Here is a 57671-nt window from a genome sequence, read left to right as displayed (position 1 = left end):
GATATAAGATAGAGGAAGCTACAATTGGATTGATACCAGATTCGGCCATCTATTTTTTTATATACTTTTAGACATTGGTATATTTAATTCATCAAACCCCTTCCGTTTTTATGGCGGAGCTGGGTTTATTTTTACATGATGTTGAAAAACATGAAAAAATTGTTGTTTTTATATATAATGAAAAAAGCAATGCAAACAAGTGAGGAGAGATTAAAATGGTTTTTAAGGTATACTATCAAGTAACCATATCAGAGGTTCCCATCAGGGAGAATACTAAAACAATGTTTGTCGAAGGTGAATCCGTTCGTGACGTTCGTTTAAAATTAAAAAAAGAACCTTATAACGTAGAAATCGTACTACCCGTAACCGGAGCATATTTAGAATATGAAAAACAAAATGAAGATTACAAAGTATTGGAGCTATAATTTATGAAATTCGTAAAAAACGATCAAACAGCTGTATTCGCCCTGGGCGGTTTAGGCGAAATCGGTAAGAACACATATGCTGTTCAGTTTCAAGATGAAATCATCATCATTGATGCTGGAATTAAATTTCCTGAAGATGAACTCCTCGGTATTGACTATGTGATTCCAGATTACAGCTATTTAGAGAAAAATGTAGATAAAATCAAAGGTGTTTTCATTACCCATGGTCATGAAGACCACATTGGCGGGATTCCTTATTTACTTAGAAAAGTGAATGTCCCTGTATACGGCGGGAAGCTTGCACTTGGACTGCTTCGTAATAAATTGGAAGAACACGGCCTTTTACGTCAGACAACCATGATTGAAATCAGTGAAGATGAAGTGATCAAGTTCCGGAAAACGTCCGTCTCTTTCTTCCGTACAACTCACAGTATCCCTGACTCATATGGAATCGTCGTAAAAACCCCACCTGGACAAATTGTCCATACTGGTGATTTTAAATTCGACTTCACCCCAGTGGGTGAGCCTGCAAACCTGACCAAGATGGCTGAAATCGGTAAAGAAGGTGTATTGTGCTTACTCTCGGATAGCACAAATAGTGAAGTGCAGAACTTTACTATGTCCGAAAGCCGTGTCGGTGATACCATTCAAGACATTTTCCGCAAGGTTGACGGCCGGATTATTTTTGCAACGTTTGCATCGAACATCCATCGCCTTCAGCAAGTTGTGGAAGCAGCCGTGGCCAACGGCCGTAAAATAGCCGTTTTTGGCCGAAGCATGGATTCAGCCATATCAATCGGACAAGATCTTGGTTATATCGTAGCGCCTAAAGATACATTTATTGATGTACAGCAATTGAATCGTATGCCTGCGAATAAAGTAACCATCCTTTGTACAGGCAGCCAAGGTGAACCAATGGCAGCACTATCGCGCATAGCGAACGGCACTCACCGTCAAATTCAAATCATCCCTGGTGATACGGTAGTATTTTCTTCTTCACCCATCCCAGGTAACACAATCAGTGTTTCCAGAACGATCAATCAATTATATCGTGCAGGAGCAGACGTCATTTCAGGTCCTCTTAATGACATTCATACATCAGGACATGGCGGACAGCAGGAACAAAAGCTTATGCTCCGTTTGATAAAACCAAAATTCTTCATGCCAATCCATGGTGAATACCGTATGCAAAAACTGCATGCCCGCCATGCAGTCGATTGCGGCGTTCCGGAAGAAAATTGCTTTATCATGGATAATGGTGAAGTTCTTTCCTTAAGTGAGAACACAGCTCAAATCGCTGGTAAAATCCCTTCAGGTTCGGTTTATATCGATGGAAGCGGCATTGGGGATATCGGTAATATCGTTCTCCGTGATCGTCGGATTCTTTCCGAGGAAGGCCTTGTCGTTGTTGTGGTCAGCATCAATATGAAGGAATTCAAAATTGCATCCGGTCCTGACATCATCTCACGCGGATTTGTTTATATGAGAGAATCAGGAGACCTTATCAGCGATGCTCAATCCTTGATCACAAAGCATTTAAATAAGGTGATGGATCGCAAAACTACACAATGGTCTGAAATCAAAAATGAAATTACAGACACTCTATCTCCATTCCTATATGAAAAAACGAAACGCCGTCCGATGATCCTGCCGATCATCATGGAAGTGCAATAAATAATAGAAGCCCAGCCATCATTTGGCTGGGCTTTTTTTGTTTAGGTTTTTAAATCCCCCACCTTGAATTCCACTCCAGGCACTCACTTTCCTCGGCTGTCCGGGAGGCCCCCGGCGCCTTAGATGCCTGTGGGGTCTCCCTTACACGTCTCCCGCAGGAGTCTTGAATACCCGCTCCAATCAATTTTGTTTTAAAAGTTAGATAGAACTCCTTTTGTCTACAGTCTTTCTTGTTTTAAAAATGGAAAGCTTCCGAAAGTAAACTGATAAGAAGCATGTATTTGTTGATTCCACACTGTCGAAGTGCCGGAAACACGAGTTTATCAAGTACGCAAAAATAAAAAGGGAATTGAAAAATTGTCGATGCAGGCTATTCTCTATAACTCCTTCAGATCCAATTAAAAAACAAAAAGGTTTCGGAATGAGGCCATTCCGAAACCTTTTTGTTTTCCTTTGATAAAAGCGCTGCTCGATTTTAGCAGGACGCTTACTTATTCCACAATTTTTTTTTCAAAGCGATTGATGTCCGAATCCGCGCCGATGACGATCAATATATCACCTTTATGAATTAAATCGCTCGCCTGTGGGGAAACATTTATTTCGTTCCCTCTTTTGATTGCGACTATATTCAGTCCATAGTGGGCACGGATATCAAGGTCAATTATCGAGTTTCCATTCATCTTTTGGCTTGCAACAATTTCGACGATGGAGTGTTCATCAGAAAGCTCCAAATAATCGAGAATATTATTGGAGACGATATTATGGGCAATCCTTCTCCCCATATCCCGTTCGGGGTGCACGACAAAGTCGGCCCCGATTTTACGAAGAACCTTCTCGTGATAATCATTTTGCGCTTTAACCGTAACATTTCCGACACCCAATTCCTTAAGCATGAGAGTCGTCAATATACTTGCTTGAATATTCTCGCCAATCGCTACAATGACATGATCAAAATTTCGAATCCCTATGTTTCTCAGTACATTTTCATCTGTCGTATCCCCTACTACAGCATGTGAAGCTATTCTGGCAAATTCATTCACTCGATCTTCGTCGGCATCGATAGCCAGAACCCCTAATCCTTCTTCAGCTAATGTCTTGACTATGCTGCCGCCAAAACGGCCAAGTCCAATCACCGCAAATTCTTTTTTCACAATAAGCCCTCCAACGTCATTCGTTCTTTCTTTAGAGCATGTTCTGTACTGAAAATCATTTTTATGCTTCGCTTCCTTTAAACGTTATATAATCCGTTAAGTGATCGATCGCGAGTTCAATCGCTTTTTCATCCGGGCTTAACTTGGCGTGGTGCAATCCGTATTCCGATGAAACCCCCAGCCAGAACATGAATCCTGGAATCTCCTTTAACATATAACCAAAATCTTCACCAGTCATTGCTTCAGTACATTGATGCAAACGAACAGCAGTTGACTTCTCTGTGAATTCCATGAATTCCCGGGTCAACCGTTCTTCATTATATACCTGGTGATACATTGCGCCATAGTCGATTTCAGCCAAGCACTCATATCCCACTTGTATACCATCCACAAGCGCTTTTATCCTAGACTTGACCTTTACCATTGATTCGGGGTTAAGAGTGCGTATTGTGCCCTCTAACCGCGCTGTCTCCGCAATAATGTTTTGAACAGTGCCTCCAGTAATCTTCCCAACTGTAATGACAGCTGAATCAAGCGGATTGACATTCCTGGAAACGATTGTTTGAAGCTGCCCTACAAGCGAGCAGGCCGCAATGACCATGTCATTTGTTTTGTGCGGATAGGCTGCATGTCCTCCTTTCCCCCTCAAATCGATGAATAATTCAGATGTATTGGCAAATAGAAGCCCTTCTTTAACGGCAATCGTCCCAACTGGATACTCCGGAGCAATATGTAAAGCAAGAATCATATCAGGCTTCCATTTTTTCATCGTTTCCGATTTAAGCATTGGTTCTGCTCCGCCAGGACCCTCTTCTGCAGGCTGGAAGATGAATAGCAAGTCATCATCTATCGGATTTTCCGTGAAATATGTCAATAATCCCAAACCTATGCTCATATGAAAATCATGACCGCAGGCATGCATATATTCCTCGTGGTTGGATGCAAACGGCAATCCGGTTTCCTCTTTTATCGGCAAACCGTCTATATCAGCCCTGTAGCCAATGGTTTTTCGCGGGTTCATTCCCTTCACTTTCACGAATATCCCAGTTCGCCATGTTTCTATTTCCATTCGCTCCTGGGCCAGATTCGTTATGTAATTCAGTAGGTATTGCTGCGTCTTGAATTCTTTGAACCCTATCTCCGGTATTTGATGCAGATCACGCCGGATCTTGGCAAAAGGGTTTATTTTCACATTATTCCCTCCCTATACAGAAAGCGTGGATATAGTTATCCACGCTTCAGGCAATATTCACTAAAGAAATTAAAGTTGACGAAGTTCTTGCATGATTTCTGTTTTTGATTTTGTTTTTTCGTCAATTTGTTTAATGACCCTCGCCGGGATACCAGCAGCCACGGAGTATGGAGGAACGTCTTTCGTTACGACGGCACCAGCAGCGACAACGGAACCTTCTCCGATTTTGACACCTTCCAGTACGACCGCATTGGCTCCGATCAATACATCATCTTCCAAAATGACCGGCTGTGCGGAAGGTGGCTCGATGACACCTGCTAAAACGGCACCAGCACCTACGTGACAGTTTTTGCCCACTGTTGCACGTCCGCCCAGTATTGCGTTCATGTCGATCATTGTACCTTCACCGATGACAGATCCAATATTGATTGATGCACCCATCATGATGACTGCGTTATCTCCAATGGAAACTTGGTCACGGATTATTGCGCCTGGCTCGATACGGGCTTTGATGCCTTTTAGGTCCAATAAAGGAATGGCAGAGTTACGACGATCATTTTCAACTACATAATCCTCGATTTTTGTTCCTGCTGTCTTGATCGCTTCTTCGATTTCAGACCACTCACCGAATACAACCCCTGTATTTCCTGTTATGAAAGTTTTAGAAGCTGGACCAAAATCCAGGCCTTCTAAATCGCCTTTGACATATACCTTTACAGGTGTAGATTTTTTACTATTCGAGATAAAAGAAATAATTTCGTTTGCATCCATTTTATTCATTCCGGGTAAACCTCCTAAATATGTATCATTACTCGTTTTAAATTTACCAGACAACAGCCGGCAAGACAAGTTGAATGTCACTCATATATATTAATCTGCCCTATTGACATTTTCGTCGGCGGACCTATAACATTCCTTGGTCGCGGATATGCTCTTTCACCACTTCCGTGAATGCTTGGACTTGCTTTAACTGGAAGGCAGATTCATAGCCGCAAAGCCATGTATCACGTTCGATTGAGTGGTTATGCCCATCCAGTAGAGGGATTTTAAATACATTCGTATCTTTATCATGTAAAGTGATGGCTGGCAGGATCGCATATCCAATACCATTAAACACCATTTGTTTGCATGTTTCGATTTGATCAACGACTATGGTGTTTTTTGGTGTCGTTTGAAATTGCCGATGCCACCAATCTTGGATTTCCTGATAATAATTCGAATCGCTTTTAAACTGAATGAATGGACGGTCCGTTTCGAACACTTGATTCAATTCCTTCATTTCAGTATCCACCAAATACAGCATATCCGTGAATAAATGCTGTTTTACGCCTTTCCAATCCGGTGCTCCCCTTATGATGCCAATATGCACTTGCCCTTCATACAAAGACTTTAAAATCTCACTGCTCCAGCCAGTGATCAAGGAAATTTTTGCATACGGATATTTTCGGACGAACTTTTTCAATACTTGCGGCAGCCAATTTTGACCGACAATCGAGGCACAGGCTATTTTCAAAGTGCCATATACTTCATGGTCCATGGCTTGAATACTTTCCCTAACCTTCTCTTCTTTTTCTATAACCTCATTGGCCAAACGAATTACCGCTTCACCTGCAGGCGTCAGTGACAGCCCCTTTTGTGAACGCAGAAACAGTTTCGAGCCCCAATCCTTTTCTATTGATTGTAAACGCTGGGATAAAGCCGGCTGGGAAACGAACAACCGCTCAGCTGCTTTTCTCATATTCATTTCCTGAGCAAGCACTGATAATAAATGAAATTCTGAAAATGACATACACACCAACCTCTTGATAATTAATTCTTAATCATGATGATTTAATTTATTTAAATTTTATTATCAACAAAGTCCGCTTATAATACAAGAGAAAAGAAACGGAGTGAATATCCTTTGACGATCATTTTATTGCTTGCCATCAGTTTTGCAGCATCCTTTGTCGGGACATTGGCCGGGAGCGGCGGTCTCATCGGCATGCCGTCCCTTCTTTTGATAGGTTTACCCATTCACCAGGTTATTGGATCAGTCAAATTTTCCAATATGTTTTCTTCTTTCTCTAGCTTTTATATTTTACTCAAGAAAAAGCAGCTAAAATTGAAAGATGCCCTCCAGTTAATCCCATTTGCCCTTTTTGGTGGCTTATGCGGCGGTCTGCTTGCTAATTCATTCTCCGAGAAGGCAATGAATTTGTTAGCCATCTGCCTTTTGACTGTCGCTTTGATCATGAATTTCATCAAAAAACCGAAACCTTCCGATGAATCGGATTGGCATCTCCCAAAAAAAGTTTATCCATCCCTATTCGGAATCAGTGTCTATGACGGAATGTTCGGACCGGGACAGGCGACCATGCTCATGTATACCTTTTTAAGAAATGGCGCCACCTACCTTCAATCCCTGGCCTTTACTAGATTCCAAACTTTCATTAGCTGTACAGCTGCATTCATTACCTATTTCATGGCCGGTAACATTGCATGGGGGATTGCCATTTATTACACGATCGGTTCCCTGATCGGATCACAGCTGGCCTTGCGTGTGGCTCAAAAAATCTCCACTGGACAGTTGAAATTCATTTTACATTCGGTCACGATCGCATTATTGATTCAATTGGTCATCAGAGTTGCGTTTCCTTAAAACAAAGGCAAACTCCATTAACGAGTCTGCCTTTTTCCTATGCCTTCTTATTCTTCCTTATTCTTTCTTAGTCTCGTTAGAAACAGGAAGCTGATTACAGAGAAGACTAGAACAATGAGATAAATCGTCTGTAAAGACAATGTAAGTCCTTCCTGTAAAACATTTACCACATTTTCAGGAAGCGACGTGCGTTCTTCACTGTTCAACAATTTATTTGCCGTATCTATCGTCACTCCCGATCCGGCCGGCGCATGCTCGTTCAGATAAGCGTGAAGCCTCATATTCATGATTCCTCCAAGTAATGCAGCACCTACAGTATTTCCTAAATTACGCATGAACATATTGGAAGCTGTCGCAATACCCCTTCGTTCCCAGCTGACGGTTTTTTGAATGACGACAATGAATGAGGTAGAAGTCAAGCCCATGCCTACACCGACAAAGAAGGATCCCATGGCGGCAATAATGGGCCCAGCTTCCGGCTTCATCCATACTAGGATCAGACTCCCAAGGATCAATGAGCACCCTCCAAGAAGGGAGGTTGATTTAAATCCTATTTTCAACAATAACTTGCCTGACACCATAGATGCGATCGGCCAGCCAATTGACATGGCTGTCAATGTAAAACCAGCTACCGTAGGCGAGCGCTCCATCACGCCCTGAACGAATGTGGGGAGGAAACTTGATAATCCAATCATCATCACCCCTGTCGTCAAGGATACTAGGTTCGCAATCAGAATGGAACGCTCCTGCCAGATTTCAAATGGCATCATCGGTTCGGCTGCTTTCTTTTCCTGAAGAATGAATAGGATAAAGGTGATGATGGCCACTAATGCCAAGGATATGACCGGAGCTGAAGTCCATGACCATTTCACTCCTCCTTCTACGAGCAGCACCATAAGAGTGGAAATGGACAATGTCAATAGCGTTGCACCTAGGTAATCGATATCACGTTTTTTCTTTTCGATATTTTCATGAAGGAATAACCAAATTCCAATAAAAGATAGTACGCCCAAAGGAATATTGACCCAAAAGACAAGTTTCCAAGTCAGGGATTCAACGAGCAAGCCGCCCAATGCTGGTCCCATGACCGCTGAAATGCCCCAAACGCTTGATAGATACCCTTGAACGCGTGCCCTCTCTTCATTTTTATAGATATCACCAATAATTGTCGAGGCTACAGGTGCTACAGCTCCCGCCCCAAAACCTTGTACAAAGCGATAAATGATGAGTTCCGTCATTGAATTGGCAAAGCCGCAAAGAAGGGAGCCGATTAAAAAGACAACGATTCCAAATAATAAGACGGGTTTTCTCCCGAGTATGTCCGATAGCTTTCCGTAGATCAAAACTGTTACGGCATTCATTAATAAATAGCCTGAAAACACCCAGCTGTATAGTGAAAAACCACCTAAATCACTTACAATGGCCGGCATTGCCGTCGAAACGATCGTTCCTTCAATAGCATTCATAAACATCGCCAACATGATGGCAGCCAATATGAAGGGACGTTTCAATTTTTTATTCTGCACGTTTGCACTATCCATTGCATGGCCCAATGTTTGCATCCTCTCCTAATAGATCCTACCTGTTAATAGACTTCACCACTAACTGGATCAAATATGTAAAAAAACAAGAAAACTCGCCAACTGGCGAGTCTTGGGGTTAACCGTCATTTTATGCCTTGCTTATTTATCAGGTGTATTTTGTTTAAATACTTTTTTCAAGATTGCCCTTCTTGTTAAGATGCCTTCAAATACATGTTCGTCATTCTCCACACAGACAAATGGATGATCAATCAACAATTCCACACCCTTGGTCAATGTATCTTCAATATGCAGGCGAGGTATTTCTATATTCATTATTTCGGAAACTTTTTTATGCTCAAGATTATCAAATTCAATTCGTTCCAGTCCCAAGATTGAATCGAGAATGACTGGTGTGCTAATTAAACCATGCAGTTTATACATCGGATCTAACACAGGAATGGCCGTATAACCGCTCTTTGTTAATACCAATAGTGCATGTTCTAAGTTATTGGTTACCTGCACGTGGGCCACGCGTTCAGAAGAAATCATTAAGTCTTTAACGCTGGATTCCAATAAATCCCCATCATGAGTACCGATCATGTTAAAACCCCTTACCATATGTTTTTATATACAGCTCTTTCTATAGTTTAACATATGTAAGCAGAAAAGGCTCATTCCTAGACCAATAAAATCCCAATTGGCGGGATTCGTGAGAGACCCTTAGCCCTTACTAGTTTTGATGTTAACCTGTTTAAAACCGCATTCCGGGCATTGATAAATCACATTTTGGTTGGATTGTGCCGTTAATACATTTTCCATTTCCCTTTCCTCACCGCATTCCGGGCATATTACCATCGGATTTTTCATTTACATCCCTCCAACTAATAAGATGTCGTAAAAATCACGACTTCATTCAGTAAAAATTGACCGGTTTTTCACAATAAAAAAGCCGCTTCCAATGGAAGGCGGCTTTTTGTGTTTTTTTAAGATTGAAGAAGATCAAAGATTTCAATGGTAATCATATCAATATTATCAAATTGATATTTTGATGATTTCCCTTTATCACTGTATACTTCAAGCTCGAACATTTCTGTTTTGCTGAAATATGTAACCTGGCACTTTTTCACACCATCTATTTCAAAAAAACGTTGAGCAGATTCAGATTCCTTCGCTTGCTCTTGAAGACTTTTCAATCTGGTAAGGATGCCCTGTAATTGAGACATACTCCCTCTCCTTTCTGAATAAAACCTTTTCGATAGGTTTCACTATACCATACTTTTCTATCCAGTAGCCACGCGGAAATAAATTCAGAATAATTTAAAACTTCATTCTTTACATGGCACTATTAACAGAATAAAATAAGGAATGGATTTTGTACATGAAAAATTTTCTGGGGGTAGATTCTGTTGCAAAACATTAGTGAGCTTGGTTTTCGAATTTCATTGATTGATGGTTTTGATTTGGATAGAAGAAATCGTACAGGAACATATGTAATTGCCGATGAAGACATCACCTTAGTCGAAACTTCCGCTAGCCCTTCCATCCCCCACTTAATGAAGGGGCTCGAACATTTGGGAATCGCCCTCGAAGATATTACATATATCATTCTTACCCATATTCATTTGGACCATGCAGGTGGAGCTGGACTTTTTTTACAGCATTGTCCGAATGCCAAAGTGATCGTCCACCCAAAAGGCGCAAGGCATCTAGAAGATCCAACACGTTTGATCGCTGGGGCTAAAGCAGTCTATGGTGAAGAATTCAACAAGCTTTTCGATCCGATATTACCTATACCTTTTGAAAAAATGCTGATTAAACAAGATAGGGAATCCCTAAAAACAAGTGATACTTCCACGTTGACCTTTTATGATACGCCAGGACACGCGAACCATCATTTAAGCATATACGATTCGGTTTCAAAAGGGATGTTTTCAGGTGACACCGTAGGCATCTATTATCGTGAACTCGATGAAGAAGGTTTGGAATTTTACTTACCGTCCACATCGCCAAACCAATTTAATCCCGACGCGATGCTTGCTGCAGCGGAATTGTATGAAAGCATTGGCGTCGAACGTATATATTTTGGCCATTACGGCGTATCGGAAAACCCTAAGGAAGTATATAAACAACTTCATTACTGGCTGCCTAAATTTGTGGAGACTGCCAAATCGGCATATAGGGAATATGCTAGCTTCGAGGATCAAGTGGCAGCAACCAGTAAAAATATTTTCACGGAAGTCGCTGTTCATTTAGGCGAAAAAGGAATCACTGCTGATCATCCAGTTTTTGATATCATTGCCATGGACTTGAACGTTTGTTCCATGGGATTGATAGACTATCTTGTAAAACAGGAGAAAAATCGGTAAAACGATCCTTGAGGTTTATCCCTATTCAAATGTCTTGGCATTCTCTATAATGAAAAAGTGAACCCTACTAAAGCATATATGGAGGAATGAAATGAAAGACGTTACACTCTATACCCAACCTGATTGCCCTCCCTGCAAAATCATGAAAATGTTCTTTGATGATAATAATATAGTATACAAAGAAAAAGATATTAAAGCAGATGGGCATGCACGTAAAGAACTAACCAATAAATACGGGGCTTATTCCACACCAACGGTCGTCATCGACGGGAAAGCCATTATTGGTTTTGAATTGGACGAAATAAAAAAAGAATTGAATATATAACAAAAAGTCTAGAGAAGGCTGTGGCCTTCTCTAGACTTTTTCATTTCAGCTTCCTTTAAAATCCCCAATTCTATTTTCTGTTTTCATACTTTACATCCGTTACCTTCCAAGCGCCATTTTCCTTTTTCAAAGTAACTGCTTCAACATGTTTTTCCATCGATACAGGTCCGTCCCCATTGTCCTGGAATTCTTCCTGAACATAAATGACATCACCGTTTTTCCCATATACAATTTCCGTATTCTTATCGTAACTGAAGAAAGGGATATAATACGGAGCGAAATCTGAACCAAATGCGGTATAACCGCCTTCGACTTTCACTACATTCGCTTGGACGAACTTCTCGATGAGATCACCTGTGAAATGTTTATCCAACTTTCCTTCAATCGCTTCCTTAGATCGTACTTCTTCGCTGATCGAACGTTGATTCTCCATGGCATCATGTACTAAAGATAGTACTTCCTCTCTATGTAAGCCCTCCGCTGAAGCAGTGAACCCCCCATTTAAAAATAAAAGGACGCTGGCAAGACATGCAACTAAATATTTACTCATTACAATCATCTCCTCGTTATAGAATTTCTCCTAATGATTCGGATTTTTGCCTCTGTCTTTCAATACCCGTCCAGGTCAAAGCCAAACTACAAAATCACATTCTCCGTTAGAACTTGAAACCATCGCCCATTTTTCACAATAAAAAAGAAGATTTCATGATATTGAAATCTTCTTCTTACAACTATCGAAAAGCATAGTAAAAAATAAAACCGGCAACCAAAATCGTCCCAATAAAAAGAGAAACGAATATCGGGTTCTTTAAATAAGGATGTTCCTTTACTGAATCATCGATAGTCGAATCATATCTGGCTTTCACTTTCTGTGCCCTTGCTACAGAATAAGTATAAAAGAGCAGATATAACGCCATGACTGTAACGATTATGATTAGAATCCAGATGTACGTGCTCAAAATATGTCTCCTCCAAGCGCATCATTTCTGCTTATCGTTACACATTTAAAGCGATTATATTCATGAATCGTTTTTTATAATAGTGCTTCATTTTCATATAAATAACTATAAGAAAGATCACAGAAAATATATTCCTTATTATTCAGTGGATAGGAAAAGGTCCGAATGGTTTCCCCCGTTTCAATATCACTGTATAAATCGGATAGCCTTCCTTTTTTCTCGTTACGCATCTTTACAATATTTTCGAGGAAATAAGGTCTCCAGCTCCAATTTTTATTCATATAACTCGGTTGGACTATCCATTGCCCGTCCTTATGGAGGATATTGGGGGATTTTTGATACCCCTCTTCATCACATATATATAGACGAAAACATATTGAATCCAATTTTTTCGCCAAAACTCCGAGAAACTCTTCATGGGAGCCGGCCCGCTTATGCTGTTTTAAGAAGTTTTGCATATTCTCGTTGAATTGCAAAGTCTTTTGATAAACGGCTTCAAGCTTCTTGGTCTCTAAAGAAATGAAGGACTGGCATTCTTGATGGAATTTTTCACGAAGTAAATCTTTATTAATGAATTCGCCCTCCGGTTTCGCCAAGAAATACCCTTGATAATATCGTCCCCCATTCTTCCATGCAAAGCGAAGCTGGTATTCGGACTCAATGTTCTCAAATAGTAAGTTGGCGCCGATTTTACGTGCTAGCATGCTTAAAGAAAACAGGATGACCTGATAGGCATCTCCACCTGAGATGCGAAGCTGGTCCAGGTTAACTTTTAAAATATTCGGAGAAATCTGTGCGATTCGGTCCAGTTGCGTATCTTGTCCTAAATGATCTAAAGCTATCTTAATCCCATATGTTTTAAAGTAAGCAAGCACATGCTGCAGAGGATCTAAGTTTTCCGGACTGATCGTGTCTGATAATTCCAACACGATCCGGTGCATTTCCTCCGGTTGAAAATGACGATGTAAAATCTCCATGAATTCTTCGCCATGATCCAGCATCAGCAAATTAGGATCTCTGTTGATAAAGATAAGAAAATCTTCACCATAGTCTTTTATTCTCTCCAAGGCAATTTCAAGTACGTAATTGTCCACTTCCACCCTATACTCTTCCGGCACTGCAGAATCGTGAAAAAATGGCCCAAGGCTTTTATATTCAGATTGTTCCTCATAGCGCCCTAGAATTTCATACCCGATTACTTGATGTTGATCTGCACTGAAAATCGGTTGAAAGAATGGTGTCACCCTGTCTAAATTCTTTAATATCTTTTCTGTATCCATGATGCATCTTCCCCCTAATTACGAAAACACCAATATGCCAAAATTATACCATTAGTTTCTTGCATTGATAATAAATAATTTTAATTCCTACTGCATAACTCTTTTTTCAGTGCATTAAAATTCCATTCATCCTATCCAATTTAAAAGAAGCACACTGAAAAGGCATTGCCCATAAATGGACAATGCCTTATGACTTATCAGAAAGGGAAGAACCATGGTATCGTAATCACCATGATAACGCCAATGAAGATCTGTATGGATATCCCGATCATGATAAAATCTTTATGCTTGTAATCACCTGCCGTCATGACAAGCGCGTTGGTAGTGGCAACCCTTGGAGTGGATAACGCCAAACTGCCAGCAACGGCAAGGCATAGAAACACAGGAAGTGGATCGATTCCTTGATTAACCGCAGATGTCAGGGCGATGGGCGTCATGATAACCGTCGCGGCTCCATACGGGATGAATTGGCTCAGGATCAGTGTCAGGAGGTAAAAGACCGCTAAAATGCCGTGTGCTCCGATATTACTGAATAAAACGGCCAGCCAATCACTTATCATTCTCACTCCACCCGTATTATCCAATGCAGCCGTTATTCCGAACATGGCGGCTATCAATAGCACAGGTTCCCAGTTAATCTTTTGGTAAGCATCCTCCATCGAACGGACACAGCCTGTAACCACCATCAACAATGCTGCCGTCAATACCGACAGTACAGCAGGGACGGACTCCATCGATAAAAGAATGACCATCAAAGCTGTGATTCCCAAGGCAATCCAAGCTTTGCCCTTGGAATGCACCGGAGAGCCATCTTCCGATGTACTCCCAATAACGATGACATCCTGCAAATCCGAGGAAATCCTTTCAATGTTCTCCCATTCTCCATGTATCAGGATTGCATCCCCCGGTTTCAGGCGTTCCGTTCCGACATCCGCTTGAATATATTCGCCATTCCGATTGATTGCCAGTACATTACATTGGTATTTCTCACGAAAATGGACATCAATCAAAGTTTGATTTTCATAATCCGAGTTCGGGACGATCAATATTTCCGTCAATCCAAATCTACTGCTAAGAAAATGTTTCTTTATTTGTTCGGTATTGAAATGTTTAAATTCCAGTTCATAGTTAAGTGCCAATCTCTCAACTGCTTCTTCTTCTCCAAACACCAAAATGATATCTTCAGGGTGAAGAACCTCATCCGCCCTGGCTGAAATCGTCTGCTGCCTTTGCAACAGCGGCAATTGCTTATCCTTTGGCTTCCGCTGGATTTCAATTAAAGTCAATTCATACTGAATAGGAAGCTGGAGGTCCGACAGCCTTTCCCCAACAATATCGGAAGTAGCGGGTATATGCAGATAATGCAATCGGTCATATACTTTGTACATGCCGGCAAGCTCCCCTGCCGACAGTCCCTTTACACTATTGTTCGCTGCAATGGTCTTCTCGGGAAGCAAAAGGCGTCCAAGTGTCAACATGAAGAATACCCCTGCTGCAAAGGCGACTAAGCCCACAGGTGTAAAGTCAAAAAATGATAAATTTCCTATTCCATTTTGCCGTAATACATCAGCGACGATCATATTGGAGGGAGTACCTGTAAGTGTTAATAGCCCTCCAATACTGCTTGCATAGGCAAGGGGCAATAAATACCTTGTCGGACTTGTTTTTTGTTGTAAGGCCATGCTCATGACGAGCGGTAGCAGTATGGAAACAATTCCAGTTCCGCTTAAAAAAGCACTTAATATTCCTGCTGTCAGCATGACGATAAGCAGCGATTTCCATTCACTGCCCCCACATAAACCCAACAACTTATTTCCTGCCTTTTCCACGATTCCTGTATTTAACAGGCCGGCACCGACTATAAATAGCCCAGCCAGCATGATGACCACTTGATTCGCAAAACCGGCCACTAGTTCATCCAATGTAAGAATCCCCAGTAACCCCAGAATGGATAGTGCACTAAGTGCAATTAAATCTGCTCGAAATTTTCCTTGTATAAAAAGCGCAATCGCGCATAGAAGTATAATCAGTGTAATAAACATTGGTTCGGTCATCATGTTACCTCCGTATAGATGTTCAATTTCAAACCGGATACGGTTTCATCAAACCCCAGTTTACATGTTTTTCATAGGCTTATAGAAGATATTTTCTTCAATTTATGTATATTGTTTGTTAGTATGAGGAAGTAACATTTTTATATTAGATAGGTTGATTAATTTGAATAAACCCATTTCCAGAAGAACATTCTTAAAGAAAAGTCTTGGTACTTTGGCTACCTTAACCGGTTTAGGTATTGGCGGAAACTATTATGCCCATAATTTGGAGCCGAAATGGCTGGAAACCAAGCATAAAATCATCAGCCATCCGCTTATCCCAAAAGGTTTTCATGGCATGAAAATGGTCCAATTCAGCGATACGCATTTAGGCTTCCAATTTCAGCTTAAAGATTTACAAGCAATTGTCAATAAGATAAACGAACTGGACCCTGATGTTATTTTATTTACTGGAGATTTAATGGACCAGCCTAATAAATACAAGGCTCACCAGAAAATCCCTCTCGTTTTGAATCAGCTCAAAGCGCCGCTTGGAAAATTCAGCATCTATGGTAACCATGATCATGGGGGATATGGCTCAGAAATTTACAGCGATATCATGGAAAAATCCCATTTTACCATGTTGCAAAACACCTCAGCTAAGATAACCTTATTATCGGCTGAAGAAATAATCATTGCCGGTGTTGATGATGCCATGCTAGGAAAGCCGGATTTTGAAAAAGCCCTTTTCGGCATCCCGAAAGAAGTGTTCACCATCATGCTTTCACATGCCCCTGACCTTGCCGACATATCAAGGACTTACGACATCCAGTATCAAATAAGCGGTCACAGTCATGGAGGTCAAGTGCAAATTCCCTTCGCCGGTGCCCTAGTAACTCCCCCATACGCTGAAAAGTACCGGGAAGGCACGTATGAAATCGATTCATTAACCTTACATGTTAATAGAGGCCTTGGCACTACCCGTCTCCCCTATCGTTTTCTTTCACGTCCGGAGTTAACTGTTTACGAATTCCAAGCCGAAAAATGATAGAAAAAGAACACAGGGGAAAACAGCCAGACTTATTAACAAAACCTGTGCGGATAAAACAACTTGTTGCCATGAATCATTTGTAATCGACTCCTATGAATTATAGCATTAGATGTATATCTGAGAAAACCAGGTTTTTTTTACCAGTACCCGTGGTAATTGCCATAAAGGTCATACCATAATTAAATAGCCACATAGGAAAGTGCCGATACAACCTAAAACAGACACCGTTATATAGATAAGGCAATCTATATAACGGTGTTTTCTAATAAGTTCAAGGGTTTCCATACTGAATGTTGAAAAGGTCGTAAAAGCGCCCAGGAAACCTATCGTCAGAAAAACCTGCAAAGATAAAGCCCAGCTTTCTTTCTGTGGCAACACCATTCCCAGCCCAAAGGATCCTATAAGATTAATCAGTAAAATGCTAACGGGTATCGAGACGGCTGGCAATAGCCTATTAAAAATAATCTGCAAGACATATCTAGAGGCCGCCCCAAAAAAGCCTCCTATAAAAACTGAAAGAACCTCAATCAAAGAGTCTCACCTCTCCGTTTTTTAAACAGGCCCAGTCCAAGGAAACCAGCGGCCAAACCAAATAAAAGCGTGGCTCCAAGATACATTCCCGCCAATGGCAGAGAAGTCTGCAGGAGATTCACCACTTCTTGAGAAAATGTGGACATCGTGGTAAAACCGCCGCAAAACCCGCTGCCCAGCGCCAAAAAAACAAATGATTTCTTTTTCGAGGCGAAATACCCATTTATCATTCCAAGTAAAAAGCTGCCTACTATATTTATTAAGAGGGTTCCAAGCGGGAAGAAGGAATGGCCGGCAGTCAAGATTACGCAATAACGCAATATCGCTCCAGCCGCTCCTCCAAAACCGACTGCAAAAATGCTTTTAAACCGATCCATCAAGGTCACCCCAAATTTTTATCATAAGTAGATTCATTATAACAGATTAAGATGAAACAGGCTCTTTTCTTAAAAAAATCCATACTATGTAAAGAATTTGAGAAAAGGAGGCTAATTATGCAAACACAGTATTTACCTTACTATCACTATCCACAGACCATAATGCTGCAGAACGATTACAGAAATGCATATGGGAATGAATATGGACCTGAATATTGGAATGACGAGCGCTTCTTTCCTTTCTTTCCTCTATTGGCTCCTGTAGCTTTTGTTGCAGGATTGGCAATTGGACCGTTGCTATTCAATAACCGTCCACCTGTCTATCCTCCATATCCTCCTCCATATCCTCCTCCATACCCGCCCGCCTACCCTCCTTACCCTGCTTATCCAGCGTACCCTCCCTATCAAGGCTTTCAGGGTTACCAGCAACAACAATTCGGCGCACAGGCTGGGGTATCTGAAAATATCAATATCTACACTCAATAAGAGTTGGACAGAAGGCGACATAAACGCCTTCTTTTTCTTGGACCAAAAGGAGTCCGATTGAATTTTACTTCCCTATATATTTTGAAGTGGTATAATATGAAAATGAATAGATGGTAAAGTGTTGGGAAATGATGGTCATACCCTAGAGGTGTACATGCTTAATTTTTTCACTATTTTCTGCCTGGTTGCACACACGTCTCTATTTCAACCAATATATAAAACGGGTTTTTCCTGAAGGAAGTCTGTATGTAACGTCCTTCTAACCTTATTAAGAAAAGGAGTTTCCACTAATGAACCAAACGAAAGGACATTCTGAAAGGGATGAGTTTTCGATAAACTCCCTTGCCCAAGCCGTGTTTATTGTCAATAAACATGCAAAGACTGCATTGGAGCCAAAGAATTTATATAATTTAAAACGGCTCGCATTAAGCAAGCTTATGCAAGAAGGAAAAGCGAAGAAGATTGGACTTCATTTCTCTGATAACCCTCGCTTTGCAGCACAGCAATCCGACGTCATTGTCGAATGCGGATCATATGTTTTTCATTTACCTCCCACTAAGGAAGATTTGAAAAAACTACCCCACCTCGGCAGCCGGGCAGCCTCCATACGGAACCCTAAAGCCGCGTTGTCATTATCCAAGGCCAAACAGATCCTGCAATCTTACGTTGGACAAGCAGGTGAAAAACAACCGAACACAACCAATACCGAGAAAAGGGCTCACGGGCGCAGGTCGGTCAAGCAACCTTTTAACAATCCATTCCCATCTACCTTTTTAGGAAAAGGTTCCAAGTATTGATCATTGATAAACCAAACGGGCCGTGAGGTAACGCCTCATCGGCCCGTTTTCACATTCATAATATCAATCTGTCTATCAACTTTATAAGCTCTGCAATTTCAGGCTTGCTGATTTGCGCGTCAGCCCCTACGACCTGACCTTTATGACGCAGGCTGTCAGTAATCAATGAAGAGAAAATAATCACCGGCAGCCCAGCAAGTTCCCCGTTTTCCTTTATTCTTCTAGTCAAATGATGTCCATCCATCTGAGGCATCTCAATATCGGTAATCAACAGTTGCACTTCCTCTTCAACCACTTTTCCTGATTCAATCAAATTCTCAAGATAATTAAATGCATCAAGTCCATTCTCATAAAACTCCAAGTACTTGAATCCTGCTTCTGACAATGTATCGAACAGCAGCTTTCTCAGTAATGGTGAATCTTCAGCAATCAGGATTCTCTTGTCAGAATTTTGACGGATACCAAGCTTTTTTACCTGTTGGATGTTTATTCCTGATTCTGGATTGATTTCGACCACTATTTTTTCAAAGTCGAGTAACAGTAACATTTCACTATTTAATTTTATTACTCCGATAATCTGACTTTCAAGGCCCTGATACATATCCGAAGGCTTTTCGATTTGGGACCAGGAAATACGGTGGATCTGTGTTACGGTATGGACATGGAAAACCACTTTTTGCTGATTGAATTCAGCCACTATGAATTTATCCTGCTCAGGAGTTTCAGATGGCGGAAACCCTAAAGCATCCGCGACATTCACAACTGGCAGGACTTCTCCGCGAAGCTCGATGATTCCCTCCACATTTGGATGGGAATGAGGGACAAGCGTGATGGGGACAGGATTGATGATTTCCTTCACCTTAATTACGTTAATTCCGAATTTATTCTTTCCGAGACCGAATTCCACTATCTCAAGCTCATTCGTTCCACTTTCCAGTAATATTCCTTTATTTGCTTCCACTGTTTCATCTCGCCCTTCTGCTTTTTCATTTCAAAATTCCATAAATCATTAAACCGCTAGGAAAAATATCATGGTTTCATCAATGAACTCATACCTAATAATTCGGTTAAATATTTCTTTTGTTTAGAGCATGGATAAAAAAAATCCAGAAGTGATCATTTATTAAAGCCCAAACAAAAAAGGGACCCAACTGAGTCCCCCTTATTCCAAGCTCATTTTCACCACTGTCATTCCGCCACCATATCGTTCGTAAGCCTATCCCTTCGATATAAACCCCCGCCGCGCAAACTAAATAATGCATACTCACCAATTTCTCAAATGATTCTTATCTCTTTCGCGACCTTTTCTTAGGATTGAGCCAACCTTTTTTTACAAAGAATAAAAACATCATCAAGGCAATACCGCCCATCGTTCCAAGAATGAGGAAATAGCCATAATGCCAATTTAATTCCGGCATATATTCAAAATTCATCCCATATACGCCCACTATGAAGGTCAGCGGCATGAAAATGGTAGTGATGACAGTCAATGTCATCATCGTTGAATTCATATTATTAGAGTTCACAGACAAATAGCTATCACGGATATCGGACGAAAAATCTCGATACGATTCAAGCATTTCAGTCAATTTAAGAAGATGATCGTACACATCATTAAAATAAAGATGCTGATCTTTCAAGTAATTCAGACGCTCCGATGAAATCATTCTGTACAATAAATCACGCATCGGCAATATGGTCCGACGGAGCCTGGACATATCTGTACGTAAATCGAAAAGCTGATCCATCAATTCGTTAATCGTGTCATTTTCAGTATTTTCCTCAATGCTAGCCAATTCGCTTTCAATTTTATAAACAGGCGGGAAGAATTCATCGACGATCCTGTCAATTATCCTATGCATCAAGAAAAAGGGACTTTGCTTCAACATTTTATTACCGGCAATTTCTTCCCATACCTTTTCTAGTTCAAGCATATCTTCCTTATGAAAACTGACTATCCATTTTTCACCAACAAACATATCCAATTCCACTGCTTTAAATACCTTCTCCCTTAAAGCATGAATCACAAGAAATTGGTAGCCTTCATAAAAATCCATTTTGGGACGTTGATTAAAATCATCCAGGCAATCTTCAATTGCCAGCGGATGAAAGTGAAAATGATTGGTTAAAAGTTCGATTTCCTTGTTTGTGGGATTGGAAAAATCCACCCAGTACCACTCGATATCCGGATTATTCATTTCCTTTAGCGGTAAATCAAAACTGATTTCTTGATTAGAAGTAATTGCGCAAGTCCTTATCAAATGTATCAACCCTCAAAATTTTCTTATCATACATTATACCTTTATTTCATTAATCATAAAAAGTTTTCTCCCCCTCCAAACTAAATGATAAAATAGGATGAATGAGTCAAACATAGTACATAAATTCATGTAGGTAGATAAGGGAGGATATTCATAGATGGAACATTTAATAAACCCTCTAGTAAAAGACGTACAAATATCAGGAATCCGCAAATTCTACAATATGGTCGCTGATATCGAAGGCACCATTTCCTTAACGATAGGGCAGCCTGACTTTCCAACTCCAACGCATATTAAAGAAGCGGCAAAACAAGCCATCGATAATGACTATACCGTTTATACTCACAATGCCGGCTATCTGGAATTAAGGGAAGCCGCTTCAAATTATGTAAAAGATAAATACAAGCTTAACTATGATCCGGCGACTGAAGTGATCGTGACCTCTGGTGCCAGCGAAGGCATAGACATTACATTTCGGACGATCCTCATCCCAGGGAACGAAGTAATATTACCGGGTCCGGTATATCCGGGATACGAACCCATCATTAAGATGTGCGGCGCAACACCTGTTTATGCCGATACAACAAAAAATGGATTCCGTTTGACGGCAGATATACTTGAAAAGTACATAACTGAACACACTCGGTGCATCGTTCTGCCCTATCCATCGAATCCGACCGGGGTTACATTAACTGCCGAAGAATTATTGGACATTGCCGAACTTGCTAGGGGCAAGGACATCTTCATATTGGCTGATGAGATATACAGTGAGCTGGTATTCGATCAGGAGCATGTTTCGATTGCCACTTTCTTAAAAGAACAAACCATCGTCCTGAACGGATTGTCCAAATCCCATTCCATGACCGGTTGGAGGATCGGCCTTCTGTTTGCGCCTGCAGCCATCTCTAAGCATCTCCTGAAGGTTCACCAATACAATGTGACATGTGCCGCCTCCATATCGCAGAGAGCTGCCTTGGCAGCACTGACGGCAGGCAGAAATGATGCAATACCCATGAAGACTGAGTATGCACGGAGACGGGAATACGTGTACAGCCGCTTACAAGCGATGAAACTGGAAATAGTCAAACCAAATGGTGCCTTTTACTTTTTTATAAAGCTGCCTGAAGGCTATGCCTCTTCCCTTGATTTTTGCCTCAAGCTTGTTCAACAGGAAAAAGTGGCAGTGGTCCCTGGAGATGCCTTCTCTCCCCTTGGCGAAGGGTACTTCAGGATATCTTATGCCTATTCCATGGAGACCCTGGAAAAGGCCTTGGACCGTATTGAAGCTTTTTTAGCTAAAAAGTAATCGCAAAAAAAATAGTGGCCTTCAATTGAATGGACAATTGAAGGCCACTTTCCAATGTTCAAGGATGTCAGGCTACCTAAGTTTTTTCACCTTGCCGCCAACTAATACAATCTTCGTAAAAAACGAATTTCCCGATATCCTTCTTCCTTATTTGTCGTGGTAAGGCTCACTTCAACGATGGACCCAAGTAAATCAGCCATCACTTCTTCGAATTCCTTTGCGGAGCGCGGCTTTGAAAAGCCTAAGCTCTTCAATTCGCGCATCAGTATCTGAAAACCGGCATTCGTTTCGATATGACTGAATTTCACCGGCAAGATTAGCGGACTTTCATTCATTAATTTCAGATCCCAACGAATGGGCTTTGTTTGATGAATGGTTTTTTCTCGTTTAAAACCTTCAATCCTTACAATATATCGACCATCTTCTAATTCCTGGAATTTCATATTGATATCATCGAATTCGCCCATAGCTTTCACTCCTTTTTGTAAAGGCTGTCGCTATCAGCTTATTCATGATAAAGAAATGCTAGCACTTAATTATAATGTTTATATAATGCCTGTGTACCGCTATTTTCTTCGCCAGCTTCTGCCAGCCCCTCATACAGGGATTTGCTCAGGCTTAATCCAGGAGCGTCCATTCCCATTCTTTCCGCTTCATCAAGTGCAATCTTCATATCCTTGATAAAATGCTTAATATAAAAACCAGGTTCAAAATCCCCTTCAACCATCCGCGGTACGAGATTGGACAATGACCAGCTCCCGGCAGACCCCGATGATATGCTTCTTAATACCCGGTCCGGATCCAACCCCGCCTTTTTGGCATAGGAAATCGCTTCAGTCACTCCGATCATATTGGATGCAATGGCGATTTGATTGCACATTTTCGTATGCTGTCCTGAGCCAGCCGGGCCTTGATGGACAACATTGCTGCCAAGGATATCAAAAATGGGCCGGACCGCTTCAAATGCATCACTAGACCCGCCGGCCATGATCGTGAGCTTTGCATCACGAGCACCGATATCTCCACCGGAAACCGGTGCATCCAATGATTCCATGCCCCTTTTCTTCGCTTCCTCTGCTATCTTCACTGCCAAAGTTGGAGTCGAGGTCGTCATATCGATTAAATAAGTTCCTTGTTTCCCGTTCTCGATAAGGCCATTTTCCCCAAGATAGATTTCTTCCACATCACTGGGGTATCCCACCATGGAAATGATCACATTAGCATTTTGCGCAATTTCCTTTGGAGCAGCTGCCCACTTCGCTCCCTGTGAGAGCAGTTCACTTGCCTTATCTTTCGTCCTTGTATAAACAAATACCTCATACCCCGCCTTAAGCAGATGTGCGGCCATGCTTTTTCCCATAACTCCTAAACCAATGAAGCCGATCACTTTGTTCGATTGCATCAATGCAGATTCCTCCCAATCATTTTGTTTCAAAAAAACTTAAATGGACTTTATCATTCCTCCGTCAACTAAATAGGACTGCCCCGTTATATATGTATTAGCACCTGAAACAAGGAAAGTAACGAACTTTGCAAATTCCTCGGGTTCCCCATAACGCCCAAGAGGGATTTTGTTAATGGATTGTTCAGTCATCTCCTCTGGAGTGACGCCTTGTTTCTCTGCATTCATCTTATCAAGGTGCTGAACGCGATCCGTTGCGATTCTTCCTGGACCGACTGTATTGATCAAAATCCTGTCTGGTGCTAATTCTGAAGCTAACGTCTTCGACAAACCAACGATTGCCGTCCGGAATGTATTCGATAATATCAGTCCTGGAATCGGTTCCTTAATGGATGAAGAAGCAATATTAACGATTTTCCCGCCTTGTTTTTTTAAATGTGGCAAGCTCTCACGGATCGTCCTTATGAAGCTTAGTAAATTAAGTTCAAAAGATTGTTGCCATTCTTCATCCTTGAAATCTGAAAAGGAACCTCCTGGAGGACCTCCGGCATTATTAATAAGAATATCAATACCGCCGAATTCTTCAGCGGTTTGCGCAACCAGGCTTTTAATATCTTCAGCTTTTGTTATATCCGTTACCATATAAGAAACTTTACCGGTCCCAAGCTGCGATAATTCCCTTTGTACGGCGGCTAGCTTTTCTCCATCACGGCTGGCTAGCATGACATTTGCTCCTTCTTTAACCAATTCGGCTGCCATAGCCTTCCCCAAACCTTGACTTGAAGCTAAAATCAAGGCATTTTTCTTTTCCAAATGTAATTCCATATCATATCTAACCTCCATATTCTTAAAAATATAATTCCATTATATCGTTATAACCGTAAAGTGAAAAATCTGAATAATCATTCTTATGATTTTTTATTTGCAAAAAAAATAGCCGGTTGGATAAACAACCGGCTTCAAAGGGGGAAATGAGAATGTCAGCTGCCCTAAAAGAGCTAAACAACTGTGCTTGCTTTTTATTTACCCCCATTTTGGTGCAATAAACCATTTTTTCTTTAAATTAAACAAGAATTACAGGACAGCACCCCATCCGAAGGTTTTAATGGATGGGGTGCTGTTTTCCTGATTTAATTATTTCTTCAAAGCGTTAACAACCGCTTCTTTCACATTATCATTCGTGTCCAGCCCTAGAACTTCCTGAGATAGTTTTTTCATCTCTTCAAGCGAAAGTTGGCTAATTAAAGAACGTGCTTTTAAAATCGAAGTGGCACTCATTGAGAATTCATCAAGGCCCAATCCGATTAAAATCGGGATGGCCACTTCATCTCCAGCCATTTCCCCGCACATTCCGGCCCATTTCCCTTCTTTATGAGCTGCATCTATGACCATTTTAACCAAGCGTAAAATCGCTGGATTGTATGGTTGATATAAATAAGATACTCTCTCATTCATTCGGTCAGCGGCCATCGTATACTGAATCAAGTCATTAGTGCCTATGCTGAAGAAATCGACTTCCTTAGCAAATATATCCGCCATCACTGCAGTTGAAGGGATTTCAACCATGATTCCGACTTCAATCTTTTCAGCAACTTGAATACCATTATCAAGCAATTCCTGCCTGACTTCAGCCAAGACTGCTTTAGCTTCGCGGAATTCAGCCAGTGTGGCAATCATCGGGAACATGATCTTCAAGTCCCCGTAAATGCTTGCACGAAGCAGGGCACGGAGCTGGGTCCGGAATATCTCCTGCTCATTTAAGCAAAGGCGAATCGCACGGTAGCCTAGGAAAGGGTTCATTTCCTTAGGAAGCTCTAAATAAGGCAACTCCTTGTCTCCGCCTATATCAAGCGTCCTGACGACTACAGGCTTCCCTGACATTCCTTCCAGCACCGCTTTGTATGCCTCGAACTGTTCTTCTTCACTTGGAAAGTCATTTCTGCCCATATAAAGAAATTCCGTACGATATAACCCGATGCCTTCACCGCCATTTTGATGTACGCCCTCCAGATCTTTCGGCGTGCCAATATTGGCTGCCAATTCCACATGATGGCCATCATTCGTAACGGTTTTTTCATGAACAAGTTTCGCCCACTCAGCTTTTTGCCTGGCATAGGCTTCCTGCTCCTCTTCGTAGCGTTTCACGAGTTCAGGAGTGGGATTGATGTGGACTTCACCCTTTAACCCGTCAATTATGACCAAGTCACCATTTTCAATGGTAGTGGTCACTGACTTCGCTCCAACGACTGCTGGAATTTCCAATGAACGGGCCATTATGGCTGAATGGGATGTACGTCCACCGATATCGGTCGTGAATCCTTTAACATATGCCGGATTCAACTGTGCTGTATCGGATGGAGTCAAATCCTCCGCAATGATGATCACTTCTTCAGCAATCATGCTCGGATTAGGAATATGAACACCTAAAAGATGTGACAGCACCCGTTTCGTGACGTCACGGATATCCGCTGCTCGTTCCTTCATGTATTCATTATCCATTTGTTCAAACATCGTAATGAACATGCTTGCGGTTTCATTTAAAGAAAACTCTGCGTTGACGTTTTCTGATTGTATTTTATCCTGAATTGGAGTGATAAGTTCCGGATCAGCCAAAACAAGCAGGTGCGCGTCAAAGATTGCGGCTTTATCGGCCCCTAGATCCTTTTCGGCTTTATCCCTGATTATTTCCAATTCATTTGTTGACTTTTGAATAGCTTCCTTAAAACGGGATATTTCAGCCCCGACATCTTCTATGCTTCTTTTTACAATCGATAAATCTGGCTCAGTCAGTCGATAGGCTTTAGCGATGGCTATTCCGTTTGAAGCTGCTATTCCACTAATCAAAGTGGACATTATTCTGCTAATCCTTCTCTGTTCAACGTTTCGGCAAGTGTGTTCAGTGCATCGTTTTCATCGCTTCCTTCAGCAGAAATCGTAATTTCCGCCCCTTTGCCGATACCTAGGGACATTACACCCATAATGGACTTAAGGTTCACTTTTTTCTCTTTATATGCAAGGTTTATTTCTGAATCAAATTTTCCTGCAGCTTGTACAAGCAATGTTGCCGGACGAGCGTGAATTCCTGTTTCTGCAGTTACTGTAAATGTTTTTTCTACCATATAGATCAATCTCCTTTAAGATAAATTAACAAAAATAGGTTATGTAAGGGGTTTTCTCTATCCAAATGAAAAAAGAAATGCCCTTTTCCTTATCAGGATAGCATTATCATTCCCAACAAACAAACCAAAACTATTGGTACCTACAAAATAGTACAAAAATATAGATGGAACTGCAACTATTACTTTTCAGATTCTTCAATGATTAAATGGACAGCTGCGCATTTTTGGTGAAAAAAGCCCTGAAACTCAGCATAATGAAGAGGACCACCGTTAATGAAACACTTCCGAGAATCCCAATCAGAATCGCAATCTGGTACTCAATAGCAATTAGCGGGCTTATCCCCGACATGATTTGCCCTGTCATCATTCCTGGAAGGAAGATAATCCCCATCCCGAGCATATTGTTCAAAGTCGGGAGCACAGCCGAGTCGAATGCAGCATCCACATATTTCTTCACAGCCTTCGCTGGAGTCGCTCCAAGCATCAACATCGCTTCTACCTTTTCACGATTACCGCTTATCCCATCATGGAGGTTTTTAAGCGCCAATGTCACTCCGGTCATGGCATTCCCCACGATCATCCCTGCAATTGGAATGAAGTACCTCGGCTCATACCATGGCGTGAAATGGATCACGACCACATTAAAATAAAACAAGGCAGCCATGGGACCTGACAACATACTTAAGATAACCATCCTTTTGATTTTCTTATTAAGAGTATGGGACACTTGCTTAAAAATATTATGGATGGAAAATAGGGCCATCGCACATAAAAATCCTAAAGAAAGTAATGGGTGGGGATTTTCAAAGATATATGTCAAAACATATCCTGCGAGAATGAGTTGGACAGTCATCCGCACTGTGGCCAGCATGATTTGCTTTTCCCGTGTAATCCCGCGCCACTTCACGATCATGAGCAGAATCACTACAAACACATAGGCCGCACAAAGACGCCAGAACTCAATATCTATTATCCCATTCGACTCCATTAATAGTCACTCTCCTTCGCCTTTTTCAGAACGATCCTATGCTCAGCACACATGTCCGCCAGCTGTTTTGAATGGGTTATCATGATGACCGTTCCTTTTTCCCGCTTCACTTCTTCTAAAAAACACCCCATGACCGTCAGCTCGGCTTCCTCATCAAGAGCTGAAGTCGGCTCATCCAGTAAATACACCTCGGGGTTCAATAAAAGTAACCTCGCCAGTGCCAGTCTCTGTTTCTCCCCGCCAGAAAGATTCTCCGCACTCTCGTCTAAGGACTTCTGCAACTGGACGGTATCAAGTGCTTTAACCAATTCTTCTTTATCCTTTTTTTCCCGTTCTGTCAGCTCCAGGCCAATCTGAAGATTTTCTTCAATCGTACCCGGTAAAGTGAATGGTGCCTGAGAAAGCATTGTGACTTTACGCCGGAGCTCTATCGGGTTGAATTCATCCAGCAACTGATCCTGATAATAAATCAAACCGCTATCCGGGTCATCCATCCTGTTCAATAATCGTAGCAGTGAGGTTTTTCCTGCACCGCTCTCCCCAGTCAAACAAGTTACCATATACGCCGGTATTTGCAAATCATCAATATTCAAAATCCCTTTATATTTAATATTTTCTAGCCTGAATATCATTTTACCCGCCTGCCTCCCTTACTCCACCATATCATTATAAGAAACTATCCTGATCTGGGGTAGCGATGCATGTAAAGATTTTCATTTTCTTTCGCATTTTTATAGGTTAGTATTATTCCTGCCGAATATATCCATGACTGATGTGGAAAACACCTTAATAAATGGAGGGACTTATCATGAACGGAAATTCCTTTTTACATTCTTACCTGAATGTTTTTCTCCTTACTGCACTTTGCCTGATCACGTTGTCTGGCTGCCAGGCAGCTTCAGATAATCTGATCAATCAATCCAAACAGGAAGATTCACTCTCCAACGAAGACACCCAATCCAGTGCGGACTCTTCAAATGAAGAAAAAGGCAAGACATTCACAGCCGAGATCATCAAAGTTATTGACGGAGATACAGTCAAAATCAAAATGACTAATGGAAATCAAGAAACGGTCAGGCTCCTGTTGATAGATACTCCAGAAACCGTGCACCCATCCAAGCCCGTTCAGCCTTTTGGACCTGAAGCAAGCAAGTTCGCCAAGGAACTCATGCCTTCTGGCTCTAAAGTGGAAGTAGAAACCGGCATAGGTGAAAGAGATAAATACGGCCGGCTGCTGGCCTATTTTTATGTTGATGGTAAAATGGTGAATAAACTGCTGCTGGAAAAAGGACTGGCAAGGGTAGCCTATGTTTATGCACCGAACACGAAATACCTTGATGAATTGGAAAATATTCAAAAACAAGCCCAACAAAACGAAATCGGTATTTGGTCAATCGAAAACTATGCAACTTCAAAAGGGTTTGATGATTCGAAGTCAAAAGAAGCATCCGTGGAAAAGCCCATTGGGTCTTGCAATAACCCGCAAATTAAAGGAAATATAAATTCCAAAGGCAATAAAATTTATCACATTCCTTCGGGCCAATATTACGAAATAACTAAACCAGAAGAAATGTTTTGTACTGAAAAAGACGCACAGGATGCTGGATTCAGAAAATCGCAAAGTTAACAACGGTTTTTATAAAAAAAAGATCGAGTTGATTTCAGAAATCCGCTCCCTTTCCGCCGACTGCCTGCCAAGCCTCATCAAAGAAAGCGTCTGCAGGGTCTCAGCCAACCAGTTTTTCGGCAGGAGTGTCGCATATTTCTTCCATCCATTAAGGATTACAGGAAAAAAACATGAAGAAAAAACTAGTCTTAAACAGGGTTGGGAATAAGACGAGCCAGCAGTTTTTTCTTTTAAAACACAAAGTTGATTGGAACGGAAGGACGAGACTCCTGCGGGAAAAGCGTGGCAAGGGAGACCCCGCAGGCGCGCCGAGGAGGCTCTCCGACCACCCGCGGAAAGCGAGTGCCTGAAGTGGAAATCTAAATTTTACACCGCCTCAAAAAAACTCTGGACAAAAGGATTTCTATCTTTTAAAACAAAGTTGATTGGAACGGAAGGACGAGACTCCTGCGGGAAAAGCGTGGCAAGTGAGACCCCGCAGGCGCGCCGAGGAGGCTCTCCGACCGCCCGCGGAAAGCGAGTGCCTGAAGTGGAAATCTAAATTTTACACCGCCTCAAAAAAACTCTGGACAAAAGGATTTCTATCTTTTAAAACAAAGTTGATTGGAACCGAAGGTACGAGACTCCTGCGGGAAAGCGAGGCAAGGGAGACCCCGCAGGCCCGCCGAGGAGGCTCCCCGACCGCCCGCGGAAAGCGAGTGCCTGAAGTGGAAATCAACGTTGAACTATAAAATATATCCTTGTTTTAAATGAGGCCATTCCAAACTCCCTTTTCGACAAACGGTACATCATGTTTCGGCACATCCAATCTTTGGATGTGTTTTTTCATTTGCTCCCACACACTCAACATTTCCTTAATTATCCTTTTCTCATCAAAAAGGTTCTCTTTAGCTCCTTTAAAACCCACTTGTTATTACCGCCATTTTTCGGTTATGCCATTTGGCTTTATCCGATCGATTTATTTATGGTAGAAGCACCCGGGAATACAGGAAAGTGCACTTTCTAAAGGTGACTTGCTTAATGAAAGATTTCTCAGCGCTAACGGAAGAATTCACCCCGATGATCCATCATATTATCCGCTCACTTTCCATCTATAAAAATAAGGAAGAATATTTTCAAGTAGGCTTGATCGCTTTATGGGAGTCATTAGGGAATTTCAATGAAGAATACGGACAATTCTCCAACTATGCCTATACGGTAATCAAAGGCAAAATTCTGAACGAATTAAAGCATCATCATAAATATGAAATCCGTACCGAACCCTTTGATTCCTTCCTATTAGAGATGATTAAAGATCCTTTTTCAATGCATGAAGAGGCCTTTGCCATCGATAATGTATTAACCTACACGGTAGGATTGACACTGAATCAGCAACGCTGGCTTTTACAGACATACCTTGAAAATAAAACCGTGACTGAAATCGCTGAGATATATCAAGTTACTGCTGCAGCCGTCAAATCATGGAGAAAGTCCGCCTTAAATAAATTAAGGAAACAATTGATTTTTCCAATATAAATAATTTGGGGTGGCTCAATCATGAGCCACCCCAAATTATACATCCATCAACTTCTCGCTTCTTCTAAATACGTATAAATTATCACACCGTTATGTTGAGCATTCCCCCGAAAATGTTTAAAGTCATGCCTATTGACAAGGACCTCACGAAAAGCTAAAAATTCTTCTTTTGTTATCCGGAACTCTTCCATTTCCCGATTTGCCAATTTATCGAGTACTTCTTTTGCTTCCTCTGCATTCATATATTATCCTCCTTAATTATCGAATGTTCCATCATTTTCAGACAGGAGAAATTCCGTTTTCATTTTAACATAAGCTTGCCACTTAATATAAATTAGAATTTTTTGTTGCCCACTCACTACATTATTCTTTACGAATGCTTTAAAATAGTGCAAACTGTATATTAAAATATCATAATGTAAAATGATTGGCATTTTTTGTACATATAATTACATACTGGTACGCATAACTGCGTTTGCAAGATATACCAAATTATGCCACATCTTTACAACGCTCCATTACAAGAATCGTACCTCCTTTTAAAAGTTTAGCTTACTGTACCGACATAAGAGATAACTAATTCTCTTACTAGCACTTCCCACGTCAAAATCTAAACGGCAAGATGTTCGAATAATCCAATTACTCCATTGTTACTTTTTGATCATTGGAAACAAAATGGGAAAGGATGATTACCATGAAGAAAGCGGAAGTTGGAAATATCATTGAATTTAGAGAAGGCTTAAAAGGAATCGTCGAGAAAGTGAACGAGAACTCAGTAATCGTGGACGTCACGTATATGGAAAATTATCGTGATTTGGAGCTTGAACAAAAAACAGTCGTAAACCATAAAAATTATAAAATCATAGGATAATTCAATTTATCAAACGGGATGGTTACTAGATGACCATTCCGTTTTTCACTTTTTAGCAATCTTCCCATTCGATTCCCCCGCTTTTTGTAACCATTTCTATTTCATGCCGTCTAATTCATTAAAGGGCAAAGCATCTGTATGTGATGCAGGAATAACCAGTTTGAAATTTCTATCAGAAAGATGAGGGAAACACATGACTTGTTGGACACGTTATATTGGCAGTGTCACATTCGCCGCTTTTCTGCTGACTGGCTGCGGTACGGCCACAGACGAAAATGCAGATGAGCCACAGGAAGATTCAATAAAAGAGGAGAACGGAGGCAATACTTCTCAAAGAGGCAATCGTAATAACCGAAGCGATAACAAAATAAGACTGATGGAGCAAAACCTGCAGTATACAATGAACGGGGAAGCAAAAGAAAAAACAGCATTCCTAAAAAAAAGCGATAATCAACCGTTCAGCCTCTATGTTTTGCAACAATTCAAGCTAAGTGCCGAAGAACCAGGAAAAGATATTGTGTTCCTGATTGAAGATGACTCCATTTATATGAGAATCGAATTGTTGAAGGCCGATGTCAGTTGGGATGAGGTGGAAGAAAATGTTCAAGCCCAGCTGAAAAGCATTTCAGAAACGATTAGGGATCCTTCACTTGATATCGGGAGCGGCACAGGATTTGAAGTGGAAAGTGGGGATGATGTCATCACTTCCATTTTGCTCAAGGATGAAAAAGCACCCGTCCGCTTAACTATGTTCACGAAAAAAGATAAAGATTACCGGGATGCTTTTCTAGAGATGGCTAAGACGCTGATGAAAGGGTGACCATTGATTTCCCCCCTGGTACGGAGGGCTAGGGTCAGGCCCCCCGTTCTCCATTACTCCTTGCCCGCCTTGCACTTCCAGACAAGCACTAAAAAAAGGAGGCTTATGTATCCAAAAACCGGATAAATATATCCTAGTAACCTTCCATATCCGAATTCACTAATGATTAAAGCTATTAAAAAGATCACCGCTATGATCAGCATGCTTGGCAATTTAATATAACTGCTGATTTGCCTCTGTAAGCCATATATGTTTCCGATGACCGAAGTGAATATCTCGCCGTATATCACCAAAATGAACATCCAATACAACTGACTGGCCGCCGTTCTCATAATAACTGCTGAAGGAATTTCATAACGATTCACGTCAGGAAGTGTCATAAGTGAAAAATGCCCCGTCAATAAAATGATGGTCAGGAATATACCTCCAAGAATTGCTCCATGCTTAATGACCTTCTCATCTCGAACTTCATACGCAACCGGAACCAGCACAGCCTGTGCCAAAGCCAGGTTAAAGGCTGTATAGGCAAAGGGGGACAAAATCATTTTCATGGTGATCACTTCATCCGGAACTTTTGTCAGGGTCTTAAAGAAATCCACATTACCTAAAGTCGAGAAAAAAAGAATCACGCTAAAGCAGATCATGATTGGTACAACAAACGAGTTCACAGTGAAAACACCGCGCATGCCCATCATCAGGACCAAGGATGCCAGTATGATCGTAGACCAACTTCCAATACTTTTAGGCACGCCAAGTTGTTCTTCAAAAACGGCTCCTGAACCCGAAATCATGACAGCCGTCACCCCTAACAGCATGATAAGGAAAAAGAAGTTGATGATTCCTGCTATTTTCTTGCCAAAAAGAAATTGATTGAACTCCTCATAAGAAGATGCTCTGATCCTTGCGGAAATGAGCATGATTTTCGTGCCGGTGAAAATGAAAATATAACCTGCTATTAAAATCCCGATAAAGCCATAAAAACCATAACGGGTAAAAAACTCGACAATCTCTTTTCCAGTTGCAAATCCTGCACCGACGACTGTGCCTACATAAACCGCTGCAATCTGAAAACTCCCTGACCACCTTGACAGCATACTCTCCCCTCCTCCCTACATTTATATGTAAGGAAGAGACATTTAAGACAAGCCGAGCAATATTCCTTTCGTCAGCTGTTTTTTTCCTGGGTTACATCCTCTCATCGTGCAGTCTGAAACCCCCTATGCATTTCACTGTGAAGCATCATTCCGAACGCATGAAAGATTTTAAAAAAACGCTTGGAATAATCTCCAAGCGTTCAGACTGTAAACTAATTAATAAACGTACCAGTTTATTCCAGAAATTAGTTCCCTTTCCGCTGACTGTCTTTCATGCCGCATAATTGCAAGCGCCTGTGAGGTCTCGGCTAGTCAGTGATTCGGCAGGAGTGTCGCAAATTTCTTCCATCCAATAATGTTTCTTTCTATAAAAAAAGTGTTCATGAAGGATAACCAAGTCTTCTTTTATAATCATGGTTCGGAGTTAGATCATTTCATAATGCTTTATCATCAACAGTGGAGAGCCATTCGTCTATCACCTTCACAACGGACTGTACAGTACCGTCAACAAACGGGGATTTTAGATTCGCAGATTCAACGAGATCAAGGAAGGACTTGCTGCCTCCAAGTTGGCACAGATTCAAATAATCCTCCCAAGCCGTTTCATCTTTTTCAGTCGACCTTTTCCAGAATTGGAAAGCACAAATCTGGGCCAATGTATAGTCGATATAATAAAAAGGTGATTGATAAATGTGGCTTTGCCGCTGCCAATACCCGCCATTCTCCAAGAATTCGTTTCCTTCATAATTACGATGCGGCAAATATTCCATCTCGATCTTACGCCAAGCCTGCTTCCTTTCAACGGGGGAGGCATTAGGATTTTCATAGACAAAATGCTGAAATTCATCAACAGCTACCCCATACGGGAGGAATATGAGGGCACCGCTTAAATGGGAAAACTTATATTTTTCCGTATCTTCCTTGAAAAATAGCTCCATCCATGGCCAAGTTAAAAATTCCATGCTCATCGAATGGATTTCACATGCTTCATATGTAGGCCAATAATACTCAGGAATGTCAAGATCACGGCTGCGATACACTTGGAATGCATGACCTGCCTCATGTGTCAAAACATCAATATCCCCGGAAGTACCGTTGAAATTAGAAAAGATGAATGGAGCTTTATAGTCTTCTATAAAAGTACAGTAGCCACCGCTTTCTTTTCCTTTTTTCGCCACAAGGTCCATCAGGTCATTATCAATCATATAGTTGAAAAACTGATTCGTTTCAGGTGATAGTTCCTGGTACATCCTTTTCCCATTATCGATGATCCACTCAGCATCGCCTTTTGGAATGGCATTACCCGTTCTGAAATGAAAATTCTCATCATAATAGTTCAGGTTCTCCAATCCAAGACGTTCCCGCTGCTGTTCCTTCAGCCGGGTGACAAGCGGTACCACTTCCTCTTTCACCTGCTTGCGGAATACAGCAACCATATCAGCATCATAATCAGTCCTTGTCATTCGATAATACCCAAGTTCCACGAAATTCCCATAACCCAGCGCTGTCGAAATCCCATTCCTAACCTTGACAAGTTCATCGAATATACGATCCAATTCCTCCTGCTTTTCTTCAAAGAAACCGTAATATGCCTCACTTGCATTTTTCCTTAACTCACGGTCCGAGGACTCCATAAAAGGCTGAAGCTGCGCAAGTGTTAATTCTTTTCCATCAAAGTGAATTTTTGCAGAGGCAATTAATTGTGAATACTCACTTGATAATTTATTTTCTTTTTGCAGTTGTGGTATGATTTCGGGCGAAAAGGTTTTGAGTTGGGCCTCTGCCAGGTCAAATAGTTGAGTTCCCCATTTCTCCTCAAGCTCCTTACGGAATTTCGAGCGAACGAGTTCATTGTAAAATTTCGAGGTCAATTCTTCCATTTCAGGGGAGAAGTCATCTAAGTAATCATTCTCCGCTTTATAAAAAACATCATTGGTATCTATGGAATGCCGGATATAGACCAAATTAAACATCGTACCTACATAATTTCGAATTCCGTTTATTTCTTCCATGGCTTTTATTTGTGCATCGGCGTTTGCAGCGTCCGTAAACTTTTCCAAAGCTTTCATGAACCGGGTTTTAATTTCATCCATTTCAGGACGTTTATATTGATACTCATTAAATTTCATATGTAGGCTCCTTTTCGAATATAAAACATTTTTTCTGTATAAACCAGAGTGTCGTTATCCAATCGGATTCGTTTCCAAGAAACTTTCACCATTATCACGATTATCTTAATGTAATTTAATTCGCCACTGCGTTATTAAAAACCTTTTTATGTCGCTAAAACAAATTCATGTTTTATCAGACATAAAAAAACAGCACCTGTAGTCAAATCAAGGTGCTGTTTCTTTAGCTAATTTTGAGCGGAATACCCAATCTTTTTAAGCAATTCAATCACGGTCGCCTTTTCATCTTGCGTAAGTACACTCATGATATCATCGATTCTTTTTTCATGCTCAGGAAAAACTCCTTCAATAAAGGCCTTTCCTTTATCGGTTATCTTTGCAAAGGTTACACGGCGATCCTCTTTACATGCTATGCGCTGCAGATATTCCTTCTGTTCAAGTTTATCCACGACATAGGTAATGCTGCCGCTAGCTAGCAGGATCTTTCCGCCTATTTGCTGAAGAGGCTGATCCCCTTTATGATAAAGCAATTCCAGTACTGCAAACTCAGTTGGATTCAAACCCTCTTCAGCTATATGTTTATTAACCACATCATTAATGGATCGATGAGCTCTAGACATCACAATGAACAGTTTCAAAGACTGTTGGATGTTATTATTCTCCATAACTTCACAACCTTAAAAATTTTTAATTAAAATATCTTGAATTAAAAGTTATTATATGACATAAAGGATTTTTTGTCAATCTGCCCTGTTAGTATGCACTATTGTTTAATCAATCATTTTGATATACTTGAAAAAAAAGCTAAAGTAGTGACAAACATGAAAACGAGGCATAAATTCACCACATATCTACTTATTGTTATTTTACCATTAATTTTTCTCTCTATCATTTATTGGATGCATTTAGAACGTTCCCTTCTAAAAGAAAGACAGGAACAAGCTGAATGGGCGGGAACGGTTTATCAAGAATACATAGATCAAGTTATAAGGGAAACGAAGGAAAACCTTGAGCTGCTTAGCCTTAGCAGTTCCGTGCTTTATATGGATGACAAAAAAACCGAACTGCTTATGAACTGGATCAAAGATACAGATTCCAGGTATGCCGGAGTATATTGGCTAAATCGCGACGGTGTTTCCATTTCGGGTACGAATAAGAATTTCCATCATTACCATTTAATCGAACAAAATGATATGGAACGTGCAGTAAAAACTCAAAAAGCAGTTGTTGCAGGAACAAAGGAGCTTTATAACGCTCATTTTAATTATTTTTCCATTTTTGCTCCCATACTGGATCAAGATAAAAAAGTGCAAGGGTTTTTATTGGCACATATCAGGCTGGATCATATGGAAAAAATATTAAAAATGCTCAGCCCAGGTCATACCTTTATATTGGAAACAAAGGACAAAACCCGAATTTTAGATATAAATGCCGAGGGATTCAATGGACATTCAACATGGGTGGATGTTCCTTTGACCGAAGTTGATTGGACACTGAGCGTCAAAGTGCCCGACAAGATTAACACAAATAACATGAATGTTTTTTTAATGCTTGTTTTTTTCACCTTCTTTATTACTCACATGATTTATATCATCATGGAGGAAGTGATCGTTCGCAGGCATGCCAAAAAACAAAAATTACTAAATGAAAACCAAAAAATAGATTTTGTCGGTACATTGGCTGCAAGTACTGCACATGAAATAAAAAACCCACTGACCGGCATAAAGGGGCTAGTGCAGTTACTGGTTGAAAAACACCCTGAGGAGCAAGATCAGTTCTATTACTCTGTCATCATGAAGGAAATTGAACGGATCAATAGCATCGTCAGCGAATTTTTGATTTTAGGAAAGCCAATGGTACAAACTTTATCCTTATATGATATTCGCAGTATCATTGCTGAATTGAGACCAATAATAGAATCAGAAGCACGTCACTTCAATATTGAAGTGGAATGGAATATCATAAAGGAGCCAATCCTGGTTCATTGTACAAAGGACCAACTCAAACAAGTCATTCTCAACATTGCCAAAAACGGTTTCGAGGCCATGGAAGTTGGGAAAAAGTTAAGGATTCGTATTCACCATGAAAATGAATGGGCTAAAATCATGATCATCGATAACGGGCAAGGATTGAATGAAAAAGATATAGGGAAAGTGTTCGATCCCTTCTATACATCGAAAAAAGAAGGAACGGGATTAGGGCTATTTGTGTGTAAACGAATCATTGAATCTTTTAACGGCACCATCGAGTTTTCAAGTAAACCTCTGGTCGGTACAACCGTTACAATCAGCTTGCCGCTTATAAAAGACCACACTTAGCAATACTTTGAAGAGTTATCGAATTTTTCATGAAGACTAGTAACGATCCCGATTTATTTAAGGTGTCATGCATACGGTGCATGCTTCTTGAATCTATTTATGGAATAGGTAAAAATCTTAATCAGGAAGAAGGATATATACAGATGGGAAGTATCGCTGCCATTAAAACAAAACCGCAAAAACAAGATATGACTCTGAAAATCATGATCATCATAGGCATATGCCATTTAATGAATGATTCTCTTCAGGCCGTCGTACCGGCCATGTTCCCAATCCTCGAAAAATCAATGTCGCTTTCGTATACACAGCTTGGAATGATTGCATTCTGCCTGAATATCGTCTCATCGCTCCTGCAACCGGCAGTTGGGTTCTATACGGATAAAAAACCATTTCCATATGCATTGCCCATTGGGTTGACCAGTACTTTAATCGGGGTCATCATTCTCGCAATTGCCCCAAACTATACCATTATCCTTGGTGCAGTCATCCTGATGGGCTTAGGGTCGGCCATATTCCATCCGGAAGGCTCCAGGGTTGCCTACATGGCAGGCGGACCAAAGAGGGGCCTGGCACAATCCATTTATCAGGTCGGCGGGAATAGCGGGCAGGCACTTGCCCCACTCATCACAGCCATCGTACTTGTTCCATTTGGTCAGAAAGGCGCACTCTGGTTTGCCCTGGTTGCCTTAATGGCCGTTATCCTATTGCTGTATATTGCCAATTGGTATTCCCAAAAATTAATTCACTTCCAGCCTAAGAAGCTTGCTGCAAAAATAATCAATAAAGAGCGGTCCCATAAAGTGGCCAAAGCCCTGGTATTGATTTTATTCATAATCTTTGCCCGTTCCTGGTATGTATCGTGCATGACGAACTTTTATAGTTTTTATTTGATCGAGCAATATTCATTCACGATAAAAGCCGCACAATTTTTCCTATTTGCCTTTTTGGCAGCTGGTGCTGTAGGTACATTTTTCGGAGGCCCGCTTGCTGATAGATTCGGACGTAAAAACATCATTTTCTTTTCTTTCGCTGCCAGTATGCCAATAACCGCACTTTTACCATTCGTACCTCCTACAGCCGCTTTTATCTTATTATTGATAGCGGGATTCATTATCATGAGCAGTTTTTCCGTCACGGTAATATACGCACAGGAATTGGTTCCGGGAAAAGTCGGTACGATGGCAGGCTTGACCGTAGGTTTAGCCTTCGGAATGGGTGCCATTGGATCCGTTTCATTGGGAGCCATTGCAGATATAATTGGAATTGAATCCATGATTAAGCTAGTGGGATTCCTGCCATTACTGGGGATCATCAGCATATTGCTACCGTCTGATCTAACATTGAAAAAATGGTATGCAGAAGATTGATGCAAAATGGTTTTTTCCAGGAACATATTCTTTATGTCTAAATACAATGAATTATTGTTTCACCCAAAAATTCGCAAAGAAGTAACGATAAGTACCTTACAAAGGAGAAATTTATGAGTGGAGTTTTATTAGGCAGCATCCTATCTGCTATGTCTACAGGGTTTGGTGCGTTACCGATCTTGTTCATTCAAGGTTCAATCACACATCGATTCAGAGACACGCTACTGGCATTTACCGCTGGAATCATGATGGCTGCTTCGTTATTGAGCCTGATCCCGGAGTCTCTGGCCACCGGAGGGTATATTCAGCTAGTAATTGGGGTTTTTCTCGGGGTAATGACATTAACGATCATGGAACAAAACATTCCTCATATCGATCTCAGCCATACGAAAAGTGGTATTCAGTTCGATGAAAAGGCCTTGCTCATCATCACTGCCATTACACTCCATAATATTCCTGAGGGGCTTTCTGTCGGGGTCAGTTACGCCTCTGATACAGCTGATACAGGTAACTTGATCGCTTTTGCCATCGGCCTGCAAAATGCTCCGGAAGGCTTACTGGTCGCCTTGTTTTTAATTAATCAAAAAATCGGTAAACTCACAGCATTCCTGATTGCAACCTTAACCGGCACCATCGAAATAATTACAGGCTTACTGGGTTATTATTTAACCTCTTACATTGGGTTCCTGGTTCCATACGGCCTAGCTTTCGCCGCCGGGGCCATGCTTTTCATCGTTTATAAGGAACTGATTCCCGAAAGCCATGGGGATGGTAATGAACGCACATCCACCTATTCCTTCATTATCGGCCTTTTGTTCATGGTCATATTATTGGAAATTTTATAATTGCGGTACTTCCATGGCTGGCTCCATCAAGTGAGTCAGCTCTTACTTTTTATTTATCAGTGTAATCCATTCAGAAAAATTAAGACTTCTAAACCAATCCGATGCACGAAGGACACCTTCTGGTGACCTCCCCTCGATATATACCCCAAATCCAAAGGAAATTCCAAAGATATATTCTTGTTTATATAAGTCTTTCTTTATTTGTTTTTAGATATGATTCATTTCACCAGAAATCACACAAAGCTGATTGTCTCTTGCCTGCTAATATAAAAAGTCATGGGCATTGCATTTCCTTCTAAAAGGAAATGTCATCATTAAAGGGCTGCTGTACAATAACAACCATTTCTTCGCGCTTATTTCTCACTTCCACTGATGAATGATGTTGAAGGATCAGGTACTCATTTATAAGTTTGTCAAGCTGCTCACTTTGGCGAAGGGTATACTCATGGCCAAGTCCATACATTTTCGCCAACTCCATCATTTCCCAACGCTTCATTCGAATCTCAGAACAAATTTCCGTTGCACACCTAGAATTCATAACTACATTCACTACTCCTGCCCTTTTAAAGTTACATTATAATAAAGAAGTATTACAAAATATGCCTTATATGTAAATAGATTCGCAAAAAAAGACAAAACTTCTTAAATTGCGATATGGCTTTGTCCATCAGCAGACAGGATATGACGGAAATTCCTAAGCATAAGCATCATATATTGATCAGGAAGATTTCATATGAAGACAGCTCCGAAAATCGCTTTGAAAGATCCCCCCATTTGGATGCTATTATTAGTTTTCGCTTATTCAATTCGAGCAAATAATTTCTCAATGATTTAAAAGCAGGACAGCCCCTTAAGTGAAGGGGAAAAATGTTTATCATTATTACAACCCTCATTTGAAATCCCAGGATAATAATGCTGGAACAAAAAAGGAATCCGATAAAGGATCCCTAATGTAATATCCATGCTTTCCGTTAACTTAAGAAAGGTATAGAGCATCCCCTTCTACATTACTCGAATGGCAAATAAATATGAAAACTCGTCCCTTTTCCCACCTCGCTTTCCACTTCTATATAGCCATTGTGTTCTTCAATGATTTTATAGCTGACCATGAGCCCCAGCCCTGTTCCCCTATCCTTCGTCGTATAAAAAGGTTCACCCAATTTTTTTAGCATTTCCGTTGAAATCCCCATGCCTTTATCGGTAATTGAAATGCAAACGTATTTCTCTGAAAATCGGCTTGTTTTAATGTGAACAGACCCGCCATCCGGCATGACTTCCAATGCATTTTTGATGATATTAATGAACACTTGCTTTAACTGGTTCGCTTCACATAAAACCTTACATTCATCTTCTTCAAAGTATGTCTCGAATTGAATATTTTCCAACAGTGCCTGAGCGGCCAGTAATTCCAGTGTTTCTCTCAATATGGTATGAACATCCTGTTTGAAAATTTTTAGCGCCTGCGGCTTTGCCAGTACCAAAAATTCCGTGATAATGGTTTCGATTCGCTTAATTTCGGATGTAATCACATGAAAATATGTGGAAAACTCCCCTTTAACACCGTCCTCAAGCAACTGGATAAAACCTTTTAAGGCTGTCATTGGGTTCCTGATTTCATGAGCAATACCTGCCGCCAATTCACCAACGACATTCAAAGTATCCGATTTACGGATTTGTTCCTGCATCTCGAGATTTTTACTCACATCACGGAAAATGCTTAAATTCAGGTTCGAATATAAATTTTTCCTCGTCAAAAATTCAATATGCTTAACTCTTCCATCTTCGAATGTTATCGGAATGATGGAGGAGTATACCTCATGCTTATAAACATTTTCAATATGAGCATTCAAGACTGGAGCATTTTCAGGAATTTTTTCGATGAATCCCTTAACAGATAAAGAAAGCAGTTTGCGCTTCGAAATCTCCAATATTTTCTGACCCGCTTCATTAATATCCGTGAACCCTTCATGATTCCATAAAATCAGGCCGTCTAATGTTCCCTCAAAAATCTTCCTGAACTTCTTCTCACTATCCCTTAATTCCTTCTCAATCAGCCAGCGCTCACTGACATTTCGAAAGATCGTTACGTTATATCCGTCACCTTCATGTTTTTTTGCAGTCAATTCTAGCAATTTAATTTGGTTATTAGGCATTTTATAAATCAGCTCACCCCGCACCTGGGTGTCTCTTTCAAATGTTTCCATCATCTGACTAAAATGGTGATTGTTGCTGTAAACGTATTTCCAGATATAACTGCCAATCAAATCCTCCCTGCTGGATTCGAATATTTTACACGCTGAATGATTGACCCGAAAAATGATCCCGTCATCATTCCAGAATATGATTGCATCCATGGACTGGTCGAATAATTCCGCAAAAATCCGTTCGCTCGTCTCTAACTTTTTTTCTATTATATTTGATTCTGTAATTCTTCCAAGCACAGACATATATAGTTCATTTCCTACCGTTGAACTTATCGAAAAAGTAAAATGATGCAGTTCATCCCCGACCTTTATCTCTACCTCCCCTTTATAGTTCGACTCATCAAAGGCTCTTTGTATGCTCTCATCCCAATATCCCCTATAATCTGGGGAGATGAGGTCCCTCATATTCTTACCGACAATCTCTTTTTTCGGAATGCCCAAGGCATGGATAAAGGCATGGTTCACTTCCATTATTATTCCTGAACTGTCGAATAGAACGATGCTTTCTATGGCTGTATCGAAAATGTCCAAAAACATCTGTCTTGACATCCCTGTTTCCCTTGACGAAGAAACATCCAATGTCACATCCCCCAAACGATAGAACTGCTGTCCTTCGGAAAGTGATCCCATTCGTATAAACTCTATTTGCTTAAGGGCTCCGGTATGTAGCTGGATAATTTGCCTTTCACTTTCATTCGAGGTTTTTAGGGTGCTTGACACTTCCTGGTTATTTAAAGGGATGACATCGAGAAAATCAGTTATCCTCATGGACTCCAGTTGATCTTTAGGTGTTTCGAGCAGGGCACAAGCGGCATCATTGGCATAAGTGAGACGCAGTTCCTCATCAACCCTGATATAAGGCTCTGACATTGAATCGAACATATTCAGAAACCCTTCGATCTGTTTATTCAATTTTAAAATTTCCTGTTTATATTCCGTTTCATTCTCATAACCGATATTCATATTAACCCCCCTCATCAAAACCCATACCTACCCAACTTTATTCGACATCCATCTTGATTTTCCTCGGTATTTTTCGAAAATCAGCGCAAACTCCTTTATCCAAAATTAACCTATATATCAAATGATAGTATATTGAATGCTGTAAAACTTAGCGTTAAGCTTAATTTAAGGTTTTTATAATAAATTTAATAAATAATGATTTAGTACAAGGTATTTAGGGAATAAGAAATAACAATGCTTTCTAGCTACCTTAAAATTTATTAAATGGAGGCAATAATGAAACAACGTGATTTTTTCTTCGATAACGCCAAGTTCATTCTCATGGCATTTGTCGTCTTTGGTCATTTGCTGAATACGTATATACATGACAGTGAAACGATATATGCTTTATATAAAACCATTTATTCCTTTCACATGCCTGCCTTTATCCTTGTTTCAGGATTCTTTGCGAAAGGTTTTTATCAAAAAGGGTATTTGGGCAAAATTACTAAAAAACTGATTTTACCCTACATCATTTTCCAATTGATATATACCGTTTACTATTATTTCTTATATGAACGTTCTGCCATCACTGTAGACCTGCTTGACCCCCAATGGTCGCTATGGTTCTTGATCAGTTTATTCTGTTGGAACATCATGCTGCTTGGTTTCTCAAAGCTAAAGCCATCAGTAGGCATAGGTTTATCTTTAATAATCGCATTATTGATTGGTTATATAGACAATATTTCCAATTACCTTAGTCTCTCCAGGACATTCGTTTTTTTCCCGATGTTTTTGATCGGGTACCATTTAAGCAAGGAACATTTAAAAAAACTATTCACTCCCAAAGTTCGTTTGGCATCACTTATTGTCATGTTAGTGATTTTTATCGGTTTTTATTTAAATACCGATATTAATTATAAATGGCTGCTCGGTTCGAAACCATATGCCGAACTTGAAGATGCGACAATCGTGTCCATGTTTAAACGCCTAGGATTTTATGGATTGAGCATCATTTCAGTGTTCAGCTTCCTTTCGTTCATCCCACGCAGACAATATTTCTTTACGAATTGGGGTAAACAAACCCTTTATGTGTATCTGCTGCATGGTTTCTTCATTCGTTTCTTCCGCGAAAGCACCATACAGGAATACTTCAGCAATACAGAGAGCTTTATCATGCTCGCCGGACTCTCTTTCTTGATTACCGTGTTATTATCAAGTGAAATGATCGCTTCCATGGCACAGCCGATCATCGAATTGAAGGCGACCAAAACAAAACGATTCATGACTAAAACGAAAGATTATATTAAACAAGCGTTTTAAATAAAACGGATGAAGCATTTCCTGCTTTATCCGTTTTTTCAAATTCGATTTATTATCCGACTTTCAAGCAGCAAAGATTCCCCCTTCAATACCATAACTCATTTTTCAAATGGAGCACGCTATGGTAAAATTACTCGTTAGTGCTTGTTGGCTTAAAAAGACATGTACACGAAAGGAGCCAGGCGTTTCTTTTACGCCCTTTAACATGAATATAATAATCAGTACTCTTAACGCAAAATATATCCATACATCGCTATCCATCCGATATTTAAAAGCTTACGCCCAGCCTGATTATGATGTCCAGCTGGCAGAATATACGATAAAAGATCCAATTATGAACATAGTTGGTGACCTTCATTCCAAAAAACCTGATGTCATAGGGTTCAGCTGCTATATTTGGAACATCGAGGAAACAATGAAAGTCGTAGCCATGCTAAAAAAAATCAACCCGGAATTGGTCATCATTCTCGGCGGACCTGAAGTCACCTATGATGTTGGGGAATGGCTTGATCAGATTCCCGGGGCTGATTTCATCGTAATCGGTGAAGGTGAAGTCACCTTCAAGGCCCTTTTATCTGAAATTGAAGGTTCGAATGACTATAAGAAGATCGGCGGCATTGCGTACCGACAGGATGGAAAAAAAATCATCCAGCCTCAGAACGGCAAGGTTGATTTAAAATCCCTCCCTTCTCCATATCGTTTGGAAGAAGACCGCGGCGACCTATCTAAACGTGTCACCTATATCGAAACTAGCCGAGGTTGCCCGTTCAGCTGCCAATTTTGCCTTTCATCGATTGAAGTGGGTGTCAGGTATTTTGATCGTGAAAAGATTAAAGATGATATCAGGTACCTTATGGCTAATGGTGCAAAGACCATTAAGTTCGTTGACCGAACCTTCAATATCAGCCGAAGCTATGCCATGGAGATGTTTCAATTCTTAATCGATGAGCATCTTCCCGGTGTGGTTTTCCAGTTCGAGATCACGGCGGACATCATGCGTCCGGAAGTTATCCAGTTCTTGAACGACAATGCCCCTGCAGGACTGTTCCGTTTTGAAATAGGGGTACAATCGACGAATGATCATACGAATGATCTAGTAATGAGAAGACAGAATTTCGAAAAACTGACCAGGACCGTAACCATGGTAAAAGATGGTCAGAAAATTGATCAGCATTTAGACCTTATTGCCGGTTTACCGGAAGAAGATTATCATTCTTTCCGAAAGACCTTCAATGATGTTTTCGAGCTTAGACCCGAAGAGATGCAGCTTGGTTTCTTAAAGATGCTTCGTGGAACCGGCTTACGGATACGAGCCGATGAACACCAATATATATACAGCGAACATGCTCCTTATGAAATATTGGGGAATAATGTTTTATCCTTCGATGACATTGTCCGCATTAAACAAGTTGAAGATGTACTTGAAAAATACTGGAACGATCATAGAATGGATCATACTACGGAATATCTTGTCAAAACGGTATTCCAATCACCGTTCGACTTCTTTCAAGATTTCGGTACCTATTGGGATGAACAAGGGTGGTCACGAATCGGCCATCAGCTTGAAGACTTGTTCAGACGTTTACAGCAGTTTTTGGCTTCCCAGGAATCTGCCGAACTAAAAAACATTATCGGACTCATGAAATTGGATTATTTCATGAATCAAAAATACAAACCACGTAAACCTTGGTGGGAAGCTTCATTAGATAAAAGTGGTCGGAAAGAGATATATGAATATATTCTCAATAAGCCTGAACAGCTTGGTTCCTCTTTCACCGCTTTGGCCCTAAATGAAAAAGAAATACACAAACACACGTTGCTCGAGGCACTTCCCTTTGATTTGGAAACGTATTTAGCCGAGGGAACAATCGTCGATAAACCTTCATTCATGCTTGCCTATTTTGATCCGAGTGGTAAGGGATCAACGATTTTCCCTCTTTCAAAATCCGGCAGCATCATGCATTAATAATAAGGACGGACCCAAGGCTGGGTCCGTCCTTTTTTACTTATCACTTTCACGTTTTTTATTTTCTTTTGCCAAAATTTCATAAATTTTAGTTGCGTTCATATCGCCGCTGAATTCGATTCCAAATTCAGTTCGTACATGTTCACCCATCTTTTCCCCGCTGTTCCGTTTTTCTTTATCCATTACTTCTTCCTTTTCTGCCTTGCTTTGAATTGCGGTTGGCACCTTTCATTGCATTTTCCTCCATTGCGAACTCATTGGAAAATTCATTTTCAGCTTGATTTCTTTTTGGCGTTTTACTTGCTTTGACAGCTCCATCCACATTGGCTTTCCGTTTCATTTTCATCCACCCTTTTTAATATAGTTTACCTTTTAGAATGGGGTAAAAATGCCGGAAATTATTCAGGGATAATATAGGGACAGACGAGAAAAATAACCGTAAAACGAAAAGGGAGACACTACATGAAAAAGAAATTGGATTCACCAATTGTCGACGATACACAACCACACCAAATTAACGCACCAAGCTTTAAAGGGACCGGTATAAAACCACAGGCTCCATTCGTCAATGATTATGGAGTCGTAATTGGCGACAGTAAATATGCCTCTGAAAACTCACCACTCGAAAACTGGAGCGAAGATACAGACCCGGAAATCATGGCTGGAGACGAATGGGTACACCCCACCAATGATATAGGCTGGAATTCAACTGAAAACCGCCAACTATTAGAGTCTAAAATAGCGCCGCAGCCGCCTTTCATGCATCCAGATAAAGATGTTAGCACTGATACGGATTGAGGCGTGCTTTCTTTAGGGTCAAAGGAACAAGTGAAATCCTAGAAGGGGTGCATCATACACCCCTTATTCTCATTTAACCTGCAAAATCAACTTCCCTTTCGTTTGCCGGGCGTTCATTTCCTCATGAACGGCTGCTGCCTTTTCAATTGGGTAGATGCCCCCGATAGTTAACTTAAGCTCCCCAGACGCAACGTATGCAAAAAGGTCTTGAATGCTAGGCAACAGCAAATCCGGGTGTTTCATGATCTGTGGCAGGAAAAAACCCACGACGGATTGATTGCGCCTCATTAATTGCTGCGGGTTCATCGTATAAGGCTTACGACTTGCATTACCAAAAACAACAAGACGTCCAAATGGAGCCAAACATTTCAATGTTTTATTGAAAATATCCCCTCCAGCCATTTCCAGCGCGACGTCTACTCCCTTTCCTCCCGTGACCTCACGGACTTTCATTTCCCATCCTTCTTGCGTGTAATCAATGAGTTCATCTGCCCCCATCTCTTTAGCCAGTTCCAACTTTTCCACTGTACTGGCGGTGGCAATCACTTTTCCAGCCCCGAAGATTTTGGCTAACTGTACGGCAATCGTTCCCACTCCCCCAGCAGCAGCATGGACCAATACCGTTTCCCCCTGTTGCATGCGTCCCATTGTCTTAAGAATATGATAGGCGCTCAGACCTTGGAGGGGCAAGGCAACAGCTTCATGGAACTGAATGGCATCAGGAAGCGGAATGGCCGAGAATTCATCAGAAAGGGCATATTCTGAATATCCACCAGATTCAATTAAGCTGACGACCCTTGTACCAGGTTTGATTTTGGTCACCTTTCCACCAACTTCCACCACTACGCCAGCCACTTCCGCACCGGGAATGAACGGAAGCGGCGTAGGAACTACATATTGCCCTTCCCTTCTGGCTGTATCTGCATAATTGACGCCTACACAATCGATTTCAATCAGAACTTCATGCCCTGTTGGCACAGGTCTTTCCATTTCAGTCAATTTCAGTACTTCCGGTCCGCCGTATTCTTCAAAGTGAATAGCTTTCATCTTTATCCCTCCCTTATTAATTTCCTGTAAATTCCGGCTTTCTTTTTTCTTTGAATGCCGCTACCCCCTCAAGATGATCTTCCGTGGAAACCATCAAGGTTTGCGTAATACGTTCCTGTTCCAGTATTTCATCAAGTGTAGCCGTATATGAATGGCTGACGAGCTTTTTCATCATCCCATATGCTTTTGTCGGTCCATTTGCCAGTTTTACCGCAAGTTTCAATGATTCCTCTTCAAGTTGATTGAGTGGATATAAATAATTAATGACACCCAGCTGATATAAGCGTTCCCCAGAAATTGGCTCGGCCGAAAAGAAGAGCTGCTTTGCAAGGTGGGGCCCTACCAATTTAGGTAAAAAATACGAACCCCCTCCATCAGAGATCAGGCCTACCTGTGAAAAACTCATGGCAAATTGACTATCATCGGAAGCCACGATCAGATCACAGGCGAGTGCCAAATTGAATCCGGCACCAGCAGCAAATCCATGGACGGCAGCGATTACGGGAACCTCGGAAGCATCCAGAGCCAATATGCATTCATTCATTCTGCCAACATGATCATACAATTGACCTGCAGAGGCCTGCCCCATTGACTTGACGTCGCCTCCTGCAGTGAATGACCTTCCCGCCCCTTTGATGATGACTGCCCTTATATGCGGTGTTTGTTTTACATCCTTAATCTCTTTCGTTAAGCTTGCAATCATATCCGGACTAAATGCATTCAAGCTTTCAGGGCGATTCAAAGTCAGGATCATTACATTATCGATTACTTCTTTCAATAAGTGTTCTTTTAACATTTACCCATCCCCTTTTTCTATTTGATCAACCAGCCGCCATCCACCAATAAATCCGTCCCAGTCATATAGGAAGCCTCCGGGGAAGCAGCAAAGGTAATGACATTACTTATTTCCTCCGCTTTCCCCACTCTTTCCAGTGCCGTGTTCCGTTGAATGGACTTTACGAATTTTTCATTTTGCAGTCCATCCTCCGTCAATGGCGTTTCAATGAATCCCGGTGATACGGAATTGACCCGAATGCCGACTGCAGCGAGTTCCAGTGCCAAAGATTTCGTTAAACTGATGACTCCGGCTTTAGCAGAGCTGTAATGCGGGATGAACGCTCCTGCCTGATGTCCTGACAGTGAAGCCACATTCACGATTGCCCGATTGCTGGAACCTTCATTTCCCCCACTAGCTCCTTCTTCCATCAATTTCCCCAAATACTTGGAAACTAGAAAGACACTTTTCAAATTGACATGTTGAATCATATCCCAATCAGCTGCAGATGTATCCAGGAGCTTTGAGGACTTTGAACCACCTGCGTTATTGATTAAAATGTGAAGGTCACGATATTTTTCCTTCACATACTTGGCCAGCTCCATTACCTCTTCCTCGACGGTAACATCTGCAGGGAAAATATCAGCAACCGGAATCGGGTGCCTGGCATTGATTTCTGCAGCTGCTTCCTCCAGCTTTCCTTTCGTCCGCCCTACCAACAGCACTTTTGCCCCTTCGTCCGACAAGCGCATCGCCGTAGCTTTCCCAATACCAGAGCCTGCACCTGTAACCACCGCTATTGACTGCGAAAACCTCATCCCCTTCACTCCTTTTCTGTATTTTTGAACTACGTTTCCTGCCTTTTCAATTCCGCTTCGATCCTTCCATCCACCAACTTTGGGACAAGATCCAACGAACCTTTTTGCGCCGCCAATTCCAAATCGGCGATCAAACTATGTTTGTCAAACAACCGTCCGACATACGATGATTTCAGGATATCAAAGGCATTTTCGCTATTCGTGCGATAAAGCGCATTGGCAGCCTTTGCTGCATCGTTGAGTATGAACGTACCTTGTGATCCAGCAATCAGGCAATCTATCAAATGGCCTGCACCGTAAAAGTCTTCCAGACTGAATTCACCTGAATTTCCCGAACAAACGATGAGGATCGTTTCTGTTTTATGATATTTTTTTATTTTTTCCGCAACAGACGGATTATTCAACAAAGAAGCAATATAAACCCTTTTGGCAGCTGCTGAATTCCTCAACGCGACCGTTCCATTAGTAGTGGACAATATTAAAGTTTTACCGCGTACCAACTTACTCAATAGCGTTGGACTTGGATACATTAAATCATCAACCGGCTTTGCCTTTAGTTCTCCTGCCACTACAAAATCCCCATGGTCCAATTCCTGGCTTTTCACCAAGGCATCCAGTGGATCCATGACAGGTATCACCTGGCGTGCTCCATCATGAAGTGCTGAAATAATCGTAGTAGTCGCTAATAACACATCCAGGATGACCGCAACTTTCTCCCCTTCTTGAAGCTTTTCCACATCTATCTCTTCTTTTTTTAGTAGTAAATGAATGTTTTGAATATATTCCATTTTATTAAACTTCCTTCGCAGCTACATTTGCAGCATGAGTGAGTAAGCTTTTAACCGTTTTTCCAAGATTGGAAAAACGGGGATCATCAGTCTGGCCTTTTTTATATCGATAATAGATTTGCTGAAGGATGACAGCTAACTTAAAATAACCAAAGGTTAAATAAAAATCGACGTTGGTAACATCCCTGCCACTTCTTGCTGCATACGTCTCGATAAATTCCCTTCGAGTCAGGAAACCAGTTAAAGTCGTGACGGACGCTTGACCCACACCGATTTTGATAAGTTCCGGGTCACCGCTTTCCGTCCAGTAGCTTAATGCCACTCCTAGATCGGCTAGCGGATCACCAACGGTGGACATTTCCCAATCAAATAAACCAACCATCTCTGTAAGGTCCTGATTGAACATGGCATTATTGATCTTATAGTCATAATGGATTATTGAAGTCTGGCTATACTTCGGGATATTCTGTTGAAAATAATTAATAAGCGGACGAATTTCCTTGATTTCATCAGTCTTTGCTCTCTCATAGCGGGAAATCCATCCGTGTACTTGTCTTTCAATGAACCCTTCAGGTTTGGATATTTCGATCAAACCCGTTTTCTCATAGGGAATCGAGTGAAGATCAGCAAGCCGATTCACCATCACATATGAAAGCTGTCGGCACTTTTCAAAAGTAGGCTCGATTCCCTTGGGAAATTCAGTATCTATTACAATTCCATGTTTCCTTTCCATTAGAAAAAAAGGGGCCCCCGCGACCGATTCATCATCCGAGAACAGAATAGGCTCGGGAGCTGCTTGGAAATATGGGTTGATTGAGGAAAGGATATGATGTTCACGCTTCATATCATGTGCCTTTGGAGCAACAGGGCCAAGCGGCGGCCTTCTGAGAACAGCCTCCCACTCACCAACTTTCAGCTGATAGGTCAAATTGGAATAGCCCATAGAAAATTGTTGTAATTCCAACGGTTCATTTGGAAGGTCCAATACATTTTTTCTTAGAAAACCTTCTAATGCAGCAATATTCAATTCCTCGCCGGGCCGAACAGGAATCGTATCGTCAATCATGTTCTTCCACTCCTTTAGACTTTGTCATTCTAATTATGAACAAGATGTGAAATGAGCTTTTCTTTAATAAATTCAGGAATAGGTTCACTTTTTTGTTTCAAAAAATTAAAACAGACTAAAACTGCACTTCCTTTAGCAATCACTTCCCCAGTTTGTGAACAGAGGATATCATGGACCATATCACAGCTTTTCGTACCTACCTTTGTCAAAGATGTACGAATGGTCAAGAGTTGATTGAAATATCCCTGAGCAATAAAGTCGCATTTGGTGGAGGCTAACAAAAAATTCCAAGATTCTACATTTGTCGCTAGGCCTAAAGCTTCAAAAAATTTCATGCGTGCTTCTTCGAGGTATACGAAATAGCTTGTGTTATTGATGTGGCCCAAAGCATCCGTTTCGGAAAAACGGACGCTGACTTCCAATTCATGCATAAGACCCCTCCTTGATTAACGATGTACGAAAGCGGGTTTACGTTTATCCAAGAAAGCGGAAACCCCTTCTTTAACATCTTCAGTTTGGAAGATTTCTTCAAAAAGATTCGTTTCAATCTCTAAACCTTTTTCAAGTGTTGCCTCACTTCCTTCATTAATCGCCTTCTTGATTCTCGAAAGTGCCTGAAGTGAGTGCCTTGTCATTCGTGAGGCCAAGATTTTCGCTTCCGATAAGCCGCTCCCTTGCTCAACGACTTTATTGATAAGCCCGATCTTTTCCGCTTCCGCGGCTATAAGCGGATCACCGGTAAATATAATCTCTTTTGCCTTTGCATTACCTACAAGTCTTGACAAACGCTGTGTACCGCCACCTCCAGGGAATAAGCCTAATTTCACTTCCGGCAGTCCGATTTGAACTTGTGTTTCAGCTACTCGCAAATCACAGGCCAGTGCCAGTTCACATCCGCCGCCCAAGGTCAAGCCATTTAATACAGCCATCGTAGGTTTAGGAAACTGTTCGATTTTAGTTAGGACGGCATGACTTTCCTTTACCATTTCTTTCATATTCGGGTTCCCCATCATGCTAGGGAATTCTTTTATATCAGCCCCGGCCGCAAATGCGATATTGCCTGCACCGGTTATGAGTACCGCAACAGTTTCAGTATCTTTTGAAAGTTCATCGAAAGTTTCTCCCAATTCTCTGAATACTTGTTTGCTGATTACATTTAATGGAGGATTATCGATGGTGATGACCGCAAGCTTATTTTCCTTAACCACTTTAATTAATTTTGTCATCAATTCTTCACTCCTTGGTTTGGATAATCATACCAGCCTTTTCCTGTTTTCCTGCCTAAATGTCCTTTATTCACCTTTTCTTCTATACAAGCATTTGGCTTGTCTTCTGGATTTCCAGTTTCATTGAAACGCTGCTGCATGACAAAATACCCTACATCAATACCTGATAGATCCATCAGTTCAAAAGGACCAATGGGATGGCCTAAAGCTTTCCTGCAAATCAAATCGATATCCTTATAGTCAACAATTCCTTCTTCATACAAATATAAGGCCTCACGCTGCAACGCTCCCAAAATTCGGTTGGCTACGAATCCCGATATCTCTTTCCTCAACAAAACTCCTGTCCTATTCATATTCTCTGTGACTTCCATTGCAAGCTTCGCTGTTTCCTCGGATGTTTGGTCACTCATTACAACCTCAACACAATCCATTACTAGAGGCGGGTAAAAGAAATGCATATTAATGAACTTATCCGGACGATTCGTCACACTCGCAATCAGGCTATTGACAATCGTTGAACTATTCGTGGCAAAGATGGTTTCTGCTGGGGCCAGTTCTTCAAGTTGGGCGAAAACCTCCTGCTTCACATCAAGTTTTTCAACTACCGCTTCAATGATCAAATCAGCCCCACTGGCCGCCTTCTCAAGATCGGTGGTATATTGAAGACGGCTAAAAGCAGCCAATTTACGATCTTCAGACAATTTTCCTTTTTGAACCCATTTAGTCAAAATGACGTCCAATTTTTCTTGGGCTGCATTCAACGCGTTTTCATGAACATCCTGAAGAATCGTTTCGTAACCTCCTAGTGCAGCAAGCATCGCAATTTGGTGCCCCATCTGCCCAGCCCCAATAACGGTAATTGATTGAATTTGCTTGTTGGTCATGCCTTCTATCTCCCTTCTACTAACCGGTTAGTATGTAACCTGGTCACGCTTCAATTCCCTGCAGAATCATCCCCATAAAAATGGCTGCAACTTCCTGTTCGGTTTTTTCACCTTCTGGGTCGAACCAATGATAGCTCCAATTGGCAACACCCAAAATAGCAAAAGAGATGATGGATGCATCGAGATTGGAACGCAGTTCTCCGCTCTCGATGCCACTAATCAGAACTTGCTCGATTTTATTACGGAACTCATCCCGCTTAGGAAGGATTTGTGCAAGCTTATCGTCACTTAGATTCTTCATTTCACGGAAAAAGACCGTTGCGCTGGATTTTTTGGTTTTAATGCTCTTTAAAAGCATCAATACCATATCGAAAAGTTTATCCTTACAGCTTTTCCCAGGTTCCAACATGATTCTTTCCTGCTCACTAAGCAACTCGTCTATATAAGCTAGATGAATATCCATTAGCAACTGCTCTTTGCTCGTAAAGTAATAATAAAACGTTCCCTTCGTCACTCCGACCGATTCGACGATATCAGAAATCGACGTTTCACTAAAGCCCTTCTTTTCAAATAAGCGTATGCTATGTTCTGTCATTTTTTCTTTCATGTATGCACCCTCGCAATCTGTTAAAATTTCAGCTGAATTGATATCATACGCTTTCGTGCCATCAAAGCCCTCTTACTTCCTGGAAAGTTCTTCTCTTAAAGCCCGCCTTAAAATCTTTCCGACATTTGTTTTCGGTAACTCTTCACGAAATTCAACGAAATGCGGAACTTTATAAGCCGATAAGTTTGCACGGCAGTAATCGATGATTTCCCGTTCATTGGCCGTTTTATTATTTTTAAGTACAAGCACCGCTTTTACCGACTCCCCTCGGTAAGCATCTGGAACTCCGATGACAACCGCTTCCTGGACAGCTGGATGTTCATAGAGAACTTCCTCGACATCTCGCGGATATATATTATAACCACTTGCGATGATCAAATCTTTTTTCCTGTCGACAATATAGAGGTACCCATCTTCATCAACTTTGGCGATATCACCCGTATAAAGCCAACCATCCCTTAGGGTCACCGCCGTTTCCTCCGGCATATTCCAGTAACCTTTCATCACTTGAGGTCCTTTGACGACCAATTCCCCCAATTCGCCAGATGCCACTTCTTTCGTTCCGTCTCCCAGGTCCATCACCTTATATTCAGTCGAAGGGACACCAATCCCGACGCTCCCAGGTTTCCTTTTTGCAAATGCCGGGTTACAATGCGTTGTTGGCGAAGCTTCCGTAAGACCGTAGCCTTCCAATATCTTCGCACCTGATTTTCGTTCGAACTCACGCAGCAGTTCCACGGGCATCGGTGCACTTCCGCTGTTACAGACCTGAATGGAGCCCATTCCATATTCTTCTGCCTTCGGGTGATTCGTCAACGCTACATACATGGTCGGTACTCCAGGAAAAGTGGTCGGCTGTTCACGCTTAATCGTTTCCAGTACTTCTTCTATTTCAAATCGTGGCAGCATGATGGAGTCACCCGCGATATACACGGATAAATTCATTGCGGACGACATTCCAAAAACATGAAAAAGCGGGATGACCGACAGCGTTCTTTCAGTACCTATTTTTAATTCATGCTTGAAGAATTCATACGTTTGAACGACATTGGCCAGAATATTGCTGTGTGTCAGCATCGCCCCTTTTGAACGGCCAGTCGTTCCTCCTGTATACTGAAGAACGGCTATATCATTTTCCGGATCGATTGATACGGGATTGATTTTGCCGTCTCCTGTCTTCATGAATTGATCAAAAGACGCATCAGGCTGAAAATCTGCTTCCGAAGTCTGCAGGCTTACGACGATAATATTTTTCAAATTTGCATGTTGCTGCACACTTTTCACTTTCGGGTATAATCCATCCAATACAACGATCGTTTCTGCACCGGAGTCCTGTAAAATATGCTGCAGCTCCCTTTCAACCAGCATTGGGTTGATTTGGGTGATAATGGCCCCTGTTGTCAATGATCCATAATAAGCTATGACGTACTGCGGACAGTTAGGCAGCATGATGGCGACACGATCACCTTTTTGAACACCTTTTTTTTGCAAGGCTGAAGCAAAGGCTAGCGACGCATGAAAAAGTTCCTGATAAGATATCTTTCGGTCATAAAAAGTAATAGCTGTATTGTTTGGATGGGACTCACATGCATTTTGAAGGATTCTTTGCATCGGGAACTCAGGGACTTTTATTTCCTTTGAAATTGAATCAGGATAAACTGAAAGCCATTTTTTTTCATTCATCATTTCATACCCTCCAGCCATATTTACTTACCTTTCATTACTTTGCATGTGAACCCCCATCGACGATCAAAATATTTCCAGTCACAAAATCAGATGCCTTTGAGGCCAGGAAAACCGCTGCCCCTTTCAAATCATCATCACTCCCTAACCTTTTTAACGGCGTGGAATCCAGGATAGGATTCTTCCCTTGCTCAAGAACCCCTTTCGTCATTTTTGTCGGAAAGAAACCGGGTGCGATTGCATTAACATTGATATTATGCTGACCCCATTTAACGGCTAAATCCTTCGTTAAAGTAATGACCGCCCCTTTACTCGTATTATATCCGACCGTATCGAGCACCCTCGGGTCGGTCCCCCCTAATCCGGCAACGGAAGCGATGTTTATGATTTTCCCATGTCCCTGCTCAATCATTACCCTGCCTGTTGTCTGGCTCATGATAAAGGTTCCGGTTACATTTACATTCATCACCTTCTGCCACGCTTCAAGAGGCATGTCGACGGCTGGTGCCCCCCAGGATGCCCCGCTATTGTTTACTAATATATCGATGACACCAAATTCACGGTAAGTTTCGTTAACGACTTCCTGTACATCTGACGGATTGGTGATATCACACTTGAAGGAAAGCGCCCTGACTCCAAGTTTTTGGATTTGCGTAGCAACTTCGTCACATGCTTCCTTCTTCCTTGAACAAAGTACGACATTTGCCCCAGCTTCGGCAAAGCCTGTCGCTATTTGTGCTCCCAACCCTCTCCCTCCACCGGTTATGATCGCCGTCTTTCCAGTTAGATCGAATAAGTCGGTAACTTTCATATTTTCACCTCATGCTTTTGTTGGTATTTTCGAAGTTCTATTTTAGCAACTTGTGAGCGATGAACTTCATCGGGACCATCAGCAAGCCTTAAAGTCCGTGCATTGGCCCAATGAGCAGCAAAAGGGAAATCATCGGAAATCCCTGCAGCTCCAAAGCCTTGGATGGCCCTGTCCAGCACATTCAATGCCATATTTGGTGCCACCACTTTTATCATCGCGATCTCCGCCTTTGCTTCCTTGTTCCCGACAGTATCCATCAT

Annotated in this window: 63 protein-coding genes (1 of these 63 only partly in view); 19 read left to right on the top strand and 44 right to left on the bottom strand. The window is 41.3% G+C overall.

The genetic code is table 11. The features are described from left to right. Window positions 1–215 precede the first annotated feature (215 nt). Together AC1DIV_RS19735 and rnjA are read left to right on the top strand one after the other, a co-directional pair. The gene (locus tag AC1DIV_RS19735; protein WP_034314070.1) at window positions 216–425 is read left to right on the top strand and encodes a DNA-dependent RNA polymerase subunit epsilon; all 210 of its coding nucleotides are present in this window, start codon (window positions 216–218) and stop codon (window positions 423–425) included. A 3-nt stretch (window positions 426–428) separates the two neighbouring features. Then, window positions 429–2099, top strand: coding sequence for a ribonuclease J1 (gene rnjA / locus AC1DIV_RS19730; protein WP_034314071.1), 1671 nt, complete (start codon window positions 429–431; stop codon window positions 2097–2099). Window positions 2100–2590: 491 nt separating this feature from the next. Here the strand turns inward: rnjA and AC1DIV_RS19725 are convergent, their stop codons facing one another. From AC1DIV_RS19725 to AC1DIV_RS19710, 4 genes are all read right to left on the bottom strand, one after another. Then, window positions 2591–3250: a potassium channel family protein gene (locus AC1DIV_RS19725; protein WP_034314073.1), complete on the bottom strand. Its 660-nt coding sequence runs from the start codon at window positions 3248–3250 to the stop codon at window positions 2591–2593. A 61-nt stretch (window positions 3251–3311) separates the two neighbouring features. After that, the gene (locus AC1DIV_RS19720; protein ID WP_340878480.1) at window positions 3312–4436 is read right to left on the bottom strand and encodes an N-acetyldiaminopimelate deacetylase; all 1125 of its coding nucleotides are present in this window, start codon (window positions 4434–4436) and stop codon (window positions 3312–3314) included. A 75-nt stretch (window positions 4437–4511) separates the two neighbouring features. Beyond that, the gene (dapD, locus tag AC1DIV_RS19715; protein ID WP_251538850.1) at window positions 4512–5222 is read right to left on the bottom strand and encodes a 2,3,4,5-tetrahydropyridine-2,6-dicarboxylate N-acetyltransferase; all 711 of its coding nucleotides are present in this window, start codon (window positions 5220–5222) and stop codon (window positions 4512–4514) included. Between the two features lie 124 nt (window positions 5223–5346). After that, a complete protein-coding gene (locus tag AC1DIV_RS19710) occupies window positions 5347–6231 on the bottom strand; it encodes a LysR family transcriptional regulator (protein WP_034314080.1) in 885 nt (294 codons plus the stop codon). Window positions 6232–6345: 114 nt separating this feature from the next. Between AC1DIV_RS19710 and AC1DIV_RS19705 the strand changes: the two genes are divergently transcribed. Further along, window positions 6346–7083, top strand: a complete 738-nt coding sequence (locus AC1DIV_RS19705) for a sulfite exporter TauE/SafE family protein (protein ID WP_323599441.1) — start codon at window positions 6346–6348, stop codon at window positions 7081–7083. Window positions 7084–7130: 47 nt separating this feature from the next. On the opposite strand, the gene AC1DIV_RS19700 is transcribed toward AC1DIV_RS19705, so the two are convergent. From AC1DIV_RS19700 to AC1DIV_RS19685, 4 genes are all read right to left on the bottom strand, one after another. Then, window positions 7131–8645, bottom strand: a complete 1515-nt coding sequence (locus tag AC1DIV_RS19700) for an MDR family MFS transporter (protein ID WP_063596353.1) — start codon at window positions 8643–8645, stop codon at window positions 7131–7133. 120 nt (window positions 8646–8765) lie between these two features. Then, entirely contained in the window at window positions 8766–9206 is a 441-nt protein-coding gene (cbpB, locus tag AC1DIV_RS19695; protein ID WP_034314084.1) for a cyclic-di-AMP-binding protein CbpB, read from the bottom strand. Between the two features lie 120 nt (window positions 9207–9326). Continuing rightward, complete coding sequence (locus AC1DIV_RS19690) at window positions 9327–9473, bottom strand: hypothetical protein (RefSeq protein WP_094246583.1); 147 nt, start codon at window positions 9471–9473, stop codon at window positions 9327–9329. Between the two features lie 116 nt (window positions 9474–9589). Further along, the gene (locus AC1DIV_RS19685; RefSeq protein WP_034314086.1) at window positions 9590–9829 is read right to left on the bottom strand and encodes a YkuJ family protein; all 240 of its coding nucleotides are present in this window, start codon (window positions 9827–9829) and stop codon (window positions 9590–9592) included. A gap of 183 nt (window positions 9830–10012) precedes the next feature. Between AC1DIV_RS19685 and AC1DIV_RS19680 the strand changes: the two genes are divergently transcribed. Both AC1DIV_RS19680 and AC1DIV_RS19675 read left to right on the top strand, forming a co-directional pair. Then, window positions 10013–10972 carry an MBL fold metallo-hydrolase gene (locus AC1DIV_RS19680; protein WP_340875564.1) on the top strand — a complete coding sequence of 320 codons (960 nt, stop codon included), beginning with the start codon at window positions 10013–10015 and terminating at the stop codon, window positions 10970–10972. A 91-nt stretch (window positions 10973–11063) separates the two neighbouring features. Continuing rightward, window positions 11064–11297: a glutaredoxin family protein gene (locus AC1DIV_RS19675; protein ID WP_034314090.1), complete on the top strand. Its 234-nt coding sequence runs from the start codon at window positions 11064–11066 to the stop codon at window positions 11295–11297. Window positions 11298–11367: 70 nt separating this feature from the next. Here the strand turns inward: AC1DIV_RS19675 and AC1DIV_RS19670 are convergent, their stop codons facing one another. From AC1DIV_RS19670 to AC1DIV_RS19655, 4 genes are all read right to left on the bottom strand, one after another. Further along, complete coding sequence (locus tag AC1DIV_RS19670; RefSeq protein ID WP_048687100.1) at window positions 11368–11847, bottom strand: DUF3993 domain-containing protein; 480 nt, start codon at window positions 11845–11847, stop codon at window positions 11368–11370. 181 nt (window positions 11848–12028) lie between these two features. Next, the gene (locus AC1DIV_RS19665) at window positions 12029–12256 is read right to left on the bottom strand and encodes a hypothetical protein (RefSeq protein ID WP_048687102.1); all 228 of its coding nucleotides are present in this window, start codon (window positions 12254–12256) and stop codon (window positions 12029–12031) included. 74 nt (window positions 12257–12330) lie between these two features. Continuing rightward, a complete protein-coding gene (locus AC1DIV_RS19660; protein WP_048687103.1) occupies window positions 12331–13536 on the bottom strand; it encodes an EAL domain-containing protein in 1206 nt (401 codons plus the stop codon). Window positions 13537–13733: 197 nt separating this feature from the next. Continuing rightward, entirely contained in the window at window positions 13734–15590 is a 1857-nt protein-coding gene (locus tag AC1DIV_RS19655) for an SLC13 family permease (RefSeq protein WP_318292952.1), read from the bottom strand. Window positions 15591–15753: 163 nt separating this feature from the next. Between AC1DIV_RS19655 and AC1DIV_RS19650 the strand changes: the two genes are divergently transcribed. Then, window positions 15754–16617 (top strand): metallophosphoesterase, encoded by an 864-nt coding sequence (locus AC1DIV_RS19650; RefSeq protein ID WP_063596358.1) that lies wholly within the window; start codon window positions 15754–15756, stop codon window positions 16615–16617. 171 nt (window positions 16618–16788) lie between these two features. Here AC1DIV_RS19650 and crcB read toward each other — a convergent pair whose 3' ends face one another. Next, window positions 16789–17151: a fluoride efflux transporter CrcB gene (gene crcB / locus AC1DIV_RS19645; protein ID WP_048678196.1), complete on the bottom strand. Its 363-nt coding sequence runs from the start codon at window positions 17149–17151 to the stop codon at window positions 16789–16791. Further along, a complete protein-coding gene (locus tag AC1DIV_RS19640; RefSeq protein ID WP_048678198.1) occupies window positions 17148–17528 on the bottom strand; it encodes a fluoride efflux transporter FluC in 381 nt (126 codons plus the stop codon). Before AC1DIV_RS19640 ends, crcB begins: the two co-directional genes overlap by 4 nt. 162 nt (window positions 17529–17690) lie before the next feature. Between AC1DIV_RS19640 and AC1DIV_RS19635 the strand changes: the two genes are divergently transcribed. Together AC1DIV_RS19635 and AC1DIV_RS19630 are read left to right on the top strand one after the other, a co-directional pair. Continuing rightward, a complete protein-coding gene (locus AC1DIV_RS19635; RefSeq protein ID WP_445670159.1) occupies window positions 17691–18014 on the top strand; it encodes a hypothetical protein in 324 nt (107 codons plus the stop codon). Between the two features lie 290 nt (window positions 18015–18304). Next, complete coding sequence (locus AC1DIV_RS19630) at window positions 18305–18811, top strand: YkyB family protein (protein ID WP_063596360.1); 507 nt, start codon at window positions 18305–18307, stop codon at window positions 18809–18811. Window positions 18812–18866: 55 nt separating this feature from the next. Here AC1DIV_RS19630 and AC1DIV_RS19625 read toward each other — a convergent pair whose 3' ends face one another. Together AC1DIV_RS19625 and corA are read right to left on the bottom strand one after the other, a co-directional pair. Continuing rightward, window positions 18867–19772, bottom strand: a complete 906-nt coding sequence (locus AC1DIV_RS19625; protein ID WP_340875549.1) for a chemotaxis protein — start codon at window positions 19770–19772, stop codon at window positions 18867–18869. 325 nt (window positions 19773–20097) lie between these two features. Continuing rightward, entirely contained in the window at window positions 20098–21081 is a 984-nt protein-coding gene (corA, locus tag AC1DIV_RS19620) for a magnesium/cobalt transporter CorA (RefSeq protein ID WP_264640628.1), read from the bottom strand. A gap of 148 nt (window positions 21082–21229) precedes the next feature. Between corA and AC1DIV_RS19615 the strand changes: the two genes are divergently transcribed. Further along, window positions 21230–22378: an aminotransferase A gene (locus AC1DIV_RS19615; RefSeq protein ID WP_340875546.1), complete on the top strand. Its 1149-nt coding sequence runs from the start codon at window positions 21230–21232 to the stop codon at window positions 22376–22378. A 101-nt stretch (window positions 22379–22479) separates the two neighbouring features. On the opposite strand, the gene AC1DIV_RS19610 is transcribed toward AC1DIV_RS19615, so the two are convergent. The 7 genes from AC1DIV_RS19610 to AC1DIV_RS19580 form a co-directional block, all read right to left on the bottom strand. Next, window positions 22480–22845 carry a hypothetical protein gene (locus tag AC1DIV_RS19610; RefSeq protein WP_034314117.1) on the bottom strand — a complete coding sequence of 122 codons (366 nt, stop codon included), beginning with the start codon at window positions 22843–22845 and terminating at the stop codon, window positions 22480–22482. 65 nt (window positions 22846–22910) lie between these two features. After that, window positions 22911–23813: an NAD(P)-dependent oxidoreductase gene (locus AC1DIV_RS19605; RefSeq protein WP_323599434.1), complete on the bottom strand. Its 903-nt coding sequence runs from the start codon at window positions 23811–23813 to the stop codon at window positions 22911–22913. Window positions 23814–23819: 6 nt separating this feature from the next. After that, window positions 23820–24605: an SDR family oxidoreductase gene (locus AC1DIV_RS19600; protein WP_340875543.1), complete on the bottom strand. Its 786-nt coding sequence runs from the start codon at window positions 24603–24605 to the stop codon at window positions 23820–23822. Window positions 24606–24914: 309 nt separating this feature from the next. Further along, on the bottom strand, window positions 24915–26633 hold the full coding sequence (gene ptsP / locus AC1DIV_RS19595; protein ID WP_328130231.1) for a phosphoenolpyruvate--protein phosphotransferase: 1719 nt from the start codon (window positions 26631–26633) through the stop codon (window positions 24915–24917). After that, window positions 26633–26899, bottom strand: coding sequence for a phosphocarrier protein HPr (locus AC1DIV_RS19590; RefSeq protein WP_034314127.1), 267 nt, complete (start codon window positions 26897–26899; stop codon window positions 26633–26635). Before AC1DIV_RS19590 ends, ptsP begins: the two co-directional genes overlap by 1 nt. Before the next feature lie 202 nt (window positions 26900–27101). Beyond that, window positions 27102–27887 carry an ABC transporter permease gene (locus AC1DIV_RS19585; protein ID WP_340875536.1) on the bottom strand — a complete coding sequence of 262 codons (786 nt, stop codon included), beginning with the start codon at window positions 27885–27887 and terminating at the stop codon, window positions 27102–27104. Next, window positions 27887–28516 (bottom strand): ABC transporter ATP-binding protein, encoded by a 630-nt coding sequence (locus AC1DIV_RS19580; RefSeq protein ID WP_445670158.1) that lies wholly within the window; start codon window positions 28514–28516, stop codon window positions 27887–27889. Before AC1DIV_RS19580 ends, AC1DIV_RS19585 begins: the two co-directional genes overlap by 1 nt. Before the next feature lie 179 nt (window positions 28517–28695). Here AC1DIV_RS19580 and AC1DIV_RS19575 point away from each other — a divergent pair, with 179 nt between their 5' ends. After that, on the top strand, window positions 28696–29514 hold the full coding sequence (locus AC1DIV_RS19575; RefSeq protein ID WP_323599431.1) for a thermonuclease family protein: 819 nt from the start codon (window positions 28696–28698) through the stop codon (window positions 29512–29514). Between the two features lie 745 nt (window positions 29515–30259). Here the strand turns inward: AC1DIV_RS19575 and AC1DIV_RS19570 are convergent. After that, the gene (locus AC1DIV_RS19570; protein WP_153246083.1) at window positions 30260–30421 is read right to left on the bottom strand and encodes a hypothetical protein; all 162 of its coding nucleotides are present in this window, start codon (window positions 30419–30421) and stop codon (window positions 30260–30262) included. A gap of 113 nt (window positions 30422–30534) precedes the next feature. Between AC1DIV_RS19570 and AC1DIV_RS19565 the strand changes: the two genes are divergently transcribed. After that, window positions 30535–31029, top strand: coding sequence for a sigma-70 family RNA polymerase sigma factor (locus AC1DIV_RS19565; RefSeq protein ID WP_477577195.1), 495 nt, complete (start codon window positions 30535–30537; stop codon window positions 31027–31029). A gap of 47 nt (window positions 31030–31076) precedes the next feature. Here AC1DIV_RS19565 and AC1DIV_RS19560 read toward each other — a convergent pair whose 3' ends face one another. Beyond that, the gene (locus AC1DIV_RS19560; RefSeq protein WP_340875526.1) at window positions 31077–31271 is read right to left on the bottom strand and encodes a hypothetical protein; all 195 of its coding nucleotides are present in this window, start codon (window positions 31269–31271) and stop codon (window positions 31077–31079) included. Between the two features lie 452 nt (window positions 31272–31723). Between AC1DIV_RS19560 and AC1DIV_RS19555 the strand changes: the two genes are divergently transcribed. Both AC1DIV_RS19555 and AC1DIV_RS19550 read left to right on the top strand, forming a co-directional pair. Continuing rightward, window positions 31724–31900: a YkvS family protein gene (locus AC1DIV_RS19555; protein ID WP_064505160.1), complete on the top strand. Its 177-nt coding sequence runs from the start codon at window positions 31724–31726 to the stop codon at window positions 31898–31900. 193 nt (window positions 31901–32093) lie between these two features. Then, a complete protein-coding gene (locus AC1DIV_RS19550; RefSeq protein ID WP_340875524.1) occupies window positions 32094–32720 on the top strand; it encodes a hypothetical protein in 627 nt (208 codons plus the stop codon). Between the two features lie 53 nt (window positions 32721–32773). Here the strand turns inward: AC1DIV_RS19550 and AC1DIV_RS19545 are convergent, their stop codons facing one another. The 3 genes from AC1DIV_RS19545 to AC1DIV_RS19535 form a co-directional block, all read right to left on the bottom strand. Beyond that, on the bottom strand, window positions 32774–33814 hold the full coding sequence (locus AC1DIV_RS19545) for a YkvI family membrane protein (RefSeq protein ID WP_340875522.1): 1041 nt from the start codon (window positions 33812–33814) through the stop codon (window positions 32774–32776). Between the two features lie 434 nt (window positions 33815–34248). After that, window positions 34249–35943, bottom strand: coding sequence for a M3 family oligoendopeptidase (locus AC1DIV_RS19540; RefSeq protein WP_340875520.1), 1695 nt, complete (start codon window positions 35941–35943; stop codon window positions 34249–34251). 227 nt (window positions 35944–36170) lie between these two features. Further along, window positions 36171–36608, bottom strand: coding sequence for a MarR family winged helix-turn-helix transcriptional regulator (locus AC1DIV_RS19535; protein WP_034314147.1), 438 nt, complete (start codon window positions 36606–36608; stop codon window positions 36171–36173). A 156-nt stretch (window positions 36609–36764) separates the two neighbouring features. On the opposite strand from AC1DIV_RS19535, the gene AC1DIV_RS19530 reads away from it, so the two are divergent. From AC1DIV_RS19530 to AC1DIV_RS19520, 3 genes are all read left to right on the top strand, one after another. Further along, window positions 36765–38261 carry a PAS domain-containing sensor histidine kinase gene (locus AC1DIV_RS19530; RefSeq protein WP_340875517.1) on the top strand — a complete coding sequence of 499 codons (1497 nt, stop codon included), beginning with the start codon at window positions 36765–36767 and terminating at the stop codon, window positions 38259–38261. Window positions 38262–38404: 143 nt separating this feature from the next. Beyond that, entirely contained in the window at window positions 38405–39628 is a 1224-nt protein-coding gene (locus AC1DIV_RS19525; RefSeq protein ID WP_048678249.1) for an MFS transporter, read from the top strand. Window positions 39629–39741: 113 nt separating this feature from the next. Next, window positions 39742–40473, top strand: a complete 732-nt coding sequence (locus tag AC1DIV_RS19520) for a ZIP family metal transporter (RefSeq protein ID WP_034314151.1) — start codon at window positions 39742–39744, stop codon at window positions 40471–40473. A gap of 295 nt (window positions 40474–40768) precedes the next feature. Here AC1DIV_RS19520 and AC1DIV_RS19515 read toward each other — a convergent pair whose 3' ends face one another. Together AC1DIV_RS19515 and AC1DIV_RS19510 are read right to left on the bottom strand one after the other, a co-directional pair. Continuing rightward, window positions 40769–41011 (bottom strand): aspartyl-phosphate phosphatase Spo0E family protein, encoded by a 243-nt coding sequence (locus AC1DIV_RS19515; RefSeq protein WP_053534263.1) that lies wholly within the window; start codon window positions 41009–41011, stop codon window positions 40769–40771. A 469-nt stretch (window positions 41012–41480) separates the two neighbouring features. Further along, a complete protein-coding gene (locus tag AC1DIV_RS19510; RefSeq protein WP_340875512.1) occupies window positions 41481–43640 on the bottom strand; it encodes a PAS domain-containing sensor histidine kinase in 2160 nt (719 codons plus the stop codon). 276 nt (window positions 43641–43916) lie between these two features. Between AC1DIV_RS19510 and AC1DIV_RS19505 the strand changes: the two genes are divergently transcribed. Both AC1DIV_RS19505 and AC1DIV_RS19500 read left to right on the top strand, forming a co-directional pair. Next, window positions 43917–44942: an acyltransferase family protein gene (locus tag AC1DIV_RS19505; RefSeq protein WP_063596374.1), complete on the top strand. Its 1026-nt coding sequence runs from the start codon at window positions 43917–43919 to the stop codon at window positions 44940–44942. Window positions 44943–45147: 205 nt separating this feature from the next. Further along, window positions 45148–46908: a B12-binding domain-containing radical SAM protein gene (locus AC1DIV_RS19500; RefSeq protein ID WP_340878479.1), complete on the top strand. Its 1761-nt coding sequence runs from the start codon at window positions 45148–45150 to the stop codon at window positions 46906–46908. 36 nt (window positions 46909–46944) lie between these two features. On the opposite strand, the gene AC1DIV_RS19495 is transcribed toward AC1DIV_RS19500, so the two are convergent. Both AC1DIV_RS19495 and AC1DIV_RS19490 read right to left on the bottom strand, forming a co-directional pair. Beyond that, on the bottom strand, window positions 46945–47091 hold the full coding sequence (locus tag AC1DIV_RS19495) for a hypothetical protein (protein ID WP_164468810.1): 147 nt from the start codon (window positions 47089–47091) through the stop codon (window positions 46945–46947). Continuing rightward, window positions 47084–47248: a hypothetical protein gene (locus AC1DIV_RS19490; protein ID WP_057278994.1), complete on the bottom strand. Its 165-nt coding sequence runs from the start codon at window positions 47246–47248 to the stop codon at window positions 47084–47086. The genes AC1DIV_RS19495 and AC1DIV_RS19490 overlap by 8 nt, the downstream gene beginning before the upstream one ends. 122 nt (window positions 47249–47370) lie before the next feature. Between AC1DIV_RS19490 and AC1DIV_RS19485 the strand changes: the two genes are divergently transcribed. Further along, window positions 47371–47706: a DUF3905 domain-containing protein gene (locus AC1DIV_RS19485; protein WP_048680429.1), complete on the top strand. Its 336-nt coding sequence runs from the start codon at window positions 47371–47373 to the stop codon at window positions 47704–47706. Window positions 47707–47775: 69 nt separating this feature from the next. On the opposite strand, the gene AC1DIV_RS19480 is transcribed toward AC1DIV_RS19485, so the two are convergent. From AC1DIV_RS19480 to AC1DIV_RS19425, 12 genes are all read right to left on the bottom strand, one after another. Then, a complete protein-coding gene (locus AC1DIV_RS19480) occupies window positions 47776–48753 on the bottom strand; it encodes a quinone oxidoreductase family protein (protein ID WP_048680433.1) in 978 nt (325 codons plus the stop codon). Window positions 48754–48769: 16 nt separating this feature from the next. After that, window positions 48770–49549 carry an enoyl-CoA hydratase/isomerase family protein gene (locus tag AC1DIV_RS19475; RefSeq protein WP_340875508.1) on the bottom strand — a complete coding sequence of 260 codons (780 nt, stop codon included), beginning with the start codon at window positions 49547–49549 and terminating at the stop codon, window positions 48770–48772. A gap of 17 nt (window positions 49550–49566) precedes the next feature. Beyond that, the gene (locus AC1DIV_RS19470; protein WP_191928544.1) at window positions 49567–50346 is read right to left on the bottom strand and encodes an SDR family NAD(P)-dependent oxidoreductase; all 780 of its coding nucleotides are present in this window, start codon (window positions 50344–50346) and stop codon (window positions 49567–49569) included. Window positions 50347–50375: 29 nt separating this feature from the next. After that, complete coding sequence (locus AC1DIV_RS19465; RefSeq protein WP_340875501.1) at window positions 50376–51134, bottom strand: 2-phosphosulfolactate phosphatase; 759 nt, start codon at window positions 51132–51134, stop codon at window positions 50376–50378. Between the two features lie 4 nt (window positions 51135–51138). Next, window positions 51139–52200: a phosphotransferase family protein gene (locus AC1DIV_RS19460; protein ID WP_340875499.1), complete on the bottom strand. Its 1062-nt coding sequence runs from the start codon at window positions 52198–52200 to the stop codon at window positions 51139–51141. 29 nt (window positions 52201–52229) lie between these two features. Further along, window positions 52230–52631 carry an acyl-CoA thioesterase gene (locus AC1DIV_RS19455; RefSeq protein WP_048680441.1) on the bottom strand — a complete coding sequence of 134 codons (402 nt, stop codon included), beginning with the start codon at window positions 52629–52631 and terminating at the stop codon, window positions 52230–52232. A 15-nt stretch (window positions 52632–52646) separates the two neighbouring features. After that, a complete protein-coding gene (locus tag AC1DIV_RS19450) occupies window positions 52647–53426 on the bottom strand; it encodes an enoyl-CoA hydratase (protein ID WP_323599417.1) in 780 nt (259 codons plus the stop codon). Further along, window positions 53426–54310 (bottom strand): 3-hydroxyacyl-CoA dehydrogenase family protein, encoded by an 885-nt coding sequence (locus AC1DIV_RS19445; protein ID WP_340875495.1) that lies wholly within the window; start codon window positions 54308–54310, stop codon window positions 53426–53428. Before AC1DIV_RS19445 ends, AC1DIV_RS19450 begins: the two co-directional genes overlap by 1 nt. A gap of 43 nt (window positions 54311–54353) precedes the next feature. Continuing rightward, window positions 54354–54917, bottom strand: a complete 564-nt coding sequence (locus tag AC1DIV_RS19440; protein WP_048680450.1) for a TetR/AcrR family transcriptional regulator — start codon at window positions 54915–54917, stop codon at window positions 54354–54356. A gap of 72 nt (window positions 54918–54989) precedes the next feature. Further along, window positions 54990–56600, bottom strand: coding sequence for a long-chain-fatty-acid--CoA ligase (locus AC1DIV_RS19435; protein ID WP_063596550.1), 1611 nt, complete (start codon window positions 56598–56600; stop codon window positions 54990–54992). A 37-nt stretch (window positions 56601–56637) separates the two neighbouring features. Continuing rightward, window positions 56638–57411: an SDR family oxidoreductase gene (locus AC1DIV_RS19430; RefSeq protein WP_323599415.1), complete on the bottom strand. Its 774-nt coding sequence runs from the start codon at window positions 57409–57411 to the stop codon at window positions 56638–56640. Beyond that, window positions 57408–57671, bottom strand: the end of a protein-coding gene (locus AC1DIV_RS19425) for an acyl-CoA dehydrogenase family protein (RefSeq protein ID WP_063596382.1). It continues 966 nt past the right edge of the window; the window shows 264 of its 1230 coding nt (coding positions 967–1230); the start codon falls outside the window, past its right edge; it ends in the stop codon at window positions 57408–57410. Before AC1DIV_RS19425 ends, AC1DIV_RS19430 begins: the two co-directional genes overlap by 4 nt.

The organism is Peribacillus sp. 05N428 (assembly GCF_056397085.1).
Note: the sequence above shows the minus strand (reverse complement) of the source record. Positions and strands in the feature narration are given on the sequence as shown.

Coding starts and splice junctions, on each gene's coding strand:
- AC1DIV_RS19610 (WP_034314117.1), bottom strand. CDS start 22,845: ATGGGCGAATTCGATGATATCAATATGAAATTCCAGGAATTAGAAGAT.
- AC1DIV_RS19490 (WP_057278994.1), bottom strand. CDS start 47,248: ATGAAACGGAAAGCCAATGTGGATGGAGCTGTCAAAGCAAGTAAAACG.
- AC1DIV_RS19495 (WP_164468810.1), bottom strand. CDS start 47,091: ATGGATAAAGAAAAACGGAACAGCGGGGAAAAGATGGGTGAACATGTA.
- rnjA (WP_034314071.1), top strand. CDS start 429: ATGAAATTCGTAAAAAACGATCAAACAGCTGTATTCGCCCTGGGCGGT.
- AC1DIV_RS19445 (WP_340875495.1), bottom strand. CDS start 54,310: ATGACCAACAAGCAAATTCAATCAATTACCGTTATTGGGGCTGGGCAG.
- AC1DIV_RS19685 (WP_034314086.1), bottom strand. CDS start 9,829: ATGTCTCAATTACAGGGCATCCTTACCAGATTGAAAAGTCTTCAAGAG.
- AC1DIV_RS19440 (WP_048680450.1), bottom strand. CDS start 54,917: ATGAAAGAAAAAATGACAGAACATAGCATACGCTTATTTGAAAAGAAG.
- AC1DIV_RS19615 (WP_340875546.1), top strand. CDS start 21,230: ATGGAACATTTAATAAACCCTCTAGTAAAAGACGTACAAATATCAGGA.
- AC1DIV_RS19640 (WP_048678198.1), bottom strand. CDS start 17,528: ATGGATCGGTTTAAAAGCATTTTTGCAGTCGGTTTTGGAGGAGCGGCT.
- AC1DIV_RS19535 (WP_034314147.1), bottom strand. CDS start 36,608: ATGGAGAATAATAACATCCAACAGTCTTTGAAACTGTTCATTGTGATG.
- AC1DIV_RS19565 (WP_477577195.1), top strand. CDS start 30,535: ATGAAAGATTTCTCAGCGCTAACGGAAGAATTCACCCCGATGATCCAT.
- cbpB (WP_034314084.1), bottom strand. CDS start 9,206: ATGATCGGTACTCATGATGGGGATTTATTGGAATCCAGCGTTAAAGAC.
- AC1DIV_RS19460 (WP_340875499.1), bottom strand. CDS start 52,200: ATGATTGACGATACGATTCCTGTTCGGCCCGGCGAGGAATTGAATATT.
- dapD (WP_251538850.1), bottom strand. CDS start 5,222: ATGAATAAAATGGATGCAAACGAAATTATTTCTTTTATCTCGAATAGT.
- AC1DIV_RS19630 (WP_063596360.1), top strand. CDS start 18,305: ATGAACCAAACGAAAGGACATTCTGAAAGGGATGAGTTTTCGATAAAC.
- AC1DIV_RS19735 (WP_034314070.1), top strand. CDS start 216: ATGGTTTTTAAGGTATACTATCAAGTAACCATATCAGAGGTTCCCATC.
- AC1DIV_RS19710 (WP_034314080.1), bottom strand. CDS start 6,231: ATGTCATTTTCAGAATTTCATTTATTATCAGTGCTTGCTCAGGAAATG.
- AC1DIV_RS19455 (WP_048680441.1), bottom strand. CDS start 52,631: ATGCATGAATTGGAAGTCAGCGTCCGTTTTTCCGAAACGGATGCTTTG.
- AC1DIV_RS19555 (WP_064505160.1), top strand. CDS start 31,724: ATGAAGAAAGCGGAAGTTGGAAATATCATTGAATTTAGAGAAGGCTTA.
- AC1DIV_RS19670 (WP_048687100.1), bottom strand. CDS start 11,847: ATGAGTAAATATTTAGTTGCATGTCTTGCCAGCGTCCTTTTATTTTTA.
- AC1DIV_RS19505 (WP_063596374.1), top strand. CDS start 43,917: ATGAAACAACGTGATTTTTTCTTCGATAACGCCAAGTTCATTCTCATG.
- AC1DIV_RS19480 (WP_048680433.1), bottom strand. CDS start 48,753: ATGAAAGCTATTCACTTTGAAGAATACGGCGGACCGGAAGTACTGAAA.
- AC1DIV_RS19475 (WP_340875508.1), bottom strand. CDS start 49,549: ATGTTAAAAGAACACTTATTGAAAGAAGTAATCGATAATGTAATGATC.
- AC1DIV_RS19550 (WP_340875524.1), top strand. CDS start 32,094: ATGACTTGTTGGACACGTTATATTGGCAGTGTCACATTCGCCGCTTTT.
- AC1DIV_RS19545 (WP_340875522.1), bottom strand. CDS start 33,814: ATGCTGTCAAGGTGGTCAGGGAGTTTTCAGATTGCAGCGGTTTATGTA.
- AC1DIV_RS19430 (WP_323599415.1), bottom strand. CDS start 57,411: ATGAAAGTTACCGACTTATTCGATCTAACTGGAAAGACGGCGATCATA.
- AC1DIV_RS19540 (WP_340875520.1), bottom strand. CDS start 35,943: ATGAAATTTAATGAGTATCAATATAAACGTCCTGAAATGGATGAAATT.
- AC1DIV_RS19530 (WP_340875517.1), top strand. CDS start 36,765: ATGAAAACGAGGCATAAATTCACCACATATCTACTTATTGTTATTTTA.
- AC1DIV_RS19485 (WP_048680429.1), top strand. CDS start 47,371: ATGAAAAAGAAATTGGATTCACCAATTGTCGACGATACACAACCACAC.
- AC1DIV_RS19660 (WP_048687103.1), bottom strand. CDS start 13,536: ATGGATACAGAAAAGATATTAAAGAATTTAGACAGGGTGACACCATTC.
- AC1DIV_RS19560 (WP_340875526.1), bottom strand. CDS start 31,271: ATGAATGCAGAGGAAGCAAAAGAAGTACTCGATAAATTGGCAAATCGG.
- AC1DIV_RS19635 (WP_445670159.1), top strand. CDS start 17,691: ATGCTGCAGAACGATTACAGAAATGCATATGGGAATGAATATGGACCT.
- AC1DIV_RS19590 (WP_034314127.1), bottom strand. CDS start 26,899: ATGGTAGAAAAAACATTTACAGTAACTGCAGAAACAGGAATTCACGCT.
- AC1DIV_RS19435 (WP_063596550.1), bottom strand. CDS start 56,600: ATGAATGAAAAAAAATGGCTTTCAGTTTATCCTGATTCAATTTCAAAG.
- AC1DIV_RS19585 (WP_340875536.1), bottom strand. CDS start 27,887: ATGGAGTCGAATGGGATAATAGATATTGAGTTCTGGCGTCTTTGTGCG.
- AC1DIV_RS19675 (WP_034314090.1), top strand. CDS start 11,064: ATGAAAGACGTTACACTCTATACCCAACCTGATTGCCCTCCCTGCAAA.
- AC1DIV_RS19690 (WP_094246583.1), bottom strand. CDS start 9,473: ATGAAAAATCCGATGGTAATATGCCCGGAATGCGGTGAGGAAAGGGAA.
- AC1DIV_RS19500 (WP_340878479.1), top strand. CDS start 45,148: ATGAATATAATAATCAGTACTCTTAACGCAAAATATATCCATACATCG.
- AC1DIV_RS19465 (WP_340875501.1), bottom strand. CDS start 51,134: ATGGAATATATTCAAAACATTCATTTACTACTAAAAAAAGAAGAGATA.
- AC1DIV_RS19450 (WP_323599417.1), bottom strand. CDS start 53,426: ATGACAAAATTAATTAAAGTGGTTAAGGAAAATAAGCTTGCGGTCATC.
- AC1DIV_RS19520 (WP_034314151.1), top strand. CDS start 39,742: ATGAGTGGAGTTTTATTAGGCAGCATCCTATCTGCTATGTCTACAGGG.
- AC1DIV_RS19575 (WP_323599431.1), top strand. CDS start 28,696: ATGAACGGAAATTCCTTTTTACATTCTTACCTGAATGTTTTTCTCCTT.
- ptsP (WP_328130231.1), bottom strand. CDS start 26,633: ATGTCCACTTTGATTAGTGGAATAGCAGCTTCAAACGGAATAGCCATC.
- AC1DIV_RS19600 (WP_340875543.1), bottom strand. CDS start 24,605: ATGGAATTACATTTGGAAAAGAAAAATGCCTTGATTTTAGCTTCAAGT.
- AC1DIV_RS19470 (WP_191928544.1), bottom strand. CDS start 50,346: ATGAGGTTTTCGCAGTCAATAGCGGTGGTTACAGGTGCAGGCTCTGGT.
- AC1DIV_RS19515 (WP_053534263.1), bottom strand. CDS start 41,011: ATGAATTCTAGGTGTGCAACGGAAATTTGTTCTGAGATTCGAATGAAG.
- AC1DIV_RS19700 (WP_063596353.1), bottom strand. CDS start 8,645: ATGCAAACATTGGGCCATGCAATGGATAGTGCAAACGTGCAGAATAAA.
- AC1DIV_RS19655 (WP_318292952.1), bottom strand. CDS start 15,590: ATGACCGAACCAATGTTTATTACACTGATTATACTTCTATGCGCGATT.
- AC1DIV_RS19525 (WP_048678249.1), top strand. CDS start 38,405: ATGGGAAGTATCGCTGCCATTAAAACAAAACCGCAAAAACAAGATATG.
- AC1DIV_RS19510 (WP_340875512.1), bottom strand. CDS start 43,640: ATGAATATCGGTTATGAGAATGAAACGGAATATAAACAGGAAATTTTA.